Raw genomic sequence first — 57,671 nt, 5'->3', positions numbered from 1 at the left:
TACTCGCCGATGCCCGCCGCCATCTGCCGGGGCTGCTGCTGTTCGGCCAGAACCTGGGCAGCGCCTGGCTGGGCGAACCGGCGCTGCGCGAGCTGCGCCACCTGTGGTCGCTGGCGGTGGAAGAGCAGTTCTACCTGCTCTGGCCCTGGCTGGTGTGGTGGCTCAGGCCGGCGCAGCTGGCGCGCGCCTGCCTGGGGCTGTTGCTCTTCTGCTGGGCCTGCAAGCTGGCGCTGTGGCTGTCCGGCGCCGATGCCTTGAGCATTTACTACTTCACCTTGACCCGCATGGACGGCTTCGCGGTGGGCGGCTTTCTCGCCGCCCGTCTCTGCCAGGGCGAGTTGCGCCTGCCGCGCCGCTACGCGCTGGCGCCGGTCCTGGCCGGGCTGTTTCTGCTGGCGGTGTTCCTGAGCCAGCGCAGCCTGCCGCACCGAGAGCAAGCCGGCCTGGGCGCGCTCTTGACCTCGGCCACCCCACTGCTGTTCGGCGGCCTGCTCTACCAGACCCTGCTCAGCCCGCCGCAAAGCTGGCTGCGGCGCGCCTTGCAGGTCCGTTGGCTGGGCTTCTTCGGCCGCTATTCCTACGGCATCTATCTGGTGCATTTCGCCGCCGCCAGCCTGGTGTTGCTGCTGCTGCGGCCGCGCTGGCCGGCACTGTTTGCCGGCAACCTCGGCGCCCTGCTGCTCGCCGCCTGCGGCGTGCTGGTCTCGTTGGCGCTGGCGCTGGCGCTGCACCGGCTGGTGGAAGCCCCGGCGCTGCGGCTGAAAGACCGCTTCGGCGCCGCCCGGCAGTTGGCGCCGGGATAGTGAAAAATGCCCGGTCGGCAATTACCGTCGGCGGATGCCTGCCAACCGCGTTAGTGTCGCCGTCTCCTTAGCTGAACCCACCATGTCCGCCAAACCCGAGGCCGCTGCCGCTCCTACACGCTTCCTGGTGGTGAGCCCCAGCTATCAGTGCGCGCCCTGGGTGGAGCGCAGCCTGCGCTCGCTGAAGGCCCAGAGCTATCCGCACTTCCGCCATGTGCTGATCGACGATGCCTCCAGCGACGGCACCCTGGAGGTAGCTGCAAGCTGCACCGGCGACGATCCGCGCTTTCTGCGCATCGCCCGGCCGGAGCGGCAACTGGCGGTGGCCAATTTCGTGCACGCCATCCGCTCCGTCGCCGGCGCGCCGGAGGAAGTGATCGTGGTGCTCGACGGCGACGACTGGCTCAAGCACCCGCAGGTGCTGGAGCGGCTGGCGGCGGTGTATGCCGACCCCGAGGTCTGGCTGACCTACGGCAGCCACGAGCTGGCCTACCCGCCGCGCCGCCGCGACCGCTGGCTGCGCAAGTCGGTGCGCGGCAAGGTCTACCGCTATCCCGAGGTGGTCAGCGAGCTGGGCTATTACCGCTACTACGATTTCATCGCCGCGCACCTGCGCAGCTACCGGCGCTTTCTCTGGGATGCGATCCGTGACGAGGATCTGCGCGACAGCGATGGCGGCTACCTGCGCTCCGGCGCCGACGCCGCCACCATGTGGCCGATGCTGGAGATGGCGACAGCACGGCATTGGCGCTATCTCGACGAGGTGCTCTACGTCTACAACAACCGCCACTCGCTCAGCGACAACCGCCCAGGCGCGGCGCGGCGCGAGCAGCTGCGGGCGGCGCTGATCGTGCGCGCGCGCCCACCCTACGCGCCCCTACAGCGGCCAGCCGGAGCCAGCACATGAGCGGCGACGACAGCATCGTCCTCACCTGCGCCAGCGACGAGGGCTATGCGCCCTACGCCACCACCATGCTGCTGAGCGCGCTGGAGAACACCCCAGGCGCGCGCTTTCGCGTGCACTACCTGTGCACGCCGGATTTCTCGGCGCACAGCCAGGCGCTGATCCGGCAATCGCTGCGGGCATTCGATAAACGACTGGAGCTGAACTTCATCCCGGTGCCGGACGCGCTGGTCGCCGGCCTGCCGCTGTTCAAGACCATGAAGGCCGGCGAGATCCGGCCGGTGATGTGGTACCGGGTGTTCCTGCCCCGGCTGCTGCCGGACGAGCCGAAGATCCTCTACCTGGACTGCGACATCCTGGTGGTCGGCAGCCTCCTGCCGCTGTGGCGCACCGCGCTAGACGGCAAGGCGCTGGCGGCGGTGACCAACCCCTTCTGGGACAGCCCGGCGGAACTCGCCTGGGCCAGCCGCTGCGGTCTGGAGCGGCGCGAGGACTACTTCAATTCCGGCGTCATGCTGCTCAACCTCGACTGGTGGCGGCGCGAGGACATCACCGGCAAGGTGATCGCCCACGGGCTGGCCAATGCCGACTGGACCCGCTTCGGCGACCAGGACTCGCTGGTGGCGGTGCTCTACGCCGCGCGGCTGCCGCTGGCGCCGCGCTGGAACGCGATGCGCATGCTGATGATGGCCAACCAGAGCCGGGTGATCTTCGGCGCCGAGGAACTGCACGAGGCGATCCGCCATCCGGCGATCATCCACTTCGAAGGCAGCACCAAGCCCTGGGTCGATCCCAGCAAGCATCCCTACGGGCGCCTGCACGCCCGCTATGCGCGGCGCCTGCCCTGGCCGGTGACGCACACGCCCTGGACCCTGCTGGATCTGGAAAACCTGCTGACCCGGCTGGACTGGCCACGCCTGCGCGCCCGCGTGCGCAGCCTGCGCCAGCGCCTCGCCGCCCGCGCCTGATGGAGCCTCGCCCCGTGTCCCTGACCACCGCCCTGCGCGAGCGCCTCGCCGCGCCGCTGCGCCGCCTGCCCTGGCTCTACCTACCCTTGCAGCGCGGCTACCGCCGGCTGGTGCCGGCGCCGCATCCGCTGGAAGTGCAGATCGAGGCGGCGCTGCGCGGCTTAAGCCGCGTGTACTTCGTGCAGGTCGGCTCCAACGACGGCGCCCAGGGCGATCCCATCCACCGGCTGATCCGCCGCCACCGCAGCTGGCTGGGCCTGGGCGGCTGGCACGGCATCTTCATCGAGCCGGTGCCCTACCTCTACGCCAGGCTCAAGGCCAATTACGGCAGCGCCAGGCGCTTCGTGTTCGAGAACGTCGCCATCGGCGAGCAGGCCGGCACGGCGCGCTTCTACTACGTCTCCGACCGCGCCAAGGAGGGCCTGGGCGAGGAGCTGCCCTACTGGTACGACCAGCTCGGCTCCTTCGACCGCAGCCATATCCTCAAGCATCTGGAAGGCCGGCTGGAGCCCTACATCGTCGAGGCCGAGCTGGCCTGCCTTCCGCTGCAGGCGGTGCTCGACCGCAACCACGCCGAGCGGGTCGATCTGCTGCACATCGACACCGAGGGCTACGACTACCAGGTGCTCAAGCAGTTCGACCTCGCCCGTTATCGGCCCAGGGTGGTGCTCTACGAGCACAAGCACCTGCCGGAGGATCAACAGCAGGCGGCGCGCGCGCTGCTCGGCAGCCAGGGTTATGAACTACGTCGCCGGGGCGGCGACACCCTGGCGATACGGCTCGGTAGCTAGCTCGAAGCTCAGAACTTGTGAAGAAACCGTAGCGAGCATGCCCAAGCGCAAGGAATAGGAGCGCAGCAACCGCAGCGCACTTGTGTGCGTGAGGATTGCGAGCACCGCATGGCACTTGGCCCCGCGTCGGGACTGGCAGTGCCAGTCCCGCTTAGGCCAAATGCGCGATTGGGCAGCGCAGTAGGTTTATTCACAAGCTCTCAGCCGCCAACGCGCTCGGTCTGCCAGTCCAGCTGCGGCCGCACATAGCCCTTGAGATCGCCGCGGAACAGGCCGCGGGTGCTGTCGCCTTCCAGCGGGTCGTAGACCCAGAAGGCCAGCGCGTTGTGCAGATAGCAGTGACAGTGGAAGGGCTCCATGGTGGAGAGCGCCACCGCCAGCTGGAAATTGCCCTCGTGGAAGAGGTTGCCGGGCAGCACCACCACCGTCTCGTAGACGCCGGTACTGCGCGGCTGGCCGTGCCAGTCCGGATGCAGGTCGAGACCGCTCAATACCGGCGTGCCGCCAAAGTCGTAGAGATGCAGGCTGGGCATGATCGGCAGCCCGGCTTGCAGCACCTCGTAGCGGAGGCGCAGCTCCAGCGGCCGGCGCACGTCGGCCGGCCCGGTCACCGGCGCGCCGGCGCTGGTGAGCTCCAGCAGGCGCAGGCGCACCACTGCGTCGCCGGGAGCCGTAGCCGGATCGTCCCAGACCTGGCGCGAGCGGAAGCCGCTCATGTTCTCTTCGTAGTGGCGGATGGCGTCCAGCGTGCGGCCGTCGAAGACGATGCGGCCGTGATCGAGCACCACGCTGCGCTGCGAAAGCCGGGCGACGCTGCGCAGGTCGTGCGACACATAGAGGATCGTGCGGCCGCTGGCGCCGATGTCCTCGATGCGCTGCAGGCAGCGCGCCTGGAAGGCGGCGTCGCCCACCGCCAGCACCTCGTCGACCAGCAGCACGTCGGGGTCCAGATGCGCCGCCACCGAAAAACCCAGGCGCACCTTCATGCCCGACGAATAGTTGCGCACCGGCGTGTCGATGAAGGCGCCGACGCCGGAAAACTCGACGATCTCGTCGAAGCGGCGGCGGGTTTCCTCGCGGCGCATGCCGAGGATCGCAGCGTTGAGAAAGACATTCTCGCGACCGCTGAGATCGGGATGAAAGCCGGTGCCGACTTCCAGCAGGCTGGCCATGCGGCCGCGCACCCGCACGCTGCCGGTGGTGGGCGCGGTGATCCGCGAGAGGATCTTCAGCAGAGTGCTCTTGCCGGAGCCGTTGTGGCCGATCACGCCGACCACCTCGCCCTCCTTCACCTCCAGATTGAGGTCGCGCAGCGCCCAGTGCTCGGTTGCCGCCTTCTCCTCCTCGCTGACCCGGCCCAGCAAGCGACGCAGGGCACGCACCCCGCCCTCGGCGGCCTGGGCAAGCAGGGTTTCCTGCTTGCGCTTCTTGACCGCGCCGATGCGGAAACACTTGGACAGGCCTTCGGCCTTGAGGGCGTAGTCGCTCATGACATCAAAGCTCGTCGGCCAGGCGCTTTTCGCTGCGCTGAAAGTGCACCAGGCCGGTGATGAACAGGACCGTGGCGGAGATGAAACCCAGACCGAGCAGCTGCCAGGGAATCTCGCCGCCCCCGAGCAGGGCGCGGCGGAAGCCCTCGACCACGCCGACCATGGGGTAGAGGCCGTAAAGCGTGGTGAACCAGTGGCTGTCGGCGGCGGCGCCAAAGCGCTGCGAGAGCAGGCTCAGCGGCCAGATCACCGGGGCCAGGAACATCAGCAGTTGCAGCAGATAGCTGGCGGCATTGCGTACGTCGCGGAACTGCGCCGCCAGCGCCGCCAGCCAGTAGCTGGCCCCGGCCGTGGTGAGCAGCAAGAGCGCCAGTGGCAGCGGCAGCCAGAGCAGGCCGGCCAGCGGCAGGCCGCCGGTCATCACCAGTGACAGCGCCACGAACAGTCCGAAGACGATCAGAAACTCCAGCAGCCCGCCCAACACCAGGGCGGTGGGCAGCAACAGCCGGGGGAAGTAGACCTTGGTGACCAGCGAGGAATTGCCCAACAGGCTGCTGGTGGCCTTGGAGCTGACGCCGCTGAAATAGCTCCAGGGCAACCAGGCGCTGAGCAGGAACAAAAGATAGGGATGGCCGTCGCTGGGCAGCCGCGCCAGCTTGCCGAACACCAGGCTCATCACCAGCACATTGAGCATGGGTCGGAGCAGGAGCCAGCCGAAGCCCAGGGTGGTCTGCGCCACCTGCACTTTCAGATCCTTCCAGACCAGAAAGGCCAGCAGTTCGTGAAACGCCGGCAGCGAGGCGACGTAGGCCCGAAGGCGTCCGCCTTCCGGGGTAATCAGGATCTCGGTTTTGTCGCGCAAGGTTCAGTACGGCAAAAAGTTACAGATTCCAGCGCGAACACCGGGCATTGCGCCCGGCCTATCCCGCCTCCGGCAGGCTTAACGCACTCAACGGTTGGAGGAACACTCCGGCGTCGACGGACTGGCGGCAGGATCGCAGACGCTGCCGGTGATCTCGATGCGCACCGGACCGACGCTGCCGCCGGCAGCGAGCAGGAAGGGCTCCGGGTCGGGCGGGAACTCGGTGCCCTCCGGCAAGGCGGCGATCAACACCGGAATGCTGGTTGCAGCCGGCAGGAACACGATCTGCCCGGCAACACCGTCCTGGCTGCCCTTGTCACCGCTGACTTTCACCTTGCCGTCCTTGATGGTCACGTACACGCCCGGCGCGCCGCAGCCGGCGCCGGCGGCACAGACCCGCACGCTGTAGTCGGTGCCCACCGTGGTGACCTTGCCGTAAGGAGTCTCCAGCACCACCGAGCCCGGCTGCTGGCGGGCGATGACGCCGGACATCAGCCGCGCCGAGCCGGCCTCCAGGCGATAGCGGGCGGCATTGCCGGCCGAAACCCGGGTGTCGAACCGGTAGTCGAGCACTTCAAAGCGGCTGTTTTCGCCCAGCGAGACCACCTCGTCATCGTCCATGCGCAGCACCGCGAAGGAGCGCGCCGGGATGTCCAGGGACTGCTGCAACTCGATCAGGCTGCCGGGCTTGAGCGGGGTGACCACGCCGCCCTGATCGCTGGCCGCACTGCCACGGGCCTCGACCACGCGACCGATGCTCGCGGCATAGCCCAGCACAGGGACGAGACTTAAGGTCAAAACAAGCAGGCTACGCATGGCAGGCCTCTGGAGGAAACTACGGCTGTCGCCGCGACTTGGCCGATGATACGCAATGCTGAAAAAACCCGCACCAGCTGTCATGGTCAGCCCCGGCAGCCATAAGGGCGAATCCGCCCGACGCCTGAGCGGCCTGCTGCTCGTGCTCTGCGCCGCCGCCTGCACCTCGCTGCCGACGCCGGCACCGGAGGTCGCCGCCTCCGCGCCCGCCATCGCCGTTGTTCGCGCGGCGGCCCTGCCGGAGCTCTTGCAGGCCGCCGACGCCGCCCTGACGCGGCCGCCACAGGCTCTGGCCAGCGTCCATACCGAGGGTCTGCTGCCGGACTCGCCGGTCTACCAGCGCAGCAAACAGGCCAAGGCCGACTGGTTTACCAGCCTGGCGCTGGCGATCGCCGCCGAGAACCGCCCCGATCCGCGCTACCGGCAGCGGCTCAACACGTATTTCGAAGCCTGGGTAGGCGTCTACCGGCCCAGCCTCAACCCCATCGACGAAACCGACTTCGCCTACCTGATCTTCGCCTACGAGCGCGGCCGGCCGTTTCTCGCCGAGCCGCTGCGTCAGCGCACCGAAGCCCTGTTCCGGACCATGGCCGAGGGCTATCTCAATGCCGAAGACCCCAGGCCCACCGGCCGCAACAACTGGCAGAGCCACCGGGTGAAGCTCGCCAGCTTGCTGGCCTTTGCCCTCGACGACGCCGGGCTGATCCAGCGCAGCCGGGTGGCCTTCCGCCATCAGGTGGCCCGCAACATTGAGGCCGACGGCAGCCTCTACGACTTCCGCGAACGCGACGCCCTGCGCTATGTCACCTACGGCCTGGAACCGCTGCTGACCGCCGCCCTGGTGGCGCGCGCCCACGGCGAGGACTGGTACTGGTTCCAGAGCCAGGGCGGCGCCAGTCTCAACAACGCCCTGGTCTGGCTGGCCGACTACGCGCAGGGCCGCAAGCAGCACCAGGAATTCGCCCACACCACCGTGGACTTCGACCGCCGCCGCCAGGCCGCCGGCCTGCCCGGCTACGACGGCCTGTGGCAACCGGAAAACGCCAGCCGGACCTACCAGCTGGCGTCGCGCCTGGACCCGGCCTGGATCGGCCTGGCCGAGCAGCTCGGCCCGGCGCAGGCCTGGCTGCAATACCTCTATCCGCGCGGCTGACGCCGGCGCAGGGCCGGCAGCGCCAGCAGCAGGCTCCACAACCCCAGTGCGCCGCCACCACTGGCCTCGGCGCTGACCGCCGCGGTCTCGAACACCGGCGCACCCGGATCGGCGATGCGTCCCGGCGTCGGGTCGTGGTCACCACGGCCGTTGTCGCGCAGGTAGAGCGTCACCGTGTCGCCCTCGATGCGCGCGCCGGTGCCGGTGGCCGGGTCGAAATCGAAGCGGTAGTAGTGGTCGATGGGCAGGCCCGTTTCGGGGCCGAACTTGTAGTAGTGATTGGGCGCGGAGCCAGCCGGCAGCCGCAGCGTCACCTGCACCAGTTCACCGGCGGCGAGATTCTCGATGTCGAAGGCGAACATGCCGTTGCGGAAGCGCAGATTGCCGGGCGCGTCCGGCGCCGGCACCAGGCTGCGGACATTGCGCAACTGGCCGCGGTCGGTCTCGATCCGCACGCTGCGGTTGCTGCTGTCCATGACCTGCGCCTGCGAACCGCCGCTGGGCGGCGGCTCGGCGGCACTGCTCACAGTGAAGCTGGCGCTGACCCCGCCAATGTTGAGCACCGCCTGGGCGCTGCCACCAGCGGCCGCTGCGGTGAGCCGCAGCTGCACGGTCTCGCCATTGCTGATCTGGCCCGCCGCGCTGGTGTAGGCGGCGTCGCCGATCTGGTATTCGCCGCCGCCCACACTGATCGCCGCCGGCGCATTGATGCCGCTGACGGTGATGCGGTTGGAGACCACCAGCGCACCCGCCGCCGCACCACTCTGCGGCAGGAACTGGAAGGCATCCGGCGTGGTGTCGGTCACCGGCGGCTGCTGGGCCCGGGTGGTGCTGGTGAAGCTGGTGGCGACATCGCCCACCGTCAGCAGAGTGCTGACCGAGGCGTTGAACATCAGGCTGGCGGTGTGCCGCAGTTGCACGGTGTCGCCGGACAGCACGCTGGCGGCCTGGCTACGGTAGTCGCCGCCGTTGATGCGGAACTCGCCGGACTGCACGCCGATCGCGGTGGCGGCATTGATGCCGCTGATGTTCACCACCTCGCTCTCCACCAGCGCGCCCGGCTCGACGCCGGTGCGCGGCGCGAAGCTGATCGGATCGGGCGTGGTATCGGCCGGCGGCGGCTCGGCGGTGGTGACGCTGAACTCGGCGACCAGATCGGCGCTCTCGGTGCTGTCGACGATCAGCCGGCCGCTGCGGCTGGTTGCCGGCGTCGTGGCACTGCGCAGGCGCACCTGCAGGCGGTCGCCAGACTGCAACTGCCCGGCGGCGGCGGTGTAGGCGCCGCCGTTGAGGCTGTATTCGAGATCCTGCGCCGTCACCGGCACCGTGGTGTTGATGCCACTGATGGTGACGGTTTCGGACTCCACCAGGCTGTCCAGCGCCGCCCCGCTCACCGGCGCGAAGCTGAAGGCATCCGGCGTGGTATCGGCCGGCGGCGTGCTGCCGTCGCCGCTGGTCACGTTCCAGAGATCGAAAGTGCTGCCGATGAAGGCCGACATCTGGATGCTGGCCATGGCCGCCGGCGCGGTCACCCGCAGCTGCACGCGGTCGCCATTGTTGACGCTGCGACGCGGATAGACGCGGCCGGAAAACCAGTCGCCACCGTTGATGCTGATCTCCGGCTGCAGGCTCGTACCCTGCGCCTGGTTCTGCGAGAACACCTCGGCCGGCTGGTTGATGCCGCTGACGGTGACCACATTGGACATCACCAGGCTGCCCGCCACGGCGTCGACGACGTCGCTGAAATCGAAGGCATCGGCACTGGTATCCGGGTCCGGCAGGCTGGCGCCGAAGGCGGTGTCGATCTGGCCGGCGCTGCTCAGGCGGTAGATCACGAAGTCCTCGGTCTGGTTGCGGGCGCCGCCGCCCACCAGCAGGCCGCCCTGGGCATCGACCGCCAGCGCCAGGGCACGCTGATTCGCCAGCACGCCGGTGCTGGGCATCAGCGCCAGCCCCTGGTCACCGAAGCTCTTGTCCGCCACGCCTTCGGCACTGAAATGACGCACGCCGAGATTTCGCGGCGAGAACGGAGAGTCCCGACCCAGCAGGTAGTAGCCGCCCTTGCCATCGGACTGCAGGGCGCGGAATTGCAGAAAGGCATCGGAACTGTCGAACAGTCCGGTGCCTAGCACCCCGGCATTGCCATAGCTCTCGTCCAGGGCGCCATTGGCGAGGTAGCGCAACAGCTGCAGACCGGCGCTGCCGTCGTTGGCGACAGTCAGCACCAGGAAGCCGTCCGGCTGCGCCAGCAGGCTCAGGCCGGTGCCGGTGGTGGGCAGCGCGACGATGCCGGCACTGCCGAATGTCGCGTCGGCCTGACCGTTGGCGCCGAGCTTGAGCAGGCTGCCGGAACTCAGCGCCAGCACACTGCCGTCGGCGAGCAGCAGGCCGTCATGGATCACGCCGATCTCGGCGGAAGCGATGCCGCCGCTGGCGAAGCCGGCGTCCTTGCTGCCGTCGGCGTTCAGCCGCACCACCCGCGAGCTGCTGCCGGAGGAGCCCAGCAGCAGGAACTTGCCGTCGGTCTGCGCCAGCAGGGTCTTGCAGGCCGAGGAGCCACCCGGCACCGCGGCGGCGGACAGCGCCTTCTGCGCGCCCACCGCGTCGTAGCGCGCCAGCACGAAGCCGGTGCCGCAGGCGGCGAAGCCACCGTCGGACAGCAGCACCTGACCGAGGCTGCCGGAGAGCGCCGTGCTGCTGAGCTGGCCGCCGCTGCCGAAGCTGGCCACCAGGCTGCCATCGCCCTGATGGCGGCTGACGCTCAAGCCGGTACCGGTGAGGCCGAAGGCGTAGAAGCCCTGGTCGCCGGTCGGCAGCAGCTCGTAGACCGCGTTGTCCTTGCGCTCGAAGTCGAGCAGCAGATGACCCTGGTCGGCCAAGGCCAGTCGCGGCACCAGCAGCGCCGCCAGCAGAAGAGTGGAAAATCTGAGACGCATGGTCGGAACTCCGTGGCAGCGGTGATTGGCGGAAGCGCTGCGCGATGATCTAATCCCGGCACGGAGTTCCATCAGTCCCCATCTGGGGAGGGTTGCCATCAGCATGCACAGCGGCTGGATCGTCGAAGACCACCCGGACGTGGCCCTCGGCCTCGCGGCGGCGCTGCAAGGCGCCTTTCCGGGCATCGCGCTGCGCCTGGTCGATGGCCTGCAAGCCGCGCTGCAACAGCTGCGCGAGGGCTACCGCCCCGACATCGCCCTGATCGACTTGGGCCTGCCCGACGGCTCCGGCCTGGAGCTGCTGCGCGCCCTGCCCGCCACAGCACCCGGCTGCATCGCGGTGGTCACCACCATCTACGCCGACGACGCCCATCTGTTCCCGGCGCTGCGCGCCGGCGCCGCCGGCTATCTGCTGAAAGACGAGCCGCGCGAGCGGCTGGAGTCTGCCTTGCGCGGCATCCTCGCCGGCGAGCCGCCGCTATCGCCCTCCATCGCCCGGCGGGTGCTGCGCACCTTCGCCGAAGCGGCGCCGGCACAGGAGCCCGACGAGGACGCGCACCTCTCGCCGCGCGAACGCGAAACCCTGATGCTGATCGGCAAGGGCTACAAGCTGCCGGAAGTCGCCGAGGCCCTGGGCATCACCCGCACTTCCGCCGCCACCTACATCAAGACCGTCTACCGCAAGCTGGCGATCAGCTCGCGCGCCGAGGCGGCACTGGTCGCCAACCGCCTGGGGCTGGTGCAGTAGCGCGCAAAGAAAAACCCCCGCCCGCTCGCGCGGACAGGGGCTTTGATGCTTACGCCCGTGACTTAGCGGAAGGCGTAGCCGATACCGGCGCCGACGATCAGCGGATTGATCTCGACATGGGTGACATAGGCACCCGAGGCGTCGCTGACGTCGGAGTCGATCCAGATCTTCTTGACGTCGACGTTGAAGTACCAGTTGCCCTGCAGCGCCACGTCCATGCCGGCCTGGATGGCGGGGCCGAAGCTACCGTTCTCCAGCTTCAGGCCGCCGTCGAGATCGCGGTCGGTGAAGAAGGTGTAGTTGATGCCGGCACCGACATAGGGGCGGAAGGTCTCGCCCACCGGATAGTGGTACTGCAGCAGCAGGGCCGGCGGCAGATGGCTGACCTTGCCGAGGCTGGCGCCGTTCAAGGTGACCTTGTGCTCCTGCGGGATGGTGAGCAGCAGTTCCACCGCGATGTTCTTGGTGTAGAACCAGTTGAGATCGATGTCCGGCGCGATCTTGTTCTCGACATCGACGCCAGTCACCGGGCTGGACTCGGCATCCGGCAGGATGTCGATGGCACGCACCCGGACCATCGCCTCCGCCTGCGCCGCGCCACTCACCACCAGACCGGCCAGGGCCAGCATTTTCAGTTTATTTGTGTTCATCGCTTTTACTCCGACTCGTGTCAGGACTACGTTGTCCGGAGCCGCACACTAGGGATAGTGGCCAGGTCGGGAACTGACCTAGGTCAACTACCCCGGGAAAAATGCCGAGAGACACAGCCACAGCGACGGCGCATTAACCCAGATCAATCGCGACTGTGGTTTGCGCGCAAAAAAATCACTCTTCGTCGCTCAGCGTGGCAACGGAAATTGCAGCACCACCTTGGTGCCGCCGACGCTGCCAGCGGTCCAGTCGATGACACCGCCCAGTTCGCCGGCGCGCTGGCGCATGCCGGCCAGCCCCTGGCCACGACCGGCGTCGGCGGCAAGGCCAGGGCCGTCGTCGGTGACATCCAGATACAGCGTGGCGCCACGCTGACGCACGCGGATGCGCACATGCCGCGCCTGCGCATGGCGTAGCGCATTGCTGATCGCCTCGCGGACGATGCGGTAGAGCTGCAGCGCCTGGGCGTGATCGAGGCGAGGATCGGCAATGCCTTCCTCCTGTTCCCAGAGCAGCAGGCCGCCGCTCGCCTCCAGACGCTGGCGCGCCTCGCTCTCGATCTCGCCCAGGCTGTCGAGCAGGCTGCCGGGCTCGCCGCGGGTGCGGCTGACCACGTCGCGCAGATCCTGCAAGGCGCTGCGGGCGACATCGGCGCTGGCGGCATCGGGCGCGCGGTGGATCAGGGTCAGCAGCTTGGCGCCGAGATCGTCGTGCAGGTCCTGGTAGATGCGCTGGCGCTCGGCCGCCAGGGCTGCGCCCGGCAGCTCCGTCACCATGGGCGCTGGTGGCTGCGTGCGTGGCCACCAGTGCCAGACCAGCACCGCCGCCAGGGCAAAGATCGCCAGCGCCAGCCAGATCATTTCTTCTTCTCGGCCGCCGCGGCCTGCGCCAGCTGCAAGCGCGCGCGGTCGGCGCTGGCGAGATCTTCACGGCCGAGCGCGACATCGGCGGCGACCAGCTTCTCCAAGAGCTTGCCGGTACGCGCATGGGCGAGGCCCAGGGCCTGCTCGGCGCTGGCGGCGGCACGGTCCAGCAGCGCGCGCGCGGCTTGCGCCTTGCCCTGCGCGAGCAGGATCTCGCCCTGGGTCTGCTGGTAGGCGAGGCTGGTCGGGTGCGTCGCGCCCAGCTGCTCGCTGGCCAGCGCCCGCGTCAGCAGCTGGCTCATCAGCGTCTCGGCCTCGTCCAGGCGCTGCGTCTTCAGCAGCAGCTGCGCGAGGCCGTGATAGGGGCTCAGGCGGTCGGCGCTGTCGCCGCCGCTCATGCGCTCGCGCACCGCGATCTGCTCGCGGTACAGGCGCTCGGCCTTGGCGTATTCGCCGCGGTCGGTGAGCAGCTGCGCCAGCGTGCTGGCGGTCATCAGCGTGTTGTGCGCCTGTTCGCCGCGTTGCAGGCGGTACTGCTCGTAGACCGCGGCGATCACCGTCTCGGCCTCCGCCAGCCGCTCGGGGCTGGCGGCCAGCGCCCGGCCCAGCGACAGCCGCGCACTCAGCGTCGTGTAGTGGTTCTCGCCCAGCACCCGGCCCATGTCCGCGACCACGCCGCGCAGCGCGGCGATCGCACCTTCGAGATCGCCGGCATCGCGCAGGGTATTGGCCTGGTTCTGGCGCGCGATCAGGGTGAAGGGATGGTTCTTGCCATAGCCGGCGTCGAGATCCGGCATCAGCGCCGCGAACGCCACCTGCGCCTCCTTCAGCTGCCCCAGGTAGTAGTGCATGGTGGCGACATTGAGGCGCGACACCAGGGTCGCCTTGTCGGTGGGACCCAGCCGCGCCTGGGCCAGGGCGGCGGTGGCCTTGCCCATGTCCAGAGCCTGCTTGCTGTAGCCGAGATTGCCATTGCCGACCAGGGCCACCTGCTCGGCCTCCAGGCGCTGGCGCAGACCCAGCTCGTCGGCCGGCACCGGCCCGGCGATCAGCGGCGCCAAGAGATCCAGGCTCTGCTGGTACTCGCCCATCACCACCAGGATCTGGGCGCGGGTCAGGTTGAGCTTCTGCCGGCTGTAGAGGTCTTCGGCGCTGCCTTCATGCTCGGCGACCTTGAAGGCGGCGTCGGCCTCGTCCAGCAGGCGCAGGCCGGTGGCGGTGTCGCCCAGCTGCGCGTAGCTCATGCCGATGGCGCGCGCGACCAGGGCGCGCACCGCCGGCGCCATGCCGGCGTCGCCGTCGAGATTGACCCGCGCCGCCTCCAGCAACTGCTTCACCGTCACCTCGCGGCCCTGGGCGTTCTCCGGGTCGGCGGAGGTGAGCATGTCCTCGAGGAAGCGGGTGGAGGCGTCGAGCTGAGCGGCGCGGCGCTCGGCAGCGTCGCGGGCGCGCGCCTCGGCGAGACCGTAGCGGGTGGAAACCACCACGCCGGCGACCAGTGCCAGCAGCGCCACCGCCAGCGCGCCGGTGAGCGCCCGGTGGCGGCGCACGAACAGCCCCAGCACATAGCCGACGGTGGGCGGCCGCGCCTCGATCGGCTGGCCGGCCAGGTAGCGTTCGAGATCGCTGGCCAGGCCCAGCGCCGACTCGTAGCGCTGACCCGGCTCGCGCGCCAGCGCCTTCATGACGATGGTGTTGAGATCACCGCGGCAGGCCGGCGCCCGCTGCGCCAGCGGCTGTGGCACCTCGGTGCGCAACACCTCCAGAGCGGCGGCGATGGAATGGCCGGGCAGCTCCGGGTGCGGACGTACGCCGCTCAGCAGCTCGTAGGCGATCACGCCCAGGGCATAGACATCGACCCGTGGATCGGCCTGGCCGGACTCGCCGGCCAGCTGCTCCCAGGCCATGTACGGCAGGGTGCCGAGGATCTCGCCGGCGCGGGTCAGCTGGCTGCCCTCGCCGTCGTCGCGCGCCCGCGCCAGGCCAAAGTCCAGCACCTTGGGCGCGCCCTCGGCGGTGACCAGCACATTGGCGGGCTTCAAGTCGCGGTGCACCACGCCGCGGGTGTGGGCGTAGTGCACCGCGCGCGCCAGTCGCACCAGCAGCTCCAGCTTGCGGCGCAGCGGCCAGTCGCGCGCCGACTCGCCCAGCGGCTGGCCGCGCACCAGCTCCATCACCAGATAGGGCGTCTCGCCCAGTTCGGTCTGATACAGGCCGCCGCCGTAGAGGCGGGCGATGTCCGGGTGTTCGAGCGCACCCAGGAGTTCGATCTCGCGCTCGAAGCGGCGGCGCGCCTCGGCGCTCAGCGCGGTGGCGCGCGAGAGCTTGAGCGCGACCTCGCGCTGCGGGCTGGCCTGCTCGGCGCGGTAGACCCGGCCCATGGAGCCCTCGCCGAGCAGGCCGAGGATGCGATAGGGGCCGATGTAGTCGGGGTAGAAGTCTGCTGAAGTCGACATGGGCTGGTCTGGGGCGGGGCACCGCATCCTGCGGTGATCGCTTCAGGATGTGTCAGGCGCACACGGCCAGGCAATCCCCGAACCGGGGCGCAGGATTGATTCCGGTCAATGTCTCGCCAAGGCCGATTGCGCATGCTGGCCCATGGGTCGGCCATTCTGGCCTTCTCCAGCCTCGCACTACTTTCCACGCCCGAAATCAAGCCCGCGCCCATGAGCAAGAACTATCGCGAAATCACCCAATCGGTCTCGGCCTCGCTGGCCAAGCTCAGGACCGACATCCCGGACGTCACCAACGGCTTCAGCGCCCTGGCGCGCGCCGCCACCAAGGATGGCGCCCTCGACGGCAAGACCAAGGAGCTGATCGCCCTGGCTCTGGGCGTTGCCGCGCATTGCGATGCCTGCATAGGCTTTCATGTGCAGGCGCTGATCCGCCTGGGCGTCAAGCGCATCGAGCTGGAAGAGGCGCTGGGCATGGCGGTGTATATGGGCGGCGGCCCCTCGTTGATGTACGCCGCCGACGCGCTGGCCGCCTATGAGGAATTTTCGCTGGCCGCGGTCTGAAAGCCGGCGGCGCCCTGCAAGCCCGCAGGGCGAGCGCCTAGAATCAACAGCCCTAGCCGGCTGGGCAGCCCCCCCGGTTTTTCTCCGAGTGCCTGCCCCATGAACGCCGTGGACCCGAGCGCCAACCAGGACCACTGGAAACGCATCCGCCGCGAGATGCAGGCCCTGCTCGACTCGCGCGAGGGCGCCAAGGCGGTCTGGATGTTCGTGCTGCTGATCGCCTTTCTGGCGGCGATCAGCGCGCTCAATGTGCTGATGAGCTACATCGGCCGCGACTTCATGTCGGCGATCGAGAACCGTGACCACGCCCGCTTCCTGCGCGAGGCCTGGCTCTACATCGGCATCTTCGCGGTCTCCACCGTGGCGGCGGTGCTCTACCGCTATCTGGAGGAGCGACTGGGCCTGCTCTGGCGCAGCCAGCAGACCAGCCGCCTGCTGGAGCGCTACCTGCGCAACCGCGCCTATTTCCGCATCGAGGAAGGCGGCGGCCTGCCCAACCCCGACCAGCGCATCGCCGAGGACGTGCGCACCTTCACCACCAGCACCCTGTCCTTCGTGCTGATGACGCTCAACGCCTTGATCACCGTGTTCGCCTTCTCCAGCGTGCTGTGGTCGATCAGCCCGCGGCTGTTCGGCATTGCCGTCGCCTATGCGGTGTTCGGCTCCGGCGTCGCCACCCTGCTCGGCCGGCGGCTGATCGGCCTCAACAGCCTGCAGCTCGACAAGGAGGCCAATCTGCGCGCCGAGCTCTTGCATGTGCGCGAAAACGCCGAGCCGGTGGCGCTGCAGCACCGCGAGGATCTGCTGCACCAGCGCCTGCTCGGGCGGCTGGAACAACTGGTCGCCAACGGCCGCAAGATGATCTCGGTGAACCGCAACCTCGGCTTCTTCACCAATGGCTACAACTACCTGATCCAGATCATCCCGGCGCTGATCGTCGCGCCGATGTTCATGAACGGCGAGGTGAGCTTCGGCGTGGTCACCCAGTCGGCGGTGGCCTTCACCTATCTGATGGGCGCCTTCTCGCTGCTGGTCACCCAGTTCCAGTCGATCTCCACCTATGCCGCGGTGGCAGCGCGGCTGGGCAAGCTGCTGGAGGCCTTCGACCAGGCCGACGCGCCGGAACCGGCGCCGGTGGCGGTGTACTGCGAGCCGGAGCGCCGCGGCCTCGCCTACCAGGGCCTGAGCCTGTACCGCCCGGATGGCGCACCCCTGCTCAAAGCGCTGAGCCTAGAACTCGCTCCAGGCACCCGGCTGTTGGTGCGTGCCAGTTCCGGCCACGCCAAGGTCGCGCTGTTCCGCGCCACCGCCGGGCTGATCGAGGCCGGCGCCGGACGCATCCAGCGGCCCTGCGCCGACCAATTGATGTTCGTGCCCGAACGCCCCTACCTGCCGCACGGCACGCTGCGCCAGCTGCTGTTGCCGGTGCCACCGGCAAGCGTGCCCGACGACGCCAGCGTGCTGGCCGTGTTGCGGCACCTGCGGCTGGAGCATCTGGCGCAGACCGAAGCTGGCCTCGACAGCGAGCGGGACTGGCTCAATCACCTGGGCCTGGGCGAGCAACTGCGGCTGGTGCTGGCGCGCGTGCTGCTGGCGCGTCCGGCCCTGGTGTTTCTCGACCGCCTGCGGGTCAGCCTGGACTTCGCCGAGCAGCGGCGGGTGCTGGAACTGCTGCACGAGTACGGCATCGGCTACCTGCTGCTGGGCAAGCCCGGCGATGCGCTGGAGCTGTTCGATCGCGCGCTCGACATCGCGGTGGATGGCAGCTGGAGCCTGCACGGACCCAGCGAGCTGGCGGCCGTGGCGGTGGCCAGCCCCGCGCCAGCCTAGTGGGCGACGCAGCCCGCGCGCGCCAGACGGCGGCGCGCCTCTAAGCCACAGACTTGCGCCCCAATCGGAGCCGCAGCCGGTGCTGGCCGCCGCTGGTGAGCCGCAGGCGCAGGCCATCGGCCGTCAGCGGCAGTGGCTCGCCGTCGAGTTCGGCGGCGACCAGCGCTTCGGCGCAGCGCTCCGGGTTTTCCACCGTGATGTGGTACTCGCCGCCGCTAGCCGGGTGCCGATAGTCCAGCGTGTAGCCCGGCCAGTCGTCCGGCACACAGGGCGCGAACCGCAGCCATTGGCCCTGTTCGACGCTCAGGCCCAGCACCGACTCCACCGCCACCCGCCAGGCCCAGCCGGCGGAGCCGGTGTACCAGGTCCAGCCGCCACGGCCGATGTGCGGCTCGGCACCGTAGATGTCGGCGGCGATCACATAGGGCTCGACCCGGTAGCGCGCCTGGGCGGCGGCGTCGCGGCTGTGCCAGAGCGGACTCAGGCGGGTGAGCAGTAGCGCGGCGCGCTCGCGGCGACCGAGCTTGGCGAGTGCGGCCACCATCCAGCAGGCGGCGTGGGTGTACTGGCCGCCGTTCTCGCGCACGCCGGCGACATAGCCCTTGATGTAGCCCGGGTCTTCCGGGGTATCGACGAAGGGCGGCGTCAGCAGCCGCAGCAGGCCGGCCTCCTCGTCGATCAGCTGCGCCTCGGCGGCGTCCATGGCCTGCGCGGCACGCGCTGCCGGTGCCGCGCCGGAGAGCACCGCCCAGGCCTGCGCCAGACCGTCGATGCGGCATTCGCTGGCGTCGTGGCTGCCCATCACGCTGCCGTTGTCGTAGTAGGCGCGGCGATACCAGGCGCCATCCCAGCCGGCCGCGTTGACCGCCGCCTGCAGCGCCGCGCGATGCGCGTGGTAGCGCGCCGCCCGGGCGGCATCGCCACGCGATGCGGCGAGCGGCGCGAACTCGCCGAGGATGGCGTACAGGAAGAAGCCCATCCACACGCTCTCGCCGCGGCCCTCGCGGCCGACGCGGTTCATGCCGTCGTTCCAGTCGCCGGTGCCCATCAGCGGCAGGCCGTGGGCGCCGACCGCCAGCGAGCGGTCCAGCGCCCGGCAGCAATGCTCGTAGAGGCTGGCGTCGCCGGCCTCGCCGGGGCTCAGGTAGTGCTCATCCTCGCCCGGCTTCAGCGGCGGCGCCTGCAGCAAGCGGCAGGGCTCGTCGAGCACGGCGGCATCGCCGGTCGCGCGCAGATAGCCGGCGGTGACCTGCGGCAGCCAGAGCAGGTCGTCGGCGAAGCGGGTGCGCAGGCCGGAGGCGAGCGGCGGCTCGTGCCACCAGTGCAGCACATCGCCCTCGACGAATTGCTGGCGGGCGTGCAGCAGGATCTGGCTGCGGGTCAGCTCCGGCCAGATCAGGCTGAGGTTGCCGGCGTCCTGCAACTGGTCGCGGAAGCCGTAGGCGCCGCTGGACTGGTAATAGGCGGTGCGTCCCCAGATGCGGCAGGCCAGCGCCTGGTAGGGCAGCCAGCCGTTGACCAGGTGGTCGATCTCCGGCGAGGGCGTCTGCACCGCGAGGCCGGAAAGGCTCTGGCGCCACCAGGCGCGCACCTCGTCCTCGGCGGCGCGCAGCGCGGCGGGCGTGCCATAGCTGGCGGTCAGTGTCTCGAAGGCCTCGGCGTCGGCGGCCTCGCCCAGCAGCAGGCAGAACTCGGCGCTCTGGCCGGCGTCCAGGCGAAAGCGCAGGCGCTGCGCGAAGCAGGCATCCAGGCACTCGCCATGACGGCCGTCGAGGGTCGGCTCGCGCAAGGCCTGCGGCCGGCGCGCGCTGCCCAGGGGTCCGATGAAGCTCGCGCGCTCGCAGGTCGAATCGCGCGCCTGCACGGTCACGCCCTCGGCGAGCAGGCCGGCGTAGACCACGGCGCCGGCGAAGGCGCCGGTGCCGGTCTGTGCCGCGCACAGCCATTCGCCGGCCGGCCAGCTGCGGATCGCCCCGGCCGCCGGCGGCAGCGTGCCCAGGACCAGTTGCTGATAGCCGAACAGCGAGAGTTCTCTCGCGACATTCCCGTGATTGCGCAGTTGCAGGCGCAGGCACTTCAGCGGCGCCTGGCGCGCGACGAAGGCGGTGACGGTCTGCTCCAGGTCCCCGAGGCGCGACTGGTAGCGGCTGTAGCCAAAGCCGTGCGCGACCTCGTAGTCGCAGGCCGCTGGCACCGGGCCGGGCAGCGGTGACCAGTAGCGCCCGTCGCTCTCGTCGCGCAGGTACAGGGCCTCGCCATGCGGGTCCGAGACCGGGTCGTTGGACCAGGGCGTGAGGCGATTGGCCTGGCTGTTGCGCGCCCAGGTCGCGCCGGCGCCGGTCTCGCTGACCAGGCCGCCGAACTGCTCGTTGGCCAGCACATTGATCCAGGGCACGGGTGGCAGTTGCAGGCCCTCGCCGCGCCAGGGCAGATGAATGTGGTACTCGCTGCCGTCGGCGCTCAGGCCGGAGCGCAGCGGCGGGTCTTCGGCAGGCGGCGGCAGCCAGGCTGGCGCGAGTTGCACCTGCGCGGCGATGGCGGCCATTTGCTCCGGCGCGCCGGCGACACCGAACAGGAACTCCAGCTCGCGCGTCTCGCCGGGTGCCAGTTCCAGCGTGGTGGCGAGGCTGAACACCGGGTCCAGCACATTGCCGACGGTGCCACGCAGCTCCAGCGCCGGCGCCGCGACATCTCGGCCGCGACCGAGAAAGCGGCAGCGGTCGGTCTCCCAGCGCTGGACCGGTGCGCCCAGGAGCGCATGGAAGAGCGTCGGCCAGGTTTCACCGTGCCCGCGCGGGCGCCGCCGCGCCAGCAGCAGACGGCCGCCCTCGCCCAGCTCGGTCTGCACGAACAGCTTCAGGAAGGCCGGGTGGCCGAGATCGGCCAGGCGTGGCGCCAGCGCAATCTCGATATAGCTGGTGACCTCGATGCGCCGGCGCTGCGCCGAGCGGTTGTGCAGACTCAAACGCCGCCGCTCATGGCTGCCGTCGGCGGCCAGCTCGACCGAGAGGCGGCTGGCGATGTCCTGCTCCTCGCGCTCTATGCACAGGCGCCCGGCCTCGGCCCGCAGGGCGTAGTGGCTAGGCGCGCCCGGCACCGGCTGCCGCGCCGCCGACCACAGCGCGCCGCTGTCGGCGTCGCGCAGGTAGATGAAGCTGCCGTGCGCGTCCTCCAGCGCGTCGCCCGGCCAGCGGTTGAGCGCCAGGCCGCGCCACTCGGAAAGGCCGCCACCGGCGGCGCTGAGCTGCAACTGGTAGTCGCCTGCGCGCAGTGTCTGCGCGGCGAGCTGTTCGGGGCTGGGGTTCATTGGGAATCTCCGGGCGTGGTTTCGATGCGCACGCGGCAGGGGCTGGTGTAGTGGTCGAGCCGTACCGACTCGTGGTCGTGCTCGCGCCATACCGCGCCATCGACCCAGACGGCTTGGATGGCCCCGGACAGCGGCGGCCGCAGGCAGAGACTGCCGCTGGCCTCGATCTCCAACTCCAGGCAATGCGGGCCCGTGCGTCGCAAGGCGTAGTGCAGCGGACCGCAGACGGTCGGCGCCGGGCCAAACCGGACACCCTCGCCGTCCAGCCATTCCGGCGCCAGGCCGGCGGCCAGCACCAGGCCCTGGTCGTCGGGCTGTTCGTAGACGTAGAGGCTGCGCAGGGCCAGCAGGTATTCGGCGGCGATCCAGGCATGGGGCAGATCGCCCAAGTGGCCGGGCGAGCGGGGATCGCGCCAGATGATCTCCGGCCACTGGTTCCAGGCGGTGGGCTGGCGCTCGGCGAGGAAGTAGCGCAGCAGTTCCAGCGCCTGCGCACGCCGGCCCATGCGCACCAGGGCGCTGATGATGCGGATCTGGTAGGGCGAGTAGTTGGCGCCCTCCTGCTGGCCATCGCGCTGTCGCCGCCAGCCTTGCAGGTAGCGGTCGAAGGTCTGCTCCAGCGCCGCCCGGTCCAGCGCCTCCGGCACGCCTAGCAGCTGCACCGCGTTGGCGGTGGCGGTGGGGTCGAAATCGGCCAGCTCCAGGCTGGCCGGCAGGTAGTCGAGGCCGCGCTCGACGCGGGTATGCGCCAGCGAGGCGTAGAGGTTGTGGGCGAAACGCGCCTGCAAGGCCTGCCAGCGCTGCGTCAGCGCGGCATCGCCAAGACGCTCGGCGAGGTACACCGCATCACCCAGACCGCGCAGCGCCCAGAAGTCGTCCCAGTAGGAATGCACCGGCTGCGCCAGATAGCCCTCGTGGCTGGCCGAGATCGGCAGCAGGCCGGTGCCGTCGAGCAGGCCGGCGATGCAGTCGACGGTGCGCCGCACCGCCGGCCAGAGTTCTTCGAGCAAGGCGGCCTCGCCGCCGTGGCGCTGGTGGTCGGCGATCAAGGCCAGCCACTGGCCGTGGCTGTCGTGCTCGACCAGCCAGTCCGGGCCATCGCGGTCCACGCAGCAGGGCACGAAGCCATCGGCGCGCTGGTAGGGCGCGTACCAGCGGATGAACTCGCCCACCTCGGCGACGCAGCCCATGCGCAGCAGGGCCGCGCTCATGGTCGCGCCGTCGCGGATCCAGGAGCGTGTGTAGCGGCGCGGCCCGGCCTGCAGCGCCGGGCCATCGCGGCAGATCAGCACATGCGCGCAGGCGGTGCGGGCGACGCGGATCGCCTCCGCGCCCCAGCCCGCGGCCTGCCAGGGCTGGCGGCCCAGCTTGTCGGCCCAGTCGGTCGCGACCTGCCCGGCCTCCTCCTCGCTGGCCGGCAGCCCCAGCACCTCGACCTTGGCGCTGCCATGCGCAAGCACCTGCAGGTCGTAGCGCAGGGCGCCATTGGCATAGCCGGTGGGATCCAGGACACGGTCGTCCGCCGGCAACTGGCCCTGCGCCAGCACGTCGGTGATCAGGCCCTCGTCGAAGCTCAGCACGCCGAAACCGATGGGCCGCTGCACCACGCGCAGGCGCGGCCGGCCGTTCACGGAGATCACCCCGCGCCGCCAGTCCAGCTTGCGCATCGGGCTGACTCCGCCCAGACCACGGAAGCGCTGCCAGGGCGGCGTCACCTGATACGGCCGCAGCAGCAGAAACAGCCGCGCCGCCAGCAACTCGCTGCCAAGATTGTCGAACTGGTAGGACAGACGCAGCCGACCTTGAGCCTGCATCTCCAGCTCCAGGTGCAGACGCCAGTCCTCGGCGCTCCAGGTCACCGCCGGCCGCGGCTGCCAGCCATCCTTGAGGCTCTGATGAACATGGACATCGGCCCAGGTGTAGAGACGGCCGCGCAGCCAGAGCATGGCTTCAACGGTGCAGGAACCGGCATCCAGCTCCACCAGCCCCTCCTCGTTGATCAGGGCGCAATGGCGACCCCGCCCGCTGCCGATGGGCGTCCACAGGCTTTGCTCGCGCAGCAGCCAGCGCGGAAACCGGCCACGGGGCTCGGCCTGGGCGCGGCGATGCCAGTAGTCGTCGATGGAGCGCGCATGGTCCGGCGGCAAGGCTTGCAGGCGCAGGCCGGCGCAGGCCTCGTCGAGTTCCAGCCGCAGATAGCGCAGCCGCGCGTTCGGCAGGTAAAGCTGGCTGTAGCGCCCGCCGGCCTTGCGAGCGACATGCAGGCGCACCCAGCGCTGCCCGCTGCGCGAGCCCAGCAGGCGGAAACCGCTGGCGGGCGCCCGCTCCAGCCAGTCGATCCTCACGCCCCCCAGCGGCCGCGTCGCCCCGGCGTCGAGCTGCACCCAGGGCCGAGCATCGCCTGGACTGGGCCACCAGCCGGCCGGCTCCAGAACCTGGGCTCCGGCGTGGCCGGCCTCGGCGCTGGAGCACTCCACCAGCCAGGGCTCGGGTGCGCTGGTGTCGATGATTTCCAGCTCGCTGAGCCAGAGCCGACCGGAGCCGCCCTCGCCCGCCACCAGCGCGATCTCGATGGCACCCAACTCGCCGAGGTTGCCACCGCCAGCCGGCCCCCAGCCGTAGTCCAGCTCGTGGCTCGCGAGCTGGTAGCGACGCCCACGCGCCGAGGGCTGCTGGGCCTTGAGCACCCGCCGCCAGACGTTGTGCTTGCTGGCGTCGACCAGCTTCACTTCCAGATCATTGGCGGCGCCACTGCCACGCAGGCGGAAGCGCAGCGCGTAGCGCGAGGGCATCGGCCGCCGCCAGTCGCAACGCGCCACCACGAAGCCACCCTGGCCGCGAAAATCGTAGTCCAGTCGCAGGGCCGGCTGACCGGCGGCGCGCACCAGCGCCAAGCTCAGCGATTGCTGCCCGGAACAGATCGGCCGCCAGTCCGTCGGCGGCGCCAACAATGCAGCAGGTTCGCTATTCATTGCGTTCAGTTTCAGCGGGCGGCCCTCCAGGCCGGTTGACCCTGATCAATGGTGCCAGCAGTCGGGGCCTCTAGGCTGCACGACATCCGGGGCAGGCAATCGGTCTGCTCCGCCTGTGGCACTGCGAGGAGGTCGGGATGGAGTACACGCTGAGGCTGCTCGCCGGTGGCGCCGGCAGTCTGGCGTCCTACCTGGCCGCGCATGTGTTGCTGTGCCTGCTGCCGGCCTTCTTCATCGCCGGCGCGATGACCGCGCTGATCCCCAAGGCCAGTGTCACCCGCTGGCTGGGCCGCAACACACCGGCGCAACTCTCGTATCCGGCCGCCGCCCTGGCCGGCTCGCTGATCGCCGTCTGCTCCTGCACCATCGTGCCGCTGTTCGCCGGTATCTACCGCAAGGGCGCCGGCCTCGGTCCGGCGGTCACCTTCCTGTTCTTCGCGCCGGCCGGCAACATCATGGCGCTGGCCTACACCGGCAGCATCCTGGGCGTGGAATTTGCCCTCGCGCGGCTGCTGATGTGCCTGCTGTTCGGCATCGGCATCGGCGTGCTGATGGCGCTCTTGTTCTGGCGCGACGACGCCAGCCACGACGCGCAGACCGACCGCCTGTTCGCCGATCAGGCGCGCATGGCGCCGGCGGCGCTGGGCCTGCTGCTGTCGCTGGTGGCGCTGCTGATCGCCGGCACGCTCAAGCTCTGGCCACTCACCGCCAGCCTCGCCAGCTTCGAACTGCCGCTGGGCTGGGCCCAGAGCTGGCAGGCGACGCTGTTCCGCTGGCTGCCGTTCGACGCCGCCAAGGGCGAGGAGGGCGTGAGCTTTCAGGGCTCGCTGCTGATCGGCCTGCTGCTGCTGATCGCCGCCACCGCCTGGCAGGGTCTGGAAGACATCCTCGAAACCAGCAACCGCTGGACCTGGCTGACGCTGGGCCTCAGCGCCGCCACGCTGCTGGTGGCCGCCCTGCGCCTGAACCCGGTCGCCGGCGCGCTGGAAGTGGTCCTGACCGGCCGTGCGCTGGCGGTGGCGCTGGCCCTGGGCGCGGTCATCCACTACGCGCGGCAACTGCCCGCCGAGGATTGGCGCGCCTGGCTGTGGGAAGCCTGGCGCTTCGTGAAACAGATCTTTGTGCTGCTGGTGGCCGGCGTGTTCGTGGTCGGGATGGTCCGCCAGATCATCCGCCCGGAGTGGATAGAAAGCCTGGCCGGCAGCAACAGCCTGCAAGCCAATGCGGTCGCCGTCGGCTTTGGCGTGTTCATGTACTTCCCCACCCTCGTCGAGGTGCCGGTGGCCCGGATGTTCCTCGACCTCGGCATGCACCCCGGCCCGCTGTTGGCCTATCTCATGGCCGACCCCGAACTCAGCCTGCAGAGCCTCCTGATGGTGGCGGCGGTCATCGGCCGCACCAAGACCGCCGCCTATGTCGGCCTGGTGGCCCTGTTCAGCATCGGCGCCGGCCTGCTCTACGGCGCCTGGGTGGATGGTCTGGGCTGGCTGAGCCTGGTCACCGTGCTGGGCTTGCTGCTGGCGGTGCTGGCCGCGGCCCTGACCTGGCTGCGGCGGCGTCAGCAGGCGCTGTTGCCGGCCTGATTTTTTCGATCTCACTGTAAGGAGAATGCTCATGCTCACTGTCAAGATTCTGGGCTCCGGCTGCGCCAACTGCCGCAAGCTCGAAGCCACCGCCCGCCAGGCCGCCGCCCAGGCCGGCGTGGAAGCGGACTTCGTCAAGGTGACCGACATGAAGGCCATGCTGGCCTACGACCTGATGTCCTCGCCGGGGCTGGTCATCAACGAGAAGCTGGTCAGCAGCGGCCGCATCCCCAGCGTGGCGGAAATCGCTCAGTGGCTTCAGGCCTAGAAGACCGCTCCGGCGGGGGACGAACCGGCGATTGACCCTGGTCAATGGCACAGCCCGGCAGGGCCAATAGCCTGCTTGCCAGGTTCATCGTCACCTCGCAGGCCCGCCATGTTTTCTCCCGCCGTTGATGCCCACTGGGAACTACCTCCCCCCGAGACCGCGCCTGCCCTCGCCTCCCTGGACACACCGGCTGCGGAAGCCAGCGTCGTCAGCGTCAACACGGCGCCCAGCTGGCAGCCTCCGCGCGAGACCGACGCAGCTTCCTGGCTGGGTTCCGCCGCCCTGCTGTGCTTCGCCCTGGCGCTACTGGCGGCGGCCTTGAGCCTTGCGCACCGCCGTAGCCATCCGCCGGCGCTGCTTCAATCACTGAGGCATTGAGCCCAGGGCCTCCAAGGCCGTTCGAAACCTAGTCGTCGGTGCCTCCTCGGCAGCGGTCCTAGATCACGACGAAGAAGCCCAGCTCGACGACATCGTCGGTCGGCAGCCGGAAGAAGGTCGTGGCGCGCATGGCATTGCGCAGCAGGAAGGCAAACAGGATTTCGCGCCAGAACGCCATGCCCTCGACCGCGCGATCCGGGATCACCGTCTCGCGGCCAACGTAGTAGGTGACCTTGTCGAGGTCGATGTCCAGCCCGTTTTGCGCGCAGAGACGCAGGCCGGCGGGGATGTCCGGTTGCTCGGTGAAGCCGTAGCTGAGCACCACCTGTTTCAAGTCGGAGGACACCTCGACGAACTTCGCGCGCTGCTCGTCGGCGACGCGCGGCTCGGCGGTGTAGGCCACGGTGAGCAGGATGACCTTCTCCTGCAGCACGTGATGGCGCTGCAGGTGACGCAGCATGTGCGGCGGCACCAGCCCCGAGGGCGTGAAGAACACCGCCGTGCCGGCGATGCGATGCATCTCGCGGCCGGCCAGCCATTGCTTCAGTTCCGTCACCGGCCGCGCATCGCGGCCCCAGTGCTTCAGCAGCAACTGGCGCCCCCGCGACCAGGTGGTCATCACGATGAACATCAGCAGGGCCACCGTCACCGGATACCAGCCGCCGTCTTCGATCTTGAACAGATTGGCCACGAAGAACGCGCCGTCGATGACCAGGAAGAACGCGGCCAGCGCGGCGGTCAGCAGCAGCGGCCAGCCGAAGCGGCGGGCGACGAAGAAGGCGAGGATGGTGGTGATCACCATGGTGGTCGCCACCGCGATCCCATACGCGGAAGCCAGCGCGCTGGAATTACCGAAGCCCAGCACCAGTCCGATGGTCGCCAGCATCAGCGCCCAGTTGACGAAGGGCATGTAGACCTGCCCCTGCTCCTCGGCCGAGGTCTGCACCACCCGCGCACGCGGCATCTGCCCCAGTTGGATCAACTGGCGTGTCAGCGAAAAGGTGCCGGAGATCACCGCCTGCGAGGCGATGATGGTGGCCAGCGTCGCCAGTCCGATCAGGGGATACAGCGCGAAGCTGGGAGCGGACTGATAGAACGGGTCCGACACCGTCGCGGCCGAGCCGAGATACAGGGCACCCTGGCCGAAATAGTTGAGCAGCAGCGCCGGCAGCACCAGCACGAACCAGGCGAGGCGGATCGGCCGGCGCCCGAAGTGGCCCATGTCCGCGTACAGGGCCTCGCCGCCGGTCACCGCCAGAAACACCGAACCCAGCACCAGAAAGCCGGCGCCGCCGTGATGCAGCAGGAACTCGAGGCCGTAAACCGGATTCACCGCCAGCAGCACGGTGGGATTGGCGACGATGCCGCGGATGCCAATGGCGGCGAGCGCCAGAAACCAGACGACGATGATCGGCCCGAACAACGCGCCGATGCCGGCGGTGCCGCGCTTCTGGATCCAGAACAGGCCGACCAGGATCGCCAGCGTGATCGGCACCACATAGTGCTCCAGCCCTGGGGCCGCGACGTTGAGACCTTCGACAGCGCTCAGCACCGAGATCGCCGGCGTCAGCGTGCCATCGCCATACAGCAGGGCGGCGCCGAACAGGCCCATGAGCATCAGCAGGTACCGGCCCGAGCCGCGCTGCGCGTTCCAGGGGTTGAGCAGCGCCACCATCGCGGCAATGCCGCCTTCGCCCTTGTTGTCCGCCCGCAGCACGAAGGCCAGGTACTTGACCGAAACCACCAGGATCAGCGCCCAGACGATCAGCGACAGCAGCCCCAGAACATTGCCGACCTCCGGCTGGATGCCATGCGCCGGGCTGAAGCACTCGCGCAGGGCGTAGATCGGACTGGTGCCGATGTCACCGAACACGATCCCCAAGGCACCCAGACTCAACTGCCAGTCGCGCTTTTTTTCCATGCGTTGCCGTCCTTCGTGGACAAAACCCCTTTTGACCGAATTTCGCGGCACGACCGAAACAGCCGCCAACCCGCGACCCTGCCGAGAAAGGCTCAACCCGGAGCAGGGGAATGTCGATGACACAGATCAGCGCCGCGCAGCGGATAGCGCTGGGCCGGGTTCCTTCAACGGTCAGCCGGGAGATCACCGGCAATGGCCGTCCGAGCGGCTATCGGGCCCATCAGGCTGACACTGCTGCCTGGGAGCGGGCTCGACGCCCCAAGGTCTGTAAGCTCGCACTGAATCCCGATCTCGCTCGCCGGGTGGCCGAGAAGCTGCAGCAGCAGTGGTCTCCCGAGCAGATTGCCGGATGGCTGAAGCGGACCTGCCCCGACGTGAGTGATCAGGTGTCCCACGAGACGATCTACCGCACGCTCTATATCCAGGCGCGAGGGGCGTTGAAGAAGGAACTCCTGGCTCATCTGCGTCGGACACGAACGATGCGCCGGTCGAGACATCACACGCAGAAGACTGGCGACCACGGACGAATTGTCGATACGGTGTCGATCAGCGAGCGTCCGCCCACGGTCGAGGATCGGGCGGTCCCGGGACATTGGGAAGGCGATCTTCTTTTCGGCACCACCGACACCCAGATCGCCACCCTCGTCGAACGGCAGACGCGGTACGTGATGCTGGTGAAAGTAGCGAGCAAGCACACGGAGGTCGTCGTCGATGCGCTGATCAAGAACGCGCGCAAGCTGCCGCACGAGCTCTACCAGTCACTGACCTGGGATCGCGGCCACGAGATGGCGGAGCATCAGCGCTTCACGCTCGCGACCGATGTGCAGGTCTACTTTTGCGATCCGCAGAACCCTTGGCAGCGAGGGACCAACGAGAACACCAATGGCCTTCTGCGACAGTACCTACCCAAAGGCACCGGTCTGTCAGTCCACTCCAAGCTAAGCTCAATGCCATCGCTCGTCGTCTGAACGAACGGCCGAGAAAGACCCTCAACTACCAGACACCTGCCGAACGATATCGCCAAGCAGTTGCGTCGATCAGTTGAATCCGCAGCCAGAAGGTACCAGTCGCCACCGCCCCCTCAAATAGCGGAAGGTCCTCCCGGCATGGCTCTGGCTTGAATGGCTTCATCGGTTGCTCCATCAAACGGAGCAGCGATCCGGCATGGAGAGACACTAGGCAAATTTTTCTGAAGGTCATACGTCAAATGATGATGCCTTGCTCCCGTACTAGTCGACAAGCTGTAATTCGCGTTCGGGAAACTATCATTTAGCGCAGGTAATAGGGAGAAATCACAGTGCTAGTAAAGCGTTTTGTTCTCGAGAACGTGAGAAGTTTTTTGGACCGAACCGAATTATTCCTTGATGGAAATATATCAATAATAATTGGCCCAAACGGTGGAGGCAAAACAAACCTACTGGACGCTGTCGTGGTTTTTTTGCGCCGCTATCTATTTGCTTCGATGTATGTAGTACATGCTCCAACTCCCGAGCAACAAGACAGGTACGAATTTCGTTTCAATGATGTTCTTAACCATATGATTCTGGAGCGTCACAGCCAGGGATCAAAGAAGGATCAGTTGCTAGAAGTTGAGTTGATTGCAACGGATTTAGATATTAAAAATTTGCACCGAATGTTTAATGACAATGGCCGATTACTTGCTGCAGCAGAGGAACGATATTTTTTTAATTCATCGTTGTCAAAAATCCAGGAGTGGGACTTAAGCGCTATCTCTGCAGGTCAGACCTTTACCTATCGCCTAGTTAATGGCTCATTGACTCACGACGAAACCCGCGCATCGTCAATTTTTCTAGAATACTTGCAGCTGTTTGAAATTGACGGCTCTTTGCGTGAGGAGCTAGGCGAAGCACCACTTAGCATCCCGCTAGTTTATTTGCCCATTAATCGCACTTCAAATGGCCTCCCATCTGCCGTGGAATTGGGGGGGTACAACTATCGGGAACTAAAGCGGCAAAATGATGCAACTTACTCTCGGAATGGCAACCAAATCGCAAGCCTAGCTGTTGGGCAGCTTGCTACAAAGTTTAGGCTTTTATTAGAGAAAAATGACGGTCAGGCCGAGATTGAATTAGAAAAAGACGAGAACCTTGGGCAACTAACTAAGCTACTCGCTGACCTCGGCTATGGCTGGGCGTTAAACTCCGTCAATCCTCTAAGAAATCAGTACGATTTTTTGCTGAAAAAGAATGGCATTTATTTCTCTGCAAGTGCCGGATCATCGGGTGAGCGGGAACTTCTAACTTATCTGTTGGCTATTTTTTGCTTAAATATAAGAAATGCGCTGATAATTGTTGACGAACCCGAACTTCATTTACATCCGAGATGGCAGAAAGCTCTACTTAAACTTTTCGCGACTCTATCAAAAAATACTGGCAATCAGTTTCTTCTAGCAACGCATGCTCCAACATTTGTGTCGCCAGAGTCCATTCAATTTGTTTCGCGAGTAACGAAAAAAAATGAAAAAAGTCACATTACGCGAATTAAATCTCACGAATTACCCGAAGCCAAACATCTATTCAATATAGTCAACAGTCAAAATAACGAACGAATATTCTTTGCAGATCACGTAGTACTAGTAGAAGGATTATCTGATCGTTTATTTTTTGAAGCCATTCTCGACAAGAATGGTCGCACAGATTCCTCTAAGATAATTGAAGTTGTAAGCGCCGGTGGTAAAAATTTTTTTGAGGCCTACAAAAAAATACTCGAATCCTGCGAAATAGATTATTCCATAGTTGCCGACCTAGATTACGTTGAAGAAATTGCACCCGCCGAATTTCATGATTTGTTCGTCGCAGATGCAGTAAGCATTAAGAGAGATGTTATCGACAATACAAAAAGTCGCGACGCAACGGCGCTTTGCCTAGCAATTGACTCGGCAATGCTCTCTCAGGACTGGGGAGAGGCAATATCTGTTTGGAATTACATTAAAAGCAGACAGCGAGCGCTTGTGGCTGATTTAACCATGGAAAAACGCAAGCTGCTTGATAGTTTTATAATTAAAAAAAGGGAGCAAGGGGTATTTATACTCAAACGTGGCGCACTCGAAGACTATCTTCCGGAAGGACATCGAAAGAAAGATTTGGACAAATTGATTCGCCTGTTATGTTTTCCTGATTACTGGGATAAATTACAACCGGATGGCAGAAGCGAGTTAAAAATTATTTCAGAATGTATTATTTCTCGCTCCAGTTAAATTTATAAATAAAGTTCCATGTGAGCTCTAATCTAGCGGCCGTCACTTTGAGGTTATGGCAGCTCTTCGCTTGTCGGGCGATTAAAAGAGTAAACGGAGGTCGCCAGATGATGTCTGGCTTTGAGCCATTCACCACTGTCCGCCGTGGGCTCAAGCCGTGTAAAAAATGTCCAACCGACCGGACTACCGATTGCCCTTTGGCTTCGTGGGCGAAATCCACCACTCAAAGCGACTGGGTAGCCCTCAAATTTTCGGCTAGGGAGACACAATCGGTACTGCGGGAGCGGCTCGGTAAGCACCATGAGTTCGTATTCGAACCATCCGGTGGAGCGTTGTTCGACCAAGGTGTGGAAAGAGGCGTGTCGCCGCGCCGGGATCGACAACTTCCGCTGGCATGACCTTCGGCACACCTGGGCGTCCTGGCATGTGCAGAGTGGCACCAGCCTTCAAGAACTGATGGAGCTTGGGAGCTGGACGACGCACGAGATGGTGATGCGATACGCGCATCTCGCGGCGGACCACCTTGTGACGGCGGCGTGCCGGATTGATGGCACGTTCTCGTCACAACGGGCAAAAATTCATCAACTCCGCGCGGCATAGCCGTACGAAGAAGTCTTTCGCCATCAAGGGATTAAAGATGGTGGCCGGGGACGGAATCGAACCGCCGACACGGGGATTTTCAATCCCCTGCTCTACCGACTGAGCTACCCGGCCAACCTGTGCTGCTAGCGCTCGCGGCGGCTGTCGGTAGCCGCGAGGCCGCGTATTAAAGCGGCGAGGCCCGCCCCCGTCAAGGAAAACCGGCGGCTTAAGCCTGGCTGGGCGGTACGTAACCGGTCTTGGTCAGCTCGCCGCTGCCAAAGAAATAGGTCTCCAGCTCCTCGCTGAGAAACTTGCGGGCCTTGGGGTCGGCGAGCGTCAGGCGGTATTCGTTGATCAGCCGGGTCTGATGCGCGATCCACTCGCGCCAGGCGTCTTTCGACACCTGCTCGTAGAGGCGCTGGCCGAGCGCGCCGGGCAGCGGCGGGCGGTCCAGGCCCTCGGCGTCTCGGCCGAGCTTGATGCAGTGAACAGTGCGGGTCATGGGGCGGGGCTCGGTGATTTTGGGGTCGCGCGGCGACGCGGGCGGCGGACGCTAGCAAGGGCGGTCTGCCCCAGCAAGTCGGTGGGCGCGGCCTGGCGCTCGGCGTAGCGGGCAATCGGCGCCGGTAGCGCGACCACGCCGGCGCTCAGCTCGGCCGGGTGGTGCCAGGCCTGCGGGACGGATTCGCGCAGGGCCTCGGCGGCCGCAGGCGCGACCAGACGGCCACGCAGGGGATGCAGGCGCAGGTCGTAATGGCTGAAGGCGTGGGCTATGGGCGTGTCGGTCTGCACCGCCTCCAGGCGCAGGCCGTGACGCTGCTGCAGCGCCGCCGCCCAGTCTTCGGCGAGGTCCACCACCGGCGGGCACCAGAGCCCGCCCCAGATGCCGGCGCCGGGCCGCTGCTCCAAGAGCCAGCGCCCCTGTTCGTCGCTGGCGACGATCAGCCAGGCCTCGCGCTGCGGCCGCGCCTTCTTCTTGGCCTTGGGTTTGGCGCCCGGCAGCTCGGCGGTGCGGCCTTCGAGCCTGGCGCGGCAGTCGGCGGCCAGCGGGCAGTCGCCGCAGCGCGGCTTGCGGGCGCTGCACAGGCTGGCGCCGAGATCCATCAGCGCCTGGGTGTAGTCGGCCAGCCGGGTCGCCGGCAGCAGGCGCTCGGAGCAGGCCCAGAGCTGCTCGGCCACCGCCGTCTCGCCCGGCCAGCCGGCGATGCCGGCCCAGCGCGCCAGCACCCGTTTCACATTGCCGTCGAGGATGGCGTGACGCTGGCCGTGGGCCTGAGCCAGGATCGCGCCGGCGGTGGAGCGGCCGATGCCGGGCAGCGCCAGCACCGCCGCGTAGTCGCTGGGGAACTCGCCGCCGTGGCGCTCGACCACCGCCCGGGCGGCGGCGTGCAGATTGCGGGCGCGGGCGTAGTAGCCGAGGCCCGCCCAGTAGCGCATAACCTCCTCGCCGGGAGCCGCCGCCAGACTGGTCAGGTCGGGAAAGCGGCCCAGGAAACGCTCGAAGTACGGGATCACCGCCGCCACCTGGGTCTGTTGCAGCATCACCTCCGAGAGCCAGACCCGGTAGGCGCTGCGCGGATGCTGCCAGGGCAGGTCGTGGCGCCCATGCTGGTCAAACCAAGCGAGCAGGCGGCTGGCGAAGCTGCCGGCATCCAGCCCAGGCAAGCTCATGGCGCGCGTTCCTGCGCCTGTGACTCCAGGCGCTGCACGGTGATCAGGGTTTCCTCGCGCAGGCGTCGTTCCAGCATCCAGGGGCCGAGCACCGGCGCCAGCCAGAAGTCCGGGCGCAGCCTGGACTCGAAGCGCAGCCGGCTGCGGCCTTCGCCGAGATCGATCACGGTCCAGTCCGACTCACCGCTCTGGAAGTCGCTGGCCGGCGGCGGCTCGGTAACCGCGACGATGCTGCCACCCTGCCCGCTCCACAGGCTGTGCACCTGCTGGCTGTGGCGCAGCACCTGGCACCGGCCCAGCACGCAGAACTCGGCCTGACTGACCAGATGCTGGCGCCCGTCGGCGGTCGGGGGCGACAGCGCCTGCACCTGCAATGAGGGGTTCAGGGCAGACAGCGCGGCGAAGTCGGCCAGGCGCGCGTAGACCGCGGCGGCAGGCGCGGCCAGCTCGGCAACCAGGCTCACCCGGTAGTCCGCGCCCTGGTGGCCGATGCTCAGCTCGCGCAAGTCGTAGGCGCAGGCCGGCGCCACGAGAAAACCCGCGGCCAGCAGTAGGCAGCGCATCCCGCCTCAGGGCTGCGGCGTGCTGCCCGGTGCCGGTTCGGCGGGCGGCTTCTTGTTGCCGCCGAACAGCTTCATCAGGCCCTTGTTGAGTTCGTCCACCGCCTTCTGCTTGATCTCCTCGCGGTGTTCCTGCAGCTCTTCCTTCTTGGCCTCGTACTGGCCGCGCAGCTTGTCGGCGGCCTTCTGCTGCAAGGCGGCCTGCCAGTCGATCTGAACCTTGGGCTTGAACAGGTTGCCGGTCAGGCGGATCGGCACCACCACGCCTTGCAGCTCGGCCAGCTCCTTGCCGCCCTGCCCCTTGGCGGTGCCTACCAGGGTCGGCTTGGCGAGGTAGTTGATGGTCTCGTTGGCGAGGTCGAGCTCGCCGGCGCCTTCGAGGCGGAACAGTGGATTCTTCGCCGACAGCTGGTCGGACTTGAGCACGCCGTTGACGATCTTGCCGGCGCCGCGCAGCTCGGCAAAATCGGTGGACTGCGGCTCGCTGCTCGCCGCTGCCGCCGGCGCCGCGCCGCCCTGGGCGACGCTGAGCAGGGCCTGGCCGTCGCGGATGGTCTTGCCCAGGTTGAAACCCTTGACCGCGCCATCCACGAAATTGAAGGCGACATCGCCATTGAGCGCGCGCCGCACTTCGCCGACCGTGCGGCCGCCGCTGTGCACATCCAAGGTCACCAAACCCTTGCCGCTGACATAGTCCTTGCCGAGAAAGTCCTTGAGCAGCGGCCCGGCGCTGATGCCGCTGAGCGTGGTCTTGAGCGCGTAGCCGGGCTTGGCACCGGGGCTGACATCCAGCGCCAGGTTGGCGTTGCCGCCGTAGAGCTGGGCGCTGAGCTGCTGGCGCTTGTTGCCGCTCTTGGGCGCGTCCAGCTTCAGCCGCACATCGCTGAGCGTCACGCCCTTCAGCTTGAGCTTGCCGATGGCGAGCGTGCCCTCGGCATTGAGCTTGTCGAGCATCTCCACCGGCAAGGGCGTGTCGTTGAGATTGGTCTTGGCGGCCTCGGTGCCGGTGGCAGGCGCGGCTGCGGCCTTGGGCGGCAGGTAGCGGTCGGCGTCGATGGCATCGAGCTTGAGCGCGAAGGCCAGCGCCTGGCTGCTGTAGTCACGCACCGCCAGCTCGCCGCTGAGCGTGCTGTCGTCCAGCTTCAGCAGCAGGTTCTTGAACGCCGCGCTCTTGGCATTGGCGCTCAGCCCGGCGCTCAGGCTAGCGGCCTGCAAGGTCTTGGCGTCGGCCATCTCCGGCAGCTTGATGTCCAGGCTGGTCAGCAGGCCGCGCGGCGAGAACGGCGCCACCGTTAGATCACCGCTGGCGGTCGGCAGCTCGCCCGTGAGCCCGGCCACCAGCAGCTGCTTGGCGCTGGCCTTGAGGCCGGCGAATTCCAGTTGCAGGCCGTCGATGCGGGCGCTGTCCTCGGCCAAGTCGGCACTGGCCGCGCTGCTCAGCTTGAGGCTCTGCGGCTTGCCGCCGGGGATGGCGCTGCCGACGACTTCCAGCGCCAGCTCCAGGCCCTTGAGCTCGTAGCGACGCTGGGCGAGGTCAGCCTTGAGGCTGGCACCCAGCACGCCCTTGGCGCTGAGCCTGGCCTGCTCGGCGGTGCCGGCCAGCAGCTGCTCGATATCGAGCTTGATCGGCGCCACCGTCAGCACCCGGCTGGGGCCGTCGTAGCCGAGCGACGGCGCCGCCAGCTGCAGCTTGGCGGCGAGGTTCTCGGCCGGAGTCACGCCGTCTTTCTGGCCGTCCAGCTTCAGCTTCAGGTCGCTGATCTGGGCCGAGCCGCTGTCGGCCTCGAAGCGCAGGTCGCCGTCGAATTCCAGCGCCGCGCGCGCCTTGGGCACACCGGAGTTGAGCGTCAGCGCGCCCTCGAAAGGCAGGGTCTCTCCCGCGCGCAGGCGGCCGAGCTTGAGCCGCAGGCCTTCCACCGCGTAGTCCTTGCCGGCCTGGGCGTCGGCGTAGCTGAGTGCCACGTCTTCCAGCTGCACGCCGGCGATGTCGAGATCGGCGAGGCCGTTGCCGGCTTCCGACTCCGCCGCCGGCTCGTCCTTTTTCTGCTTCTGCAAGGCCAGCAGATCGGCCCAGTTGCTGATGCCTTCGGCGTTCACCGCCAGCGCCGCGCGCAGGCCGGAGAGCTTGACCTCGCTGGCCTCGACCCGCTGGTCGCGCAGCAGCGGCAGCAGCCTCACCCCGACTTCGGCGGACTTCAGCCGCAGCATCGGCTCGCTGCCGAAGCCGGCGGCATTGCCAAGCACCGCGTCGGCAATCTCCACCCGCAGCCAGGGGAAGACGCTGAGCCGGATCTCGCCCACCGAGAATTCGCGGCCGGTCTCCTGCTTCACCTTTTCCGAGAGCTTGCCGCGGAAGTCGTTGGGGTCGAACAGGAAGGGCAGCACGACGATGGCCACGGCCAGCAACAGCAGCAGGCCGGCGAGGAGGACAAGGATGATCTTGAGCGGCTTGGCCATCGGACGATCCGGCAAAAACGAGGCGGGGCAATGAGTGTAGCCGCGCTGGCTGAACCAAAACCGTCCGTCGGCGGCTACGGCCGCAGGAGCCGGCCGCGGCTCGGGGCGGCCGGCCGCATCAAGTAAACTTCGCGCCCTTATCAGTCTGGCCGCCCGCCATGTCCAAAGCCCGCGCCTCCGTTTCGCCGAAAGTCGGCATCGTCTCCCTGGGCTGCCCGAAAGCCCTGGTCGACTCCGAGCGCATCCTCACCCAGCTGCGCGCCGAGGGCTATGTCACCTCGCCCAGCTACGACGCCGCCGACGTGGTGATCGTCAACACCTGCGGCTTCATCGACTCGGCCGTGCAGGAGTCGCTGGACGCCATCGGCGAGGCCATGGCCGAGAACGGCAAGGTGATCGTCACCGGCTGCCTGGGTGCCAAGAAGGACGTGATCCTGGAGCAGTTCCCCGACGTGCTGTCGATCAGCGGCCCGCAGGACTACGCCTCGGTGATGACCGCCGTGCACAAGGCGGTGCCGCCCAAGCACGATCCGCGCTTCGACCTCTTGCCGGCGCCGCGCAAGGGCAAGGGCAAGGCCGCCGACAACGATGTCGGGGTCAAGCTCACGCCCAAGCACTACGCCTACCTGAAGATTTCCGAGGGATGCAATCACAAGTGCAGCTTCTGCATCATCCCCTCGATGCGCGGCAAGCTGGCCTCGCGCAAGGTGGACGAGGTGCTGCGCGAAGCCGAGCGCCTGGCCAAGGCCGGGGTCAAGGAGCTGCTGGTGATCTCGCAGGACACCAGCGCCTACGGCGCTGACTTGAAGTACGCCGGCGGCGTCTGGCGCGAGCAGGAATACCAGAGCTCGATGCTTGATCTCTGCAAGGGTCTTTCCGAGCTGGGCATCTGGGTGCGCCTGCACTACGTCTACCCCTACCCGCACGTCGACGAGATCATTCCGCTGATGGCGGAGCGCAAGATCCTCCCCTACCTCGACATCCCCTTCCAGCACGGCTCGCCGACGGTGTTGAAGCGCATGAAGCGCCCGGCCTTCGCCGAAAACACCCTGCGGCGGCTGGAAGCCTGGCGGAAGATCTGCCCGGACATCACTATCCGCAGCACCTTCATCGTCGGCTTCCCGGGCGAGACCGATGCGGAGTTCGAGGAACTGCTGAGCTGGCTCAAGGAGGCGAAGATCGACCGCGCCGGCTGCTTCGTCTACTCGCCGGTGGAAGGCGCCACCGCCAATCTGCTGCCGAACGCGGTGCCGGAAGACGTCGCCCAGGCGCGGCTGAAGAAGTTCATGCAGACCCAGGCGCGCATCAGCAAGGCCAAGCTCAAGAAGAAGATCGGCAGCGTCATCGAGGTGATGGTCGACGAGATCGACGAGGAAGGCATCGTCACCGGCCGCTCCTGGGCCGACGCGCCGGAAATCGACGGCAAGGTCTACCTCTCCTCCGAAAGCGCGCTGAAGCCGGGCCAGATCGTCCGCGCCGAGGTGGTGCAGGCCGACGCCCACGACCTCAACGCCGAAGTGCTCGACTAGCTGCTGTAGCGTCGGTCGGCCGCCGCCGGCCATTGATCCCGCCGATCCGCCTGGCCACGGGTTCGGGCTAGCATCGCTCACGGCTTGGAGCCGGCTGAGCAGCCAGCGGAGGTGCGGGGTGGTCGTCAAGACGGATCGCCTGAGAGCGTTGAAGGCCCTCGAGGCTGCCGTGGCCGCGCCCGCAGACTCGCCCGAGCCGTTCGAGCCCGAGCCCCTGCCGCTGCTCAATTTCGACGAAGAGCAGTTGCGCGCCGAGCGCCTGGCCCGCGAGCAGGCCAAGCGCGAGCAGACCGAGCACCTGCTGGAACGCCTCAGTCTCGACATCTTCGACCGCTGGACCGAGCTCGCCGCCGAATCCGGCCAACCGGCCGTCACCAGCGGCACATCGCCCACCGGCAGCGCCAGCCCCGGCAACGACCAGATCCGCGGCCTGCTGCTGCAGGGCACGGTGCCCGACGCCATCCTGACTTTCGGCGCTGGCGGCTTGATCCAGACCTTCAATGCCGGCGCCGAACGCATGTTCGGCCGCAGCGCCGCCGAGGTGCTGGGCCACCCGATCGCCGAGCTGCTGCCGGCGCGCGCCGAAGGCGACAGCGACCTGGGCCAGCTTGACCGCCTCGACGCCGGCCCCGAGGGCCGTAGGGTGCGCGAGCGCCTGGCACTGCGTGCCGATGGCAGCGAGCTGGCGGTGGAGGTGTCGATCGGCGTGCTCGACCTCGAAGGCCGCCGCCACGGCGCGGCGGTGATCCGCGACATCTCCGAGCGCAAGCAGTTCGAGCAGGCACTGCACCAGCTCAACGACTCGCTGCGCGCCCAGGTGGAAGCCACCCGCCAGGCCCTCGAGCAGTTGCAGCAGACCCAGCGCGAGCTGGTACGCGCCGAGCGCCTGGCCTCGCTGGGTGGCCTGGTGGCCGGCGTCGCTCACGAGATCAACACGCCCATCGGCATCACCCTCACCGCCGCCTCGCACCTGCACGACGAGGCGCTGCGGCTGGAAGCGGCGGTAGCCGACAACAGCCTCAAGCGCTCGCAGTTGAGCAGCTTCGTGCAGACCTTCCAGCAGAGCGCCAAGCTGGTGCTGGGCAATGCCCGGCGCGCCGCCGATCTGATCCAGAGCTTCAAGCGGGTGGCGGTGGACCAGACCAGCGAGGAGCGCCGCCGCCTGCACTTCCGCGAGTATCTGGAAGAAATCATCACCAGCTTGAGCCCGCAGCTGAAGAAGACCGCGCACCAGATCCGCATCGACTGCGATCCGACGCTGGAGATCGACACCCTGCCCGGCGCCATCTCGCAGATCATCACCAACCTGGTGCTCAACTCGCTGAGCCATGCCTATGGCGAGGACGAGGCCGGACATATCGACATCGAGGCCCGCAAGCAGGGCCAGCGCCTGAAGCTGGTCTATCGCGACGATGGCTGCGGCATACCTGCCGAGATCCTGCCGCAGATCTTCGACCCCTTCTTCACCACCAAGCGCGGCGCCGGTGGCACCGGGCTGGGACTGCACATCGTCTTCGGCCTGGTGCATCAGCAATTGCAGGGCAGCATCGAAGCCCGCTCGACGCCCGGTCAGGGCACCGAATTTCATCTGGACCTGCCGCTGGAAATCCCCGCCAGCGGCGACACCGACAAGCACCCTGGAGAGCACGCATGAGCGAAGTCAGCGGCGACGACGACGAACTGCTGTTCGCGCCCGAAGGCCCGGAGGCCAGCGAGGAGTCGGGCGAGCACTGGAAGATCCTGATCGCCGACGACGATCCGGAGGTGCACGAGGTCACCAAGCTGGCTCTCGACGGCCTGCGCTTCAACGGCCAGCCGCTGCAGTTCCTGCACGCCCGCTCTGGCCGCGAGGCGGTGGAGCAGGTCGAGCAGACACCGGACATCGCCCTGCTGCTGCTCGATGTGGTGATGGAGCGCGAGACCGCCGGACTCGACGCCGTCGATGCCATCCGCAACCGCCTGCACAACCGCATGATCCGCATCGTGCTGCGCACCGGCCAGCCGGGCCAAGCGCCGGAGCGCGAGGTGGTGATGCGCTACGACATCAATGACTACAAGGAAAAGACCGAGCTCACCGCCAAGAAGCTGTTCACCCTGGTCTACACCGCGCTGGGTCAGTACCGCGACATCCTGCGCCTGGACCGCAGCCGCCGCGAGATGGAGCGGCTGGTCGATGCCGGGGTCACCGTCTTCCGCCGCAAGCAGCCCGACCGCCTGGGGCATGGCCTCCTGCAGCTGCTGGGCAATCTGCTCGGTGTCGATCACAGCCAGCGGCCACCCGGCTATGGCGGCCTGCTGGTGGAACAGGGCAAGGACGGCGTCGCCAAGGTGCTGGCCGGCAGTGGCCGCCACCTTGAACTGGGCGGCCAAGTGCTGGCGCGGGGCGCGCTGCCGCAGCTCGATGCCCGCCAGTACCAGATCCCCCGTAACGGCAGTTGGCACGCCGACGCTCACAGCTTCATCGCCAGACTCGTCGGCCAGCAGCGCCAGCAGCTCACGCTGTATCTGGAGAGCGACACGCCGCTGCAAACGCCCGAGGCGCACATCCTCGACGTGTACTGCCGCAACGCCACGCTGTCGCTGGACAATGCCCTGCTGCACCAGCAGCTCGGCCGCACCCAGCGCGAGCTGATCTACATGCTCAGCGAGGCGGTGGAGATCCGCTCGCAGGAGACCGGCAACCACGCCCGCCGGGTCGGCGAATACTCGCGCCTGCTCGGCCAGCTCAGCGGCCTGCGCGAGGACGAGGCCGAAGTGCTGCTGCTGGCGGCGCCGCTGCACGACGTCGGCAAGATCGCCATCCCCGATGCGATCCTGAAAAAGCCCGGCGGCCATACCGAGGAGGAATCCAAGGTGATGCGCACGCACGCCGAGATCGGTGGCCGCATGTTCAGCAGCCAGGATCTGCCGGTGTTCAGCGCCGCCAAGATCATCGCCGCGCAGCACCACGAGCGCTGGGACGGCCGCGGCTATCCCGGCGGCCTGCGCGGCGAGGACATCCACCTCTACGGCCGCATCAGCGCCCTGTCGGATGTCTTCGACGCGCTCGGCAGCGAGCGCTGCTACAAGAGCGCCTGGCCACTGGAGGACATCCTGGTGCTGATCCGCGAGCAGCGGGGCAAGCAGTTCGACCCCAAGCTGGTCGATCTGCTGCTCGCCAATATCGACGCCTTTCTGGAAATCCGCACCCGGCTGATGGATGTAGTCGACATCAGTCACTGAGCCGCAAGCGCAGCTCGCGGGCGCTGCTGCGGCCGGCGTCGTCGCTGACGCTGAGCTGGTGACGGCCGGTCTGCGTCGGCCGGTAGGCATAGACCACGCCGGGGGAGGCGCTGCCCAGATAGCTGCCGTCGACAAACCAGTAGAGCGTCCGCACCGCGCCATCTGCGTGGGCCAGCAGAGGGATCACCTGCTGGCCCAGCTGCTCGGGGCGCAGCGCGTATTCCACACCCGCCAGCGGCGAACGGATGCTCGGCGCCTCGCCCGCCGGCGTGGTCGCCAGCAGGCCGCAGTCGCCGGGCGGCGGCGGCGCGCGGCGCGGCATGCCGGCCTGCGCGTAGAGCCGCATCAGCTCGCTGGGCCAGAACTCGTAGACCTCTTCGCGGATGACGCTCGCCGGCGTGTCCGGGCAGGCCAGCCGGCCGCTGCGGCTATCGATGCGCAGGCGCCGGTGCACGCTGCTCAGGCGGATCGGCGAGACGCCGGGGATGTACCAGGTCTGGCTGCGCTGCGGGCAGTCGGCATTGGGCAGGTCACCGGAGGCGGTGCAGACCTCCACCCGCGCCAGCCGTGGCGGCTGCGGAAACGCCGGCTCGACCAGCTCCGGTTCGGCGACGCGGAGGGCGTCGGCGAGATCGAAGAACAGGGGCGCGGCGCTGCGGATGCCGACCAGGGCGGGATTGCTGCGGCCATCGAAATTGCCCAGCCAGACCACCAGCACATAGGGGCCGAACACGCCGGCGGTCCAGGCATCGCGGAAGCCCCAACTGGTGCCGGTCTTCCAGGCCGGCGTGAGGCGGTTGCGCGCCGGCCGCCACACCGCCTCGTCGGGGCGCGGGTTGTCGCGCAGGATGTCCATCACCATGAAACTGGCGTCGGCCGACAGCAGTCGCTCACCCGGCACCTGCGGCTCCTCCGCAAGCCGGCGCAGCGGCCGCCAGAGACCACGGTTGGCGAGCATGGCGTAGAGCTGGGCCAGCTCGACCATCGACACCTCGCCGCCGCCCAGGGTCAGCGCCAGGCCGTAGTGGCGCTCGCTGCGCGGCAGCGCCACCCCGGCGCTCTTCAGGAAGCGATACAGGCTGGGCTCGCGCAACTGCGCCGAGAGCTGCACCGCCGGCACGTTGCGCGAGCGGATCAGCGCGTCGTGGGCGCTGATCGGGCCGAGGAAGGCGCCGTCGTTGTTCTCCGGCGCGTAGGGGCCGAAATAGGTCGGCGAGTCCTTGAGCACGCTGAGCGGATGGATCAGGCCCTGGTCCATCGCCAGTGCATAGAGCAGGGGCTTGAGCGTGGAGCCCGGCGAGCGGCGGGCGCTGACGCCATCGACCTGGCCGTGGATGCCGGCATTGAACCAGTCGGCCGAGCCGATCCAGGCGCGCACACCGAGATCGCGGCTGTCGACCAGCAGCACCGCGGCGTTGTCGATGCCGATCCGCGCCAGCGGCGCCAGGTGCTGGCGCAGGCGCTGCTCCAGCAGGTTTTGCAGGCGCAGGTCCAGCGTGGTCTTCAGTTCCGCCGGCGGCGTCTCGCCGGCTTCGGCGAGCAGCGCGCCGCTGAAGTGCGGCGCGCGGAACGGCGCCGGCCGGCGCTGGAAGCGCAGCGGCGCCTCGATCAGCGCGCGCTGCTCGGCCGCCGCCGGATGCACCTGCCGCCAGCGTGCGTAGAGGCGCAGGCGGGCGGCGCGCAGGCTGGCGGTTTCGCCAGCGCCCGGCGCGCGCGCATTGGGTGCCTGCGGCAGCACCGCCAGCGCCAGCGTCTGCGCCAGATCGAGTTCGCGCGGGCGCTTGCCGAAGTAGAGCCGCGCCGCCGCGCCCACGCCCTGCACATTGCCGCCGTAGGGCGCGAGGTTGAGGTAGGCCTCGAGAATCTCGCGCTTGGAATAGCGCGCCTCCAGCCACAGCGCGGCGCCGATCTGGCCGAGCTTGCCGCCCAGGCTGCGGGTGTGACGGCGATCCAGCAGGCGCACCAGCTGCATGCTCAGGGTCGAGCCGCCCTGGCGCGCACCGCCGCTGGCGGTGGCCAGCGCCGCGCGCAGCAGGGCCGGCAGATTCACGCCGGGATGCCAGTAGAAATGACGGTCCTCGTGCAACAGCACCGCCTCGATCAGCGCCGGCGGCATTTCCGACAGCGGCTGCCAGAGCCGCAACTGACCGTCGCTGGCCAGGCGCAGGCGCAGCAGCTCGCCCCGGCTGTCGAGCACCGCGGTCGACAGCGGGATGCGCGCCGCCAGCGGCGGCCGTGGCCACAACCGCAGCGCCAGCAGCAGCGCCGCCAGCGCCAGCAGCGACAGCGCCGCGAGGCGAGCGCGGCTCAAGGCCTGCCCTGCCCCGCCGGGCTCAAGGCCGGATCACCTCGATCTGCCCGGCGGCGGCGCGCGCGTAGATGCTGGGCTCGTACATCGCCTCGCCGTAAGCCGGCGGAATCTGGAAGCGCCCGGCGGCGGTGGCCTTGATCCGGTATTTGAGCTCGCTGACGTCCTTGCCGAAATCGACGTAGAGCACGGCGCGATCCTCTCGGTAGTCGGCATAGGTCGGCCGCGCCCCAGAGAGCCAGCTCAGCCAGTTACAGCCGCAGCCGAAATTGCCGGCGTCTTCGCTGGCCTCGCTTTCACCCTCGTTCTCGGAGGCCTCCTCCGGCACCACCTGCTGCATCACCTGCTCGGCGGGCGCGCCGCTGGGCTGCACGATCTCGAAGCCGCCCGGCAGCAGATCGACCAGGGCGACATCGCCCAGCCAGTCGCGCTCGGTGCTGCGGAACTTCAGATGCACCTCGATCTCCTCGCCCAGCCGCACCTGGCTCACCGGCTTGCCGGCGAGATCGGTGTAGCTGCGCAGGATCTCCATGCCCTGGCTGGCGGGCGGCGGCGGCTGGCGGTCGAAGCCGGCCTGGCTCAGCAGCGCATAGGCCGGCAGCGGACCCGGGCTGGTCACCCGCAGCGCCTTGGTCGCCTCGCTGACCGGCGCGCGCGGGAACAAGCCCGGCGGCAGGCTCAGCGCCTGCTCGCCACCGGTTTTCAGCAGGGCCTTGAGGCTGGGCATGGTGGCGCTGGCTTCCGCGACCTGCGCGTAGGCATCCAGCGCCAGGATGCTGGTGGCGGCGGACAGCGACTGGTAGCGGTTGTCGCGCAGCTCGGCGACCAGGTTGGCGACGAACTCCGGCCCATAGACCGCGAGGCGCTTGGGGAAGTGCTTGGCCAGCACGTAGAACAGCTCGGCGTCGGTCGCCATCGCGCTGTGATAGCGGTCGTAGTAATGCCCGGCCTGGCGGCCGAGCTTGACCCGGGCGATGAGCTTGTCCGCCAGCGCCTGCTGCTGCATGCGCTGGTAGGCGGCGGCCAGCCAGGCGGCGGTGGCGTCGCTTTCCCAGCGGTTTTTCCAGTTCGCGTCCAGGCGGCCGCGCAGGGCGTCGGCCTCGGCGCTCATCACCTGGCCTTGCCGGGTCAGCAGGTAGATCGCGTAGGCAGCATTGCGCTCCTGTTCGAGGTTGTCGCCGTCGCGGCGCGCCAGCCGCAGCAGGTAGCGGTTGCCGGCCTCGATCAGCTCGCCCGGTGCCGGCCGGCCGCGCTCGGCGGCCTCCAGCAGGAAGTGCTGGACGTAGACCGAGACGAACTCCGCCTCGGCGCCGTTCGGCCACAGGCGGTAGCCACCGTCCGGCGTCTGCCGGCTGGCCAGCTCGGCGTAGCTGCCGTCGAGATCGCCGCCCTTGGCGGTCTTCAGCGCGCCGAACTCCGGCCGCGCGGACAGCACCAGCGCCGGCATCGCCATGCTCACCAGTTGCTCGGTGCAGGCATGCGCGTAATTGCCCAGCCAGGCGGCCAGTCCATGCGCCAGCGCCAGGGGCAGCGGCGAAACGCTCACCTCCAGTTCGCGGTGCTGCGGATACAGGCTGCGAGTGAGCGGCAGCTCGACGCTCTTGCCCGCCGGCACGCTGGCGGCATCGAGCTGCACCCGGTAGGGCGTGGCCGGACGCACCGACAGCGTCGCGCCCAGCTTGGCGCTGTAGGCGCCGCCCTTGACGCTGAAGCGCAGCTCCGCCGGGCCGGGTTCGTCCTTGGCGCGCAGGCGGTAGCGCACCACCGCCTCACTGAGCGGCTTCATGCCCAGCGACTGCTGCGTCGCGCCCAGCACTTCCAGATTGGCCGAAGGCTGCAACTGCACCTGCACCGCGGTTTCGCCCTTGGCCTCCTCGGCATTGAAGGCGACGCCGGTGCTGACCTCGAACTCGTCGCCCGGCGCCACCGCCAGCGGCGCATTGGGCAGCAGGGTGAAGTCACCGCGCACGGTAGCCCGCGTCTCGGCCTGGCCCATGCCCTGGGCATCGACGCCCACCGCCATCAACCGCAGGCTGCCGTTGAAACTCTCCGGCACCGTCCATTCCAGGCTGCGTGGCTCAGGGCCGACCGCAACGATGCCGCTCCACCAGGCCACCGGCGGATCGGTCTTGCGCCGGAACGGATTGAGATGCTTTCCGAGCGCGCCATCGGCGTCGCCGCCAGGTGCCGCGCCCGGCATCAGCGCGCGGAACGAGGGCAGCACCAGATCGAGAATCTGCAAGGTGTCCACGTCCAGGCTGCGCTTCTGGAAGAAGTACTCCAGCGGCTGCGGCGTCTGGTAGCGCGCCACCTGCAAAATGCCCTCATCCACCGCGTAGACCACCGCGCGGCCGGGGCGCAGGGCGCTGAGCTGCATGCGCAGGGTCTCGCCCGGCTTGAGCTTGGCCGGCGCCTTCAGGCTCAGGCCGTTGCGGCGCGCGTCGAGGGACACCGAGAACGGCTGCACGCCGTGGCTCATCGGCGAGGCGTGGATCTCGGCACTGCCGGGGTCGCGCAGGAAGATCACATGCACATAGGCCGAGCCGATCAGATCGGCCGGCACCCGGATGCGCTGCACGCTGGCGGTGGTCTCGGCCTGGAACCATTGCCAGCTCAGCACCTTCTCGCGCTCGATGGTGATCAGGCCGCTGCCGACATAGGGCGCGACCAGGCTCAGCTCGATCTCCTCGCCGGGCGCGTAGTCCTTCTTCGACAGCACCATCTGCAACTCGGCGTTCTTCTCAAGGCTGCGACTGACATCGCCGGCGCCGGCGACGCGGTAGGGGATGTTGGCGTAGCTCTGGCCCTCGGCATCGACCAGCAGATAGAAGTAGCTGCCCGGCTCGCTGGCCTCCAGCTTCAGCTCGGCGCCGCTCACCGGCAGCGCGTAGGCCTGCGCCGACAGCAGCACATCCTTCTGTCGCGACTCGTACTGGTAGCTGCCGTTGGGGCGGCGGATCAGCACGTTCACGTACTTGCGCTGGTAGCGCTTGAGCTGCAACTCCTTCACCGCGGTGCGCTGCGCCTGCGGGTCCAGCGCCTGGAGCTTGACGCTGCGCGGCACGCTCTGGCTGACGTAGTCGAGATCGCCGTCGGCCTTCCAGCCGATCAGGTACGGCAGGCCGGAGACGATCTGCGCCGCCTCGGCGGTGACGCCGCGACCGCCGTCCGGCTCGAAGCCGCGGGCGGTGAGATGCACGCGGTAGGTCGCGCGCGCGAAGCGCTTCAGATCCAGCGCCAAGGTGGCCTGGCCCTGCTCGTCGGTCTGGGTATCGGCCAGCGCCTCGGTGAAACCCTCGCGCGCCGCCTGCGGATCGTTGAAGCGGTAGTCCTCAAAGCCGGCGAAGGCCGGCAGCCAGGGCGTGAGGTTCATCTCCGCGCTGACGCGCCGCGACTGCGCCGGCGTGCCGAACAGGTTCTGCAGATCGACGCGGGCGGCGAGCGCCTCCGGTGACACCCAGCCCTGCGCGCGCGCCGGCTCGAAGTCCAGGCGCATCTTCAGCCGGTCCGGCTCGAACTCGCGGACCTTGAACCAGAAACTGCCCAGAAGCTGCTCGCCGTTGGGCTGCGGCAGGAACACGTTGAGGTTGTAGGCGCCGGTGGCCGAACTCGGGCGGCTGGTGTAGGCGAGGCTGTCGAAGCCGTCTTCCGGCAGCGGCCGGCGCTGGTCCAGCACCACCGCGCCGCGCGGGTCGGTGATGGTGTAGCGCAGCGGCGTGCGCGGCAGCGGGTGATCGAAGTCGGCGGCGCGCACGATCACGCCCAGCTCGGCGCGCTCGCCCGGCCGGTACAGTCCACGGTCGCTGAACAGGAACACCGACAGCGCGCCCGGCTCGGTGGCCTGGGAGACGCCGCCGACATCGAAACGCGACAGGTCCAGCGAGGAGACCCGCCCGTCCAGCGGCAGGAAGGACTGATCGCCAGCCTTGCGGGCCAGCAGCAGCACCGGCTGGCGCTCGTTGCGGTAGTCGCTCAGATCGGGCAGGCGGGCATGGCCCTGCTCGTCGGTGTCGCGGCTCAGCACCGGCTCGCCGTTCTTGCCGATCACCTCGACGCTCACCCCAGCCAGCGGCTGGCCGCTGAGGATGGACTGCACGAACACCTCGCGGCTGCCGTCCTTGTTGCGCTTGAGCACCAGGCCCAGATCGGTGACCACGATCAGCCGGGTGTCGGTGACGCGCGCCTCGTAGCCCTCGCCGCTGCCCTCGTCGCCGGCCACCGAGATGTCGTTGTGGCTGACTGGGTCATGGCCGTGGACGCGCAGGAAGAAGATGCCGCGCCTGCTCTCCTGGCCCTCGGCCAGGAACGGCGCGAGGTCGAGCGCGGTGTACTGCGGCGTGCCGTGCGGCAGCGCCGGCAGCGTCAGCACCTTTTCCAGGCGCTCGCTGATGTTGCTCTCGTCGAACTGCCAGTTGTTCCAGTAGGGCGTGGCCAGCTCGCCACCGGACTGGGTGACCAGATGCTGCAACTGGCGCGGCAGCAGGCGGCCGACTTCCACCCGCAGCCCGGGCAGGTCGCGGCTGAACACGCTGAGCTTCTTCGGACCGCCCATCGCCAGCAGCGCGCCCTTGCCCATCACCCGCAGCTCCGGCGGATAGTCCGGCACCTGCAAGGCGAGCTGGCTGGACTTCTCCAGTTCGTAGCCGCCGAAGGACTTCATCCCCGCCGCCACCCGCACCAGCAGCCAGCGGCCGGGCTCGGCGGCGTGGCCGAAGCTGTGCTCCTGCGCGTGCTCGGTCTCCAGCGGATTGTGGTCGAGCTTCAAGGGCTCAGTGCCGGCCGGCGGCGTGGTGCCGATGTTTTCCTGCCCCCAGGGATAGGGCTGGCCATTGAAGCTCTCGAAATTCTTCTCCCACTCCTTCTGCTTGCCCGCATCCGGGTGCCGCAGCGGCAGCAGCCAGGCCTGGACATGGCTCTGCACCTCGGCCTCGGTGCTGGAATGCGAAAGCGAGAGGGTCAGCAACTGCACCGGGTTGTCATCGACATCGCGGGCAATGCGCGTCGCCAGCTCGCCGACCTGCAAGGCGTAGCGGCCAGGCACGCTGACATCCGCCGCCAGCTCGGCCTGCGCCGCCGGCCCCGGCAGGCTGCTGGCGATGCCGGGCGCGACCACGAAGTGCAGGCGACCGGACTTGGCCGGTGTCGCCAGCGCGGCGGTGCGTACATAGGCGTTGAGGCGCTTGGCGTCGAAGTTGAGCGTGGTCAGCGGCCGCTCGCGCTCGACCTCCTTTTCATCGGTGAGGCGGTCGAAATAGGCGAGGCTGATGCGGTCTTGCAGCGAGTCCGGATTCACCGGATGGCTGAAGCGCAGGCCCAGGATCGCGGTCTTGTTGGCGGGGTTCACCGGGTCCTGGTCGAAGCTCGCCTCGGCGATGCTGACGGTGAAGGGCTTGCTGTCGAACTCGAAGCCGTAGTCCTGCAGCGTGAGATGTGCGGCGACCAGGCCCTTGCGGTTGAGATCAACCTGGTAGTGGGCGCCCACCGGCCAGTCCTGGCTGGGGGTGAATTGCAGGGTCTTGTCGTCGCTCCAGCGCCACTGGCCGGGCTGGGCCGGGCTCATCCGGATCAGATCACTGGCGGGAGCGATCTCCTTCTCGACCAGATCCAGCGCCGCCGCCGAGGCGCTGAAGCGCAACACCAGCGGCTTGGGCGCGTCGTTGGGGGCCTCGCAGGCATAGCAGGTGAGCGCCGGCGCCTCGACGCTGAACGTCAGGGTCTGTGGCTGCGGCCGCGACTGCCACCAACGCCAGCCGCCCAGGCCGGCGGCGAGCAGCAGCAGCGCCACCGCCAGGGCGAGGCCGGATTCGCGCGGGTGGGCGTGCAGCCAGTCACGAGCGGCGCGCAGCCGGGGCAGCAGCGCGTCGAGCAGGGTTTGCAGCCAGGCCGGCGGCTGCCAGGCCAGCTCGCCGAGAAAGCCTCCGAGCACGGTGCCGAGAAAATCCTTGAGGCCCGCGAAGATCCCCAGCACCACCGTCCACACCGCCGTCAGCACGCGCATTGCGCTCTCCCTGGTTCGCCGCTTCCCTGCCCGCGCATCTTAGGGCGGCGCAGATGAACCCGGCGTGGCTAACCGGCAGCCAGCACCGTCTCCACCTCGAAGCGCCCGTGCAGGGCCCGGTGGATCGGGCATTTGTTGGCGATGGCCAAGAGGTAGTCGCGCTGCTCGGCGCTGAGCGCGCCGACGAAGCGGATCTGGCGGTTGAGCCGGTACAGGCCGTCGGCGTCGACATGGCTGATGCTCACCTGCACGTCTTCCAGCGGCATCTGCTTGCGCCGCGCCACCATCATCACCGTCAGCGCGGTGCAGGCGCCCAGCGCGGAGTCGAGCAGATCGTGCGGGTCCGGGCCCAGGCCATCGCCACCCTCGGCCAGGCCGACGTCGGTGATGAACTGGTGACTGCCGACACTGATCTGGTGGGCGAGCTTGCCTTGCGGCGCCTTGCGTACGCTGATCATCGAAACTCCGGGGGATGGGATAGACGGGGCTCAGAGCTTATCGCCCTGGCGGCCTCAGGCGCCGATTGCGGCCAGGCGCTCGGGCGTGCCGATGTCCGCCCATTGCCCGGTATGCAGCGCCCCCGAAACCCGGCCCTGCGCCATCGCCCGCCGCAGCAGCGGCGCCAGTGGAAAGGCGCCGTCGGCGCAGCCGGCGAACAACTGCGGATGCAGCAGGGCGATGCCGCTGTAGGTGAGCTTCGGCTCGCCCTCGCCGACCCGGCCATCGACCAGCGAGAAGTCACCGCCGGGGTGCTGAGGCGGGTTGGGCACCAGCACCAGATGCGCCAGCTCGCCGGCCACCAGGCCGCGCGCGCGCAGTGCGGCGAAGTCGTAGTCGGTCCAGACATCGCCATTGACCAGCAGGAAGGGCGCCTCGCCCAGGAGCGGCAGCGCGCGGAAGATACCGCCGCCGGTCTCCAGCGCCGGCCAGCCTTCGTCCGAATAGGCCAGCCGCAGGCCCAGGCGGGAGCCATCGCCCAGCGCCGCCGGAATCTGCGCGCCCAGCCAGCCGAGGTTGATGACCACCTCGCGCAGCCCGGCCGCCGCCAGCTTTTCCAGATGCCATTCGATCAGCGGCTTGCCGGCCACCGGCAGCAGCGGCTTGGGGTGCTGGTCGGTGAGCGGGCGCATGCGTTCGCCCCTCCCCGCCGCGAGTACGAAGGCTTTCACCCGCTCAGGCCTCCAGACCCAGCGAGTCGAACAGCTTGAGCAGCGGCGCCAGCTCCGGATAGCGCGCCGCCACCGGACGCACGTAGGCGATGAAGCGCGGGGTGTCGGCGAGGTAGTGCGGCTTGCCGTCGCGGTAGTTGATGCGGGCGAAAATGCCCAGCACCTTGAGATGGCGTTGCAGGCCCATCAGGTCGAAGTCGCGCTCGAAGGCGGTCAGCTCGGCCGGCACCGGCAGGCCGGCGGCGCGCGCGGCCTGCCAGTACTGCCTACGCCAGGCCTCGACGCGGGGCTCCGGCCAGGAGCGGAAGGCGTCCTTGAACAGGCTCACCACGTCGTAGCTGATCGGGCCGTGCACCGCGTCCTGGAAGTCCAGCACGCCGGGGCTGGGCGCCGAGACCATGAGGTTGCGCGGCATGTAGTCGCGGTGCACATAGACCCGCGCCTGCGCCAGCGCGGCATCGACCAGCACCTGGCAGCTCTGGCGCCACCAGTCCTTCTGCTCGGCGCTCAGCTCACGGCCCAGGTGTCGGGCCACGTACCAATCGGGGAACAGCGCCAGCTCGCGCTCCAGCAGCGCCGCGTCGTAAGGCGGCAGCACGCCCTCGCGGCTGGCCGCCTGCCATTGCACCAGGGCGGCGATGGCGTCGGCGAACAGGGCGTCGGCATTGTCGTCGGTGATGACGTGCAGAAAGGTCTGGCGGCCGAGGTCGGAAAGCAGCAGATAGCCCTGCTCGAGATCCTGGCCGAGGATGCGCGGCGCGTTGAGGCCGGCGTCGAGCATCAGCTGTGCGACCTGCACAAACGGCCGGCAGTCCTCGCGCTCCGGTGGCGCGTCCATCACCACCCAGCTCTGGCCCTGGGCTTCCAGACGGAAGTAGCGGCGGAAGCTGGCGTCGGCGGAGGCCGGCGCGAAGCGGGCGTCGTCCAGGCCCAGACTGGCGAGGGCGAACTGGCGCGCGGCGGCGGCGCGGGCATCGGGCGGATTGGCGGTCACTGGCGGTGCGGCGGTGGTGCGTAAAGGCGGGCAGTGTATTGAAGCCTTCATCGCGAGTCTGCCCCGCGCCGTTGCCGCCGGAGGTGGCGAGGCGGGATACTGCGCGCCCTTCCCGCCGTCTGGCTTGCCTCCCTTGGCCCTGCTCCGCCGCCTTCCGCTCCTGCTGCTGCTCGGCCTGCCGACCCTGGCGCCGGCCCAGACCGAAGCTCCCGAGCCGGCCATGTGCAAACAGCTGGAGCTGGGCGCGCTGCCGAGTTCGCCGCTGGACAAGCTGGTGCTCACCGCCGACAGCCTGCGCGCCGAGCGCGAGGGCCTGGCCGATCTCGCCGGCTCGGTGCGGCTGCGCCTGGGCGACAAGGAGTTCGTCTCCGACGCGCTGCAATACAACGACGAGCTGCGCCGCATCCAGATCAACAAGGCCTCGCAGTTCCGCAACGAGGACTACCTGATCCAGGCCGAGCGCGCGCAGTTCGACCTCGGCAGCGAGACCGGCCTGTTCGAGAACAGCGAATTCACCCTCGGCAAGGTCGGCGCGCGCGGCAGTGCACGCAGCATCCAGCTCAGCCGCGCCGGCGAGGCCAGCGCCCAGGAGATCAGCTACACCTCCTGCTCGCCCGGCGACGATAGCTGGACCATCACCGCCGGCCGGCTGCACCTGAACCGCGAGGAAGGCCTGGGCACCGCCCGCAACGCCACCATCCGCATCGCCGGCGTGCCGGTGCTCTACACGCCCTATCTGCAATTCCCGATCGACGACCGCCGCCGCAGCGGCATGCTGTTCCCCTCGCTGGGCAGCGACAGCCGGACTGGCATCGACTTCAGTTGGCCGATCTATCTGAACCTGGCACCCAACTACGACGCCATTCTCACGCCTCGGTTGATGAGCGACCGCGGCAATCAGGTGGCGCTGGCCGGCCGTTACCTGCTGCCCAGGGCCGAGGGCCGTAGCCGCTTCGAATACCTGGCGAACGATCAGCAGTTCGGCCGCTCGCGCGGCAGCAGTGAGTTCGTGCACAACGGCCTGCTCAGCAGCCGGCTGGCGCTGGAGATCAACTACGCCGAAGTCAGCGACCCCAACTACTTCGAAGACTTGAGCCGGGTGGTGGATTTCTCCTCGCTCACCCACCTGGAGCGCAGCGCCCGCCTCACCTACCAGTCGCCTGGGGCCTACAGCATCCAGGCGCTGGTGCAGGACTTCCAGCCCCTGGCCTCGGCCTTCACCGCGGTGGACGATCCCTATCGCCGCCTGCCGGAGCTGCGCTTTGAAGCCCTGACCCGCGAGGACTGGCACGACACCCGCGCCGGCATCACCGCCCAGGCGGTCAACTTCACCCGTCCGGATTCGGTGGAGGGCCTGCGCCAGACCCTGCAACCCTATGTGCGCTACAGCCGCGATCTCGGCGCGATGTTCGGCCGCACCCAGCTCGATCTCAACCACACCCGCTATCAGCTCAGCAACAACAGCAGCGGCGACGACAACCCGGAGCGCACGCTGCCGATCTTTTCGGCCGACGCCGGCCTGCGCTTCTACAAGTTCGACGGCAGCGGCGGCCTGCAGCTGCTGGAGCCAAGGCTGTTCTATCTGTACGTGCCCTACCGCGAGCAGAGCGCGCTGCCGGTGTTCGACACCGGCGAGACCGACTACGACGTGCCCAGGCTGTTCGCCCGCAACCGCTTCTCTGGCCTCGACCGCATCGCCGACGCCAACCAGCTGACCACCGCGCTGACCTGGCGCAAGCTCGATGCCGGCACCGGCGCCACCCGCCTGGCGGCCAGCTTCGGGCAGATCTACCGCTTCACCGAATCGCGGGTGACCCTGCCCGACGCCAGCAGCCTGGACGCCGGCAGCAGCGACTACCTGGCCGGCCTGGAAATGCGTCTGATGCAGGGCCTGTCGGCCACCAGCACCCTGCAATGGTCGCCGGACAGCGGCCGCTTCAACCGCACCGGCATGGCCCTGCGCTACCGCAACAACGGCCTGCGCAGCGACCTCGCCTACCGTTTCCGCGAAGGCCTGTTGGAGCAGACCGACCTGAGCCTGTCGGCGCCGGTCAGCAGCGCCTGGCGTCTCGCCGGGCGGCTGCGCCACTCGCTGCGCGACGACCGCACGCTCGACGCCCTGGCCGGCGTCGAGTACGAAACCTGCTGCTGGGCGCTGCGTGGCTCCTACCGCCGCTATCTGGTCAACAGTGCCGGCGAGTTCAACAGCGGCGTCTACCTGCAGCTGGAGCTGAAGGGCTTAAGCCGCTTCGGCGCCGGCTTCGATGAACTTCTGCCTGGTGATGACCGTCCACTGGGAGACGACTGAAGTCTCTGACGTCCGCGGGTCCGGCCGTTCCGGACCTTCGTGCTACCCTTCCCGCCCCCTGGTTTCACCACGTAATCCGCGCAATGTCCGCTCCGCTCCTGCTCCGCCTGCGCCCGCTCCTAGGCTCCCTGTTGCTGCTGGCCGCCAGCGCCCAGGCAGCGCCGCAACCCCTGGACCGCATCATCGCGGTGGTCAACGACGGCGTGATCCTGCAAAGCGAGCTGGACCGCGCGCTGGGCATGAGCACCGCCCAGCTGCGCGAGCGCGGCATCACTCCGCCGCGCGAGGACGTGCTGCGCACCCAGGTGATGGAGCGGCTGGTCACCAACCGCCTGCAGACGCAGAAGGCGGCCGAAGCCGGCATCCGCATCGACGACCGCGAGCTCAACGAGGTGCTCAACAACATCGCCGCGCAGAACGGCCTGACCCTGGCCGCCTTCGCCGACGCGGTGCGCAAGGACGGCCTGGACTTTCTCGCCGTGCGCGAGCAGGTGCGCGACGAGGTGCTGATCGCCCGCGTGCGCCAGAAGGAGGTCGAGAGCCGGGTGGTGGTCACCGACCAGGACATCGACCTGTTCCTCGCCAACCGCAGCGCGGTGGACGACACCGAATACCGCCTCTCGCACATCCTGGTGGCGCTGCCGGAAGGCGCCACGGCCGAGCAGCGCGAAGCCGCGCGCGCCAAGATCCAGAAGCTGGTCGAGCGGCTCAACAAGGGCGAGGACTTTGCCCAGCTGGCGGCGGCGGAATCCGACGGTCAGCAGGCGCTGCAGGGCGGCGACCTCGACTGGCGTAAGGGCTCGGACCTGCCCAGCCTGTTCGCCGGCGTGGTCGGCAAGCTCAAGCAGGGCGAGATGAGCGAGGTGCTGGAATCCGCCGGCGGCTATCACCTGATCAAGCTGGCCGGCAAGCGCGGCGGCGGTGAGGCGCAGAGCGTCACCGAAACCCGCGCCCAGCACATCCTGCTGCAGGCCAATGCCATCCGCGACGAGGACGCCACCCTGGCGCAGGCGCAGGATCTCGCCAAGCGCCTCAAGGCCGGCGAAAACTTCGACGCCCTGGCCAAGCAGTATTCCGACGATCCCGGCTCCAAGAACGCCGGCGGCGATCTCGGCTTTCAGCCGGTGGGCGTGTTCGTACCGGAGTTCCAGATCCGCTTGGACCAGTTGCAGCCGGGCGAGACCTCGGCGCCGTTCCACAGCCAGTTCGGCTGGCACATCGTCCGGCTGACCGAGCGCCGCACCCGCGACATCACCGAAGAGACCCGCCGGCTCAAGGCGCGGCAGGCGATCATCGCCCGCAAGAGCGCCGAGGAGTACGAGCTCTGGGTGCGCCGCCTGCGCGACGAGGCCTACATCGAGCTGCGGCGCGCCGACGGCAAGACGGCCGGCACCGACGAGCAGTCCTGAGTCGGTGACCGCCGCCGCGCGCCTGCTGCTGACGCCGGGCGAGCCCGCCGGCATCGGTCCGGAACTGGCGGTGCGACTGGCGCAGGCCCCGGTGCCCGGCGCCGCGCTGATCGCCCTCGCCGACCCTGCCGCCCTGCAGCGCGCCGCCCAGCGCCTGGGCCTGCCACTGCAATTGCGGCCCTGGCAAGCGGGCACCGCGACTGGCGAGCTGCCCGCTGGCGAGCTGTGGAACTGGCCGCTGCCGCTGGCGGTGCCGGAAACACCGGGCCAGCTCGACCGCCGCAACGCCGCCCATGTGCTGGAGGCCCTGCGCCTGGCCTGCGACGCCTGCCTCGCCGGCAGCGCCGACGCCCTGGTCACCGGCCCGGTGCACAAGGGCATCATCAACGAGGCCGGCGTGCCTTTCAGCGGCCATACCGAATTTCTCGCCGAGCGCAGCGGCGCGCCGCTTCCGGTGATGCTGCTGGCGGCCGGTGAGCTGCGCGTGGCCCTGGTCACCACCCATCTGCCCTTGTCAGCCGTGCCGGCGGCGATCACCGCCGAGCGCCTGGAGCAGACCCTGCGGGTGCTGCACGCCGACCTTGAACGCAAGTTCGGCCTCCGGCAGCCGCGCATCCTGGTCTGCGGCCTCAACCCGCATGCCGGCGAAGGCGGCCATCTCGGCCGCGAGGAGATCGAGGTGATCGAACCGGTGCTGGCGCGCCTGCGCGCCCAGGGCTGGCGGCTGGAAGGCCCGCTGCCCGCCGACACCCTGTTCACGCCCAAGGTGCTGGCGCGCGGCGACGCGGTGCTGGCGATGTACCACGACCAGGGCCTGCCGGTGCTCAAGCACGCCGGCTTCGGCCAGGCGGTGAACATCACCCTGGGCCTGCCGATCATCCGCACCAGCGTCGATCACGGCGTCGCCCTGGATCTGGTCGGCAGCGGCCAGGCCGAGCTGGGCTCGCTGCGGGCGGCGGTGGAGCTGGCCCGCGATCTCGCCCTCAAGGCCCGCACATGAGCAGCCACAAGGCCAAGAAGCATTTCGGCCAGCACTTCCTGCACGACGGCCGGGTGATCGAGCGGATCATCCAGGCGCTCAACCCGCAGCCCGGCGACACCCTGGTGGAGATCGGCCCCGGCCTGGGCGCGCTCACCGTGCCGCTGATCGCGCGGGTGCCGGCGCTGACCGTGGTGGAGCTCGACCGCGACGTGCTGGCACCGCTGCGCGCCGCCTGCGGCGAGCACGCCGGCAAGCTGACGGTGATCGAGGCCGACGCGCTGACCGTCGACTTCGGCGCGCTGGCGCCGGCCGAAGGCCAGCTGCGGCTGGTCGGCAACCTGCCCTACAACATCTCCACGCCGCTGCTGTTCCACCTGCTGCAGTACGCCGACCGCATCCGCGACATGCACTTCATGCTGCAGAAGGAAGTGGTCGACCGCATGTGCGCCGATCCCGATACCGACGACTACGGCCGGCTGACCGTGACGCTGGCGGCGCGCGCCGACTGCGACTGGCTGTTCAAGGTCGGCCCCGGCAGCTTCAATCCGCCGCCCAAGGTCGATTCCGCGGTGGTGCGGGTGACTCCGCGCCCGGCGCCCTTCCCGCTTGGTGATCTCGCCCGCTACGACCGGGTGGTGACCGCCGCCTTCTCGCAGCGGCGCAAGACGCTCTCGAACGCGCTCAAGAGCCTGATGCCGGCCGACGCGATCCGCGCCGCGAGCATTGATCCCGGCCTGCGCGCGGAGACCTTGCCGCCGGAGGCCTTCGGGCGGCTGGCAATGCAGCTCTGAGCGAGCGCGGTTCGTCGCGACGAGCGCCGCTGTTGCCCCTGCGCCATCCAAAGTCCCCCTCCCCCTTGCGGGGAGGGGCTAGGGGAGGGGGAATGCCGTGGCGGAGTGCTTGGCCTTCGCGTTGGTTTACGGGTGTGTGGTTCGCGCGTTCGCGCTCTGCTGACTTCGCAGGGCCTGATAGCTTTCTTTCGCCTCTTGGCGACTCACTTTTCT

38 protein-coding genes, 1 tRNA gene and 2 pseudogenes (1 of these 41 running past the window's edge) are annotated in these 57,671 nt (G+C 68.4%); 21 read left to right on the top strand and 20 right to left on the bottom strand.

The window, feature by feature from the left end:
• The 4 genes from AC3WT6_RS15055 to AC3WT6_RS15040 all read left to right on the top strand — a co-directional run.
• Positions 1–803 carry the 3' portion of an acyltransferase family protein gene (locus AC3WT6_RS15055; protein ID WP_492654422.1) on the top strand. 322 nt of this gene lie to the left of the window's left edge, so only the last 803 of its 1,125 coding nucleotides appear in the window; the start codon falls outside the window, past its left edge; it ends in the stop codon at positions 801–803.
• 82 nt (positions 804–885) lie between these two features.
• Entirely contained in the window at positions 886–1,710 is an 825-nt protein-coding gene (locus tag AC3WT6_RS15050) for a glycosyltransferase family A protein (protein WP_492654421.1), read from the top strand.
• Positions 1,707–2,675: a glycosyltransferase family 8 protein gene (locus AC3WT6_RS15045; protein ID WP_492654420.1), complete on the top strand. Its 969-nt coding sequence runs from the start codon at positions 1,707–1,709 to the stop codon at positions 2,673–2,675. The genes AC3WT6_RS15050 and AC3WT6_RS15045 overlap by 4 nt, the downstream gene beginning before the upstream one ends.
• 14 nt (positions 2,676–2,689) lie before the next feature.
• The gene (locus tag AC3WT6_RS15040) at positions 2,690–3,466 is read left to right on the top strand and encodes an FkbM family methyltransferase (protein WP_492654419.1); all 777 of its coding nucleotides are present in this window, start codon (positions 2,690–2,692) and stop codon (positions 3,464–3,466) included.
• 200 nt (positions 3,467–3,666) lie between these two features.
• Here AC3WT6_RS15040 and AC3WT6_RS15035 read toward each other — a convergent pair whose 3' ends face one another.
• The 3 genes from AC3WT6_RS15035 to AC3WT6_RS15025 all read right to left on the bottom strand — a co-directional run bounded on the left by AC3WT6_RS15035 (position 3,667) and on the right by AC3WT6_RS15025 (position 6,634).
• Entirely contained in the window at positions 3,667–4,956 is a 1,290-nt protein-coding gene (locus AC3WT6_RS15035) for an ABC transporter ATP-binding protein (protein ID WP_492654418.1), read from the bottom strand.
• A gap of 4 nt (positions 4,957–4,960) precedes the next feature.
• The gene (locus tag AC3WT6_RS15030; protein ID WP_492654417.1) at positions 4,961–5,818 is read right to left on the bottom strand and encodes an ABC transporter permease; all 858 of its coding nucleotides are present in this window, start codon (positions 5,816–5,818) and stop codon (positions 4,961–4,963) included.
• A gap of 87 nt (positions 5,819–5,905) precedes the next feature.
• Positions 5,906–6,634: a FecR domain-containing protein gene (locus AC3WT6_RS15025; RefSeq protein WP_492654416.1), complete on the bottom strand. Its 729-nt coding sequence runs from the start codon at positions 6,632–6,634 to the stop codon at positions 5,906–5,908.
• Between the two features lie 55 nt (positions 6,635–6,689).
• On the opposite strand from AC3WT6_RS15025, the gene AC3WT6_RS15020 reads away from it, so the two are divergent.
• On the top strand, positions 6,690–7,787 hold the full coding sequence (locus AC3WT6_RS15020; RefSeq protein ID WP_492654415.1) for an alginate lyase family protein: 1,098 nt from the start codon (positions 6,690–6,692) through the stop codon (positions 7,785–7,787).
• Here AC3WT6_RS15020 and AC3WT6_RS15015 read toward each other — a convergent pair.
• The gene (locus AC3WT6_RS15015; protein WP_492654414.1) at positions 7,772–10,723 is read right to left on the bottom strand and encodes a choice-of-anchor U domain-containing protein; all 2,952 of its coding nucleotides are present in this window, start codon (positions 10,721–10,723) and stop codon (positions 7,772–7,774) included. The two genes, AC3WT6_RS15020 and AC3WT6_RS15015, sit on opposite strands and share 16 nt — an antisense overlap.
• Positions 10,724–10,826: 103 nt before the next feature.
• Between AC3WT6_RS15015 and AC3WT6_RS15010 the strand changes: the two genes are divergently transcribed.
• Positions 10,827–11,471 carry a response regulator gene (locus tag AC3WT6_RS15010; RefSeq protein WP_492654413.1) on the top strand — a complete coding sequence of 215 codons (645 nt, stop codon included), beginning with the start codon at positions 10,827–10,829 and terminating at the stop codon, positions 11,469–11,471.
• A 62-nt stretch (positions 11,472–11,533) separates the two neighbouring features.
• On the opposite strand, the gene AC3WT6_RS15005 is transcribed toward AC3WT6_RS15010, so the two are convergent.
• The 3 genes from AC3WT6_RS15005 to AC3WT6_RS14995 form a co-directional block, all read right to left on the bottom strand.
• Positions 11,534–12,121, bottom strand: coding sequence for an OmpW/AlkL family protein (locus AC3WT6_RS15005; protein ID WP_492654412.1), 588 nt, complete (start codon positions 12,119–12,121; stop codon positions 11,534–11,536).
• Between the two features lie 189 nt (positions 12,122–12,310).
• On the bottom strand, positions 12,311–12,982 hold the full coding sequence (locus tag AC3WT6_RS15000) for a sensor histidine kinase (RefSeq protein ID WP_492654411.1): 672 nt from the start codon (positions 12,980–12,982) through the stop codon (positions 12,311–12,313).
• Entirely contained in the window at positions 12,979–15,441 is a 2,463-nt protein-coding gene (locus tag AC3WT6_RS14995; RefSeq protein ID WP_492654410.1) for a serine/threonine-protein kinase, read from the bottom strand. Before AC3WT6_RS14995 ends, AC3WT6_RS15000 begins: the two co-directional genes overlap by 4 nt.
• A 210-nt stretch (positions 15,442–15,651) precedes the next feature.
• Here AC3WT6_RS14995 and AC3WT6_RS14990 point away from each other — a divergent pair, with 210 nt between their 5' ends.
• Entirely contained in the window at positions 15,652–16,002 is a 351-nt protein-coding gene (locus tag AC3WT6_RS14990; RefSeq protein ID WP_492654409.1) for a carboxymuconolactone decarboxylase family protein, read from the top strand.
• Positions 16,003–16,101: 99 nt separating this feature from the next.
• Positions 16,102–17,832 carry an ABC transporter ATP-binding protein/permease gene (locus tag AC3WT6_RS14985; protein WP_492654408.1) on the top strand — a complete coding sequence of 577 codons (1,731 nt, stop codon included), beginning with the start codon at positions 16,102–16,104 and terminating at the stop codon, positions 17,830–17,832.
• 40 nt (positions 17,833–17,872) lie between these two features.
• On the opposite strand, the gene AC3WT6_RS14980 is transcribed toward AC3WT6_RS14985, so the two are convergent.
• Positions 17,873–21,139 (bottom strand): GH36-type glycosyl hydrolase domain-containing protein, encoded by a 3,267-nt coding sequence (locus AC3WT6_RS14980; RefSeq protein WP_492654407.1) that lies wholly within the window; start codon positions 21,137–21,139, stop codon positions 17,873–17,875.
• On the bottom strand, positions 21,136–24,111 hold the full coding sequence (locus AC3WT6_RS14975) for a discoidin domain-containing protein (protein WP_492654406.1): 2,976 nt from the start codon (positions 24,109–24,111) through the stop codon (positions 21,136–21,138). The genes AC3WT6_RS14980 and AC3WT6_RS14975 overlap by 4 nt, the downstream gene beginning before the upstream one ends.
• A 137-nt stretch (positions 24,112–24,248) precedes the next feature.
• Between AC3WT6_RS14975 and AC3WT6_RS14970 the strand changes: the two genes are divergently transcribed.
• The 3 genes from AC3WT6_RS14970 to AC3WT6_RS14960 all read left to right on the top strand — a co-directional run bounded on the left by AC3WT6_RS14970 (position 24,249) and on the right by AC3WT6_RS14960 (position 26,340).
• Entirely contained in the window at positions 24,249–25,694 is a 1,446-nt protein-coding gene (locus AC3WT6_RS14970) for a permease (protein ID WP_492654405.1), read from the top strand.
• Positions 25,695–25,725: 31 nt separating this feature from the next.
• Positions 25,726–25,962, top strand: coding sequence for a thioredoxin family protein (locus AC3WT6_RS14965; protein WP_492654404.1), 237 nt, complete (start codon positions 25,726–25,728; stop codon positions 25,960–25,962).
• 108 nt (positions 25,963–26,070) lie between these two features.
• Positions 26,071–26,340 carry a hypothetical protein gene (locus tag AC3WT6_RS14960; RefSeq protein ID WP_492654403.1) on the top strand — a complete coding sequence of 90 codons (270 nt, stop codon included), beginning with the start codon at positions 26,071–26,073 and terminating at the stop codon, positions 26,338–26,340.
• 58 nt (positions 26,341–26,398) lie between these two features.
• Here the strand turns inward: AC3WT6_RS14960 and AC3WT6_RS14955 are convergent, their stop codons facing one another.
• A complete protein-coding gene (locus tag AC3WT6_RS14955; RefSeq protein ID WP_492654402.1) occupies positions 26,399–28,261 on the bottom strand; it encodes a potassium transporter Kup in 1,863 nt (620 codons plus the stop codon).
• Between the two features lie 149 nt (positions 28,262–28,410).
• Between AC3WT6_RS14955 and AC3WT6_RS14950 the strand changes: the two are divergent.
• The 3 genes and pseudogenes from AC3WT6_RS14950 to AC3WT6_RS14940 all read left to right on the top strand — a co-directional run.
• Positions 28,411–29,306: pseudogene (locus AC3WT6_RS14950) on the top strand (IS30 family transposase); the annotation flags it as partial.
• A 252-nt stretch (positions 29,307–29,558) separates the two neighbouring features.
• A complete protein-coding gene (locus AC3WT6_RS14945) occupies positions 29,559–31,478 on the top strand; it encodes an AAA family ATPase (protein WP_492654401.1) in 1,920 nt (639 codons plus the stop codon).
• A 306-nt stretch (positions 31,479–31,784) separates the two neighbouring features.
• Positions 31,785–32,078 (top strand): annotated as a pseudogene (locus AC3WT6_RS14940) (tyrosine-type recombinase/integrase); the annotation flags it as partial.
• A 38-nt stretch (positions 32,079–32,116) separates the two neighbouring features.
• Here the strand turns inward: AC3WT6_RS14940 and AC3WT6_RS14935 are convergent.
• The 5 genes from AC3WT6_RS14935 to AC3WT6_RS14915 all read right to left on the bottom strand — a co-directional run bounded on the left by AC3WT6_RS14935 (position 32,117) and on the right by AC3WT6_RS14915 (position 36,748).
• Positions 32,117–32,192 (bottom strand) — tRNA-Phe (locus tag AC3WT6_RS14935).
• A gap of 94 nt (positions 32,193–32,286) precedes the next feature.
• Positions 32,287–32,562, bottom strand: a complete 276-nt coding sequence (locus AC3WT6_RS14930; RefSeq protein ID WP_492654400.1) for an oxidative damage protection protein — start codon at positions 32,560–32,562, stop codon at positions 32,287–32,289.
• Positions 32,559–33,731: an A/G-specific adenine glycosylase gene (mutY, locus tag AC3WT6_RS14925; protein ID WP_492654399.1), complete on the bottom strand. Its 1,173-nt coding sequence runs from the start codon at positions 33,729–33,731 to the stop codon at positions 32,559–32,561. The genes AC3WT6_RS14930 and mutY overlap by 4 nt, the downstream gene beginning before the upstream one ends.
• Positions 33,728–34,294 carry an SRPBCC family protein gene (locus AC3WT6_RS14920; protein ID WP_492654398.1) on the bottom strand — a complete coding sequence of 189 codons (567 nt, stop codon included), beginning with the start codon at positions 34,292–34,294 and terminating at the stop codon, positions 33,728–33,730. Before AC3WT6_RS14920 ends, mutY begins: the two co-directional genes overlap by 4 nt.
• A 6-nt stretch (positions 34,295–34,300) precedes the next feature.
• Complete coding sequence (locus AC3WT6_RS14915; RefSeq protein WP_492654397.1) at positions 34,301–36,748, bottom strand: AsmA family protein; 2,448 nt, start codon at positions 36,746–36,748, stop codon at positions 34,301–34,303.
• A gap of 158 nt (positions 36,749–36,906) precedes the next feature.
• On the opposite strand from AC3WT6_RS14915, the gene rimO reads away from it, so the two are divergent.
• From rimO to AC3WT6_RS14900, 3 genes are all read left to right on the top strand, one after another.
• Positions 36,907–38,277, top strand: a complete 1,371-nt coding sequence (gene rimO, locus AC3WT6_RS14910) for a 30S ribosomal protein S12 methylthiotransferase RimO (protein WP_492654396.1) — start codon at positions 36,907–36,909, stop codon at positions 38,275–38,277.
• A 169-nt stretch (positions 38,278–38,446) separates the two neighbouring features.
• Positions 38,447–39,931, top strand: a complete 1,485-nt coding sequence (locus AC3WT6_RS14905; RefSeq protein ID WP_492654395.1) for a sensor histidine kinase — start codon at positions 38,447–38,449, stop codon at positions 39,929–39,931.
• Positions 39,928–41,499, top strand: coding sequence for an HD domain-containing phosphohydrolase (locus AC3WT6_RS14900; protein ID WP_492654394.1), 1,572 nt, complete (start codon positions 39,928–39,930; stop codon positions 41,497–41,499). The genes AC3WT6_RS14905 and AC3WT6_RS14900 overlap by 4 nt, the downstream gene beginning before the upstream one ends.
• Here the strand turns inward: AC3WT6_RS14900 and pbpC are convergent.
• From pbpC to AC3WT6_RS14875, 5 genes are all read right to left on the bottom strand, one after another.
• A complete protein-coding gene (pbpC, locus tag AC3WT6_RS14895; RefSeq protein WP_492654393.1) occupies positions 41,489–43,810 on the bottom strand; it encodes a penicillin-binding protein 1C in 2,322 nt (773 codons plus the stop codon). The two genes, AC3WT6_RS14900 and pbpC, sit on opposite strands and share 11 nt — an antisense overlap.
• Positions 43,811–43,832: 22 nt before the next feature.
• Positions 43,833–49,805 carry an alpha-2-macroglobulin family protein gene (locus AC3WT6_RS14890; RefSeq protein WP_492654392.1) on the bottom strand — a complete coding sequence of 1,991 codons (5,973 nt, stop codon included), beginning with the start codon at positions 49,803–49,805 and terminating at the stop codon, positions 43,833–43,835.
• A 68-nt stretch (positions 49,806–49,873) separates the two neighbouring features.
• Positions 49,874–50,263 carry an OsmC family protein gene (locus AC3WT6_RS14885; protein ID WP_492654391.1) on the bottom strand — a complete coding sequence of 130 codons (390 nt, stop codon included), beginning with the start codon at positions 50,261–50,263 and terminating at the stop codon, positions 49,874–49,876.
• A 54-nt stretch (positions 50,264–50,317) separates the two neighbouring features.
• The gene (gene murU, locus AC3WT6_RS14880; RefSeq protein WP_492654390.1) at positions 50,318–50,974 is read right to left on the bottom strand and encodes an N-acetylmuramate alpha-1-phosphate uridylyltransferase MurU; all 657 of its coding nucleotides are present in this window, start codon (positions 50,972–50,974) and stop codon (positions 50,318–50,320) included.
• Between the two features lie 4 nt (positions 50,975–50,978).
• The gene (locus AC3WT6_RS14875; protein WP_492654389.1) at positions 50,979–52,019 is read right to left on the bottom strand and encodes an aminoglycoside phosphotransferase family protein; all 1,041 of its coding nucleotides are present in this window, start codon (positions 52,017–52,019) and stop codon (positions 50,979–50,981) included.
• Positions 52,020–52,101: 82 nt separating this feature from the next.
• Here AC3WT6_RS14875 and AC3WT6_RS14870 point away from each other — a divergent pair, with 82 nt between their 5' ends.
• From AC3WT6_RS14870 to rsmA, 4 genes are all read left to right on the top strand, one after another.
• Positions 52,102–54,276 carry an LPS-assembly protein LptD gene (locus AC3WT6_RS14870; protein WP_492654388.1) on the top strand — a complete coding sequence of 725 codons (2,175 nt, stop codon included), beginning with the start codon at positions 52,102–52,104 and terminating at the stop codon, positions 54,274–54,276.
• 83 nt (positions 54,277–54,359) lie between these two features.
• Entirely contained in the window at positions 54,360–55,685 is a 1,326-nt protein-coding gene (locus AC3WT6_RS14865; protein WP_492654387.1) for a peptidylprolyl isomerase, read from the top strand.
• 4 nt (positions 55,686–55,689) lie between these two features.
• Positions 55,690–56,685, top strand: a complete 996-nt coding sequence (pdxA, locus tag AC3WT6_RS14860) for a 4-hydroxythreonine-4-phosphate dehydrogenase PdxA (RefSeq protein WP_492654386.1) — start codon at positions 55,690–55,692, stop codon at positions 56,683–56,685.
• Entirely contained in the window at positions 56,682–57,458 is a 777-nt protein-coding gene (gene rsmA / locus AC3WT6_RS14855) for a 16S rRNA (adenine(1518)-N(6)/adenine(1519)-N(6))-dimethyltransferase RsmA (protein ID WP_492654385.1), read from the top strand. The genes pdxA and rsmA overlap by 4 nt, the downstream gene beginning before the upstream one ends.
• Positions 57,459–57,671 lie beyond the last annotated feature (213 nt).

This window comes from Stagnimonas sp. FW305-C-60 (assembly GCF_058782965.1).
The sequence above is the reverse complement of the archived record's forward strand: the minus strand, read 5'-3'. Positions and strand labels throughout refer to the sequence as shown.

Coding starts and splice junctions, on each gene's coding strand:
- AC3WT6_RS15045 (WP_492654420.1), top strand. CDS start 1,707: ATGAGCGGCGACGACAGCATCGTCCTCACCTGCGCCAGCGACGAGGGC.
- rsmA (WP_492654385.1), top strand. CDS start 56,682: ATGAGCAGCCACAAGGCCAAGAAGCATTTCGGCCAGCACTTCCTGCAC.
- AC3WT6_RS14990 (WP_492654409.1), top strand. CDS start 15,652: ATGAGCAAGAACTATCGCGAAATCACCCAATCGGTCTCGGCCTCGCTG.
- AC3WT6_RS14960 (WP_492654403.1), top strand. CDS start 26,071: ATGTTTTCTCCCGCCGTTGATGCCCACTGGGAACTACCTCCCCCCGAG.
- AC3WT6_RS14965 (WP_492654404.1), top strand. CDS start 25,726: ATGCTCACTGTCAAGATTCTGGGCTCCGGCTGCGCCAACTGCCGCAAG.
- AC3WT6_RS14930 (WP_492654400.1), bottom strand. CDS start 32,562: ATGACCCGCACTGTTCACTGCATCAAGCTCGGCCGAGACGCCGAGGGC.
- AC3WT6_RS15010 (WP_492654413.1), top strand. CDS start 10,827: ATGCACAGCGGCTGGATCGTCGAAGACCACCCGGACGTGGCCCTCGGC.
- AC3WT6_RS15020 (WP_492654415.1), top strand. CDS start 6,690: ATGCTGAAAAAACCCGCACCAGCTGTCATGGTCAGCCCCGGCAGCCAT.
- AC3WT6_RS14890 (WP_492654392.1), bottom strand. CDS start 49,805: ATGCGCGTGCTGACGGCGGTGTGGACGGTGGTGCTGGGGATCTTCGCG.
- AC3WT6_RS14865 (WP_492654387.1), top strand. CDS start 54,360: ATGTCCGCTCCGCTCCTGCTCCGCCTGCGCCCGCTCCTAGGCTCCCTG.
- AC3WT6_RS14920 (WP_492654398.1), bottom strand. CDS start 34,294: ATGCGCTGCCTACTGCTGGCCGCGGGTTTTCTCGTGGCGCCGGCCTGC.
- AC3WT6_RS14915 (WP_492654397.1), bottom strand. CDS start 36,748: ATGGCCAAGCCGCTCAAGATCATCCTTGTCCTCCTCGCCGGCCTGCTG.
- AC3WT6_RS14985 (WP_492654408.1), top strand. CDS start 16,102: ATGAACGCCGTGGACCCGAGCGCCAACCAGGACCACTGGAAACGCATC.
- AC3WT6_RS15005 (WP_492654412.1), bottom strand. CDS start 12,121: ATGAACACAAATAAACTGAAAATGCTGGCCCTGGCCGGTCTGGTGGTG.
- AC3WT6_RS14995 (WP_492654410.1), bottom strand. CDS start 15,441: ATGTCGACTTCAGCAGACTTCTACCCCGACTACATCGGCCCCTATCGC.
- AC3WT6_RS14955 (WP_492654402.1), bottom strand. CDS start 28,261: ATGGAAAAAAAGCGCGACTGGCAGTTGAGTCTGGGTGCCTTGGGGATC.
- AC3WT6_RS15015 (WP_492654414.1), bottom strand. CDS start 10,723: ATGCGTCTCAGATTTTCCACTCTTCTGCTGGCGGCGCTGCTGGTGCCG.
- AC3WT6_RS15050 (WP_492654421.1), top strand. CDS start 886: ATGTCCGCCAAACCCGAGGCCGCTGCCGCTCCTACACGCTTCCTGGTG.
- AC3WT6_RS15035 (WP_492654418.1), bottom strand. CDS start 4,956: ATGAGCGACTACGCCCTCAAGGCCGAAGGCCTGTCCAAGTGTTTCCGC.
- AC3WT6_RS15000 (WP_492654411.1), bottom strand. CDS start 12,982: ATGATCTGGCTGGCGCTGGCGATCTTTGCCCTGGCGGCGGTGCTGGTC.
- AC3WT6_RS14875 (WP_492654389.1), bottom strand. CDS start 52,019: ATGAAGGCTTCAATACACTGCCCGCCTTTACGCACCACCGCCGCACCG.
- AC3WT6_RS14980 (WP_492654407.1), bottom strand. CDS start 21,139: ATGAACCCCAGCCCCGAACAGCTCGCCGCGCAGACACTGCGCGCAGGC.
- mutY (WP_492654399.1), bottom strand. CDS start 33,731: ATGAGCTTGCCTGGGCTGGATGCCGGCAGCTTCGCCAGCCGCCTGCTC.
- rimO (WP_492654396.1), top strand. CDS start 36,907: ATGTCCAAAGCCCGCGCCTCCGTTTCGCCGAAAGTCGGCATCGTCTCC.
- AC3WT6_RS14885 (WP_492654391.1), bottom strand. CDS start 50,263: ATGATCAGCGTACGCAAGGCGCCGCAAGGCAAGCTCGCCCACCAGATC.
- AC3WT6_RS14970 (WP_492654405.1), top strand. CDS start 24,249: ATGGAGTACACGCTGAGGCTGCTCGCCGGTGGCGCCGGCAGTCTGGCG.
- AC3WT6_RS14900 (WP_492654394.1), top strand. CDS start 39,928: ATGAGCGAAGTCAGCGGCGACGACGACGAACTGCTGTTCGCGCCCGAA.
- AC3WT6_RS14975 (WP_492654406.1), bottom strand. CDS start 24,111: ATGAATAGCGAACCTGCTGCATTGTTGGCGCCGCCGACGGACTGGCGG.
- AC3WT6_RS15025 (WP_492654416.1), bottom strand. CDS start 6,634: ATGCGTAGCCTGCTTGTTTTGACCTTAAGTCTCGTCCCTGTGCTGGGC.